This window comes from Arcobacter sp. CECT 8985 (assembly GCF_004116495.1).
Taxonomy (GTDB): Bacteria; Campylobacterota; Campylobacteria; order Campylobacterales; family Arcobacteraceae; genus Malaciobacter.
In genome coordinates this window covers 115,344-173,014 of sequence record NZ_PDKC01000001.1, presented here as the reverse complement: position 1 = coordinate 173,014, position 57,671 = coordinate 115,344, and the positions used below count along the sequence as shown (strand labels likewise).

Here is a 57,671-nt window from a genome sequence, read left to right as displayed (position 1 = left end):
GATGATGTTCAAGCAGTATTTACTAATATGGCTTAAATAAAAGGAGAACTTCTCCTTTTATCTATTTATCTTTTCTCCTAGTTTTATATTTTTAACTAAATTATTAAAATCATCTTTTTTATTTTTTTCAATCTCTTTTATAACTCTTTTTATATTTTTAATTCTTGTTTTTGAATTTGGGTGTGTTGAGAAAAATTCATATCCTTCATTTTTATCTTTACTCATATTCTGCCAAAATTTAAGAGCTTCATGGATATTAAAACCTGCTTTATACATCAAATGAATACCAATTTCATCTGCTTCACTTTCTTGCATTCTTCCATAAGGTAATAAAACACCATATTGACTACCTAACCCAAATGCAATATTAAATGCTTGTGTATATTGAGGTGCTTGGGAACCAATTGCGATATTTCCCGCAACTTGAACTCCTTGTGCAAGTAAATTTGTGCTTATTCTTTCTGCTCCATGTCTAGCTAATGCATGGGCAATTTCATGAGAAATTACAGTTGCTAATTGATCATCATTTTTTGCAAACTTTAAAATTCCTGTATAAACAACAACTTTTCCTCCAGGTAAACAAAAAGCATTTGCCGCTTTATTTTCAACAAGATTAAATTCCCATTTATAATCTTTGTTTACTACATTTGCTATTGCTCTTCCTATTTTTCTTACTCTTAATGCATCTTTAGTATTTTTTATTACTTTAGAATTTTTTAATGTCTTTTCATATGATTCTTCACCCAATGCTAACTCTTGATCTTTTGAAATCAAAATCATTTGACTTCTATTTGTATATGGGACTTTGTTTGTACATCCAATAAAAAAGAAGATCAAAAATATTGATATTAAAAAACTTTTACTTTTACTACTCATCATTTACCTTGTTTTTTTGATTGAATTATTATACCAAAAGGTATTTAATTTTTTAATATTGATTTAAGATTATTGTTAGTTATTTTTTAATAATATTTGAATCTTAAAAATAATTAATTAAAAAGGGAAAAAATGAAAAAAATTTTATTTTCGTTTGTTTTGTTATCTATTTTTGTAAGTAGTGGTTTTTCTTCTGAATGGATTAAAGGTACATATATTAATCAAGATAAAAGTGGTGCTTTTAAAGAGATAGTTTTTTGTGAAAATGGTAAAGCTTTTCCTGGAGCTGGACATAGAACATATAAAGTTGAAACAAAAAATAACGAAAAATATATTATTTTAAATTCTAATGGTATTTTTAAATTTAGAGTTTCAAAAGATGAAAAACAGTTATTCCCTGCAGATGCATTTACAAAAAGTTGGGGAACAAAAAACAGTTTAATTTTAGATTCTTCTAGAAAAGATACTTGTAACTGGTAAAAGAAGAGCTTTTAGCTTTTCTTTTAAACTTTTATTATATATATACCTTCAAACTTAACACATACTTTTTTATCTTCTATTATTTGAGATTTTATTCTTAATGATGAACTCTTTTTATTTTCTAATTTCTTTTTAAATAAATCAATTTCTTCTTTTGAAGGTAAGATTGTTTCACAATAAAAATCTTTTGTAACTGCAGCTTTATATGAAGTGTCGCTTTTGATAATAGCAATCATACTTTTTCCATAGCCTAATTTGATTGTATTTAAATAACAAGCACACCAACCAGAAATTGTAACTAAAGTACTTAAACTACCTGCAAAACCAGTATTTTTGTCATTTTTATTTTTTTCAAAGTTTGCTGATGTTATTAAACTATTATTTTGTATTTTATTAAGTTTTATTTCCATAAATTTTGTAAGAGGAATTTCTTTATATAGTTTTTCTTGTAATTTTTTTAAATCCAACATTAACCCTTTATTCATTTACTAAAAATTGTTCTATTTTATCAAAAACTTTTTTTGTATTTTTCCCTTTTATAATTACATGTTCATTTAGTTCAAAAATAGCCAATTGTTTATTTTGTGATTTTATTTTATCATGTATTTCATATGCAGAACTTATATTTACAACTGGATCATTTTTTGCTTGAATTATTAATATTTTTTTATTTATCTTTTCAAGGTTTAGTTTAGTTATATTCATTAGTTCTTTTAATTGAAGTATAGCTTTTACATAAAATTTATCATAATTTATTTTAGGATATCTTGCTTTATTTTCTATAAATTCTTTTTTTAAACTATTAGCATTGAATGAACTTACAATGTCATTCCAAAAATCAATTGCAGGTAAAACAGTTTTTATTCTTATATCATTTAAATTTAAAGCTGCATTTATACAAACTATTGATTTTAATTTTGGTAAATATTTTCTAGAACTTAATAATGCAAGTAGTCCGCCTGTTGAAAAACCAACAATATCAATTTTGTCATATTTTAAACTTGCAATAGTTACACTTCTTGAAACACTATTATACCAATCTTTATATGATGTATCTTTTAAATCTTCAGGTACTGTTCCATGCCCTTTTAGTCTTACTGCATAAACATTAAAACCTTGATTATTCAAAAATACTGCTAACTCTTCTACTTCTTTAGGTGCAGATGAAAACCCATGAATTATTAGAATACATTTTTTTGAATTATTATATTTTAATAAAAAAGGCTTTCCTATATCTTTTGGTTTTATATCATGTTTTTGAGAAAATTTTATATAATCAGTTTCAAATTCATCAATTTCCTCTTCTTGTAAAATATGTAAAAGTTCAGTATCAATTTCATCATTATTCAATGATACTTTTTGTTTTACAATTTCATTCATTTTATCAATTATTAATACCTCATTTAAAACCACTCTTAAAATATTTTTTATTCTTATTGTATTGTGAGTATGCATATTTAATAATATATCTTTATGTATTATATACTCATCTTTTGTTTGTGTTATTATCTTATCATTTATTGCAATTTTTATTATTTCATCAAAAGTATCATAGTTCTCATATGAAATAAGATTTATAATATCTTTTCTTATATCATCTTCAAAAAGTGTACAATCTTCTTTTACCCTTTTCGCAACTAAATATATAAGTCTTTTAAAATATAATTTAGAAATTCTTGGTTGCTTTAAGTAATATAAAATTAATACAAATATATGTTCAAATCTAACTGTTAGATTTTCGTATATTCTTTTCATAAATTTGTGAGTCAATTCATATCTTAATTTTTCTACAATTGTATTATGATTAAGTTCAATTCCATAAGAATTTTTTAGCATTTTATGTAAAGATATTGGTTTTAAAATCCTGATGATTATTTGGGAATTTAACACTATGTTACTTTCAATTTTAATCTCTTCTAAAAACTTATCACTTATATCATCATATAATCTTTTTACCATTTTTTCTAGAAAATTTTCTTCTGTTCTTATTGGAGAATATGTTATATTTATAGGTATAATCATAGTCTCTTTATCTTCAATTTTATCATTTTGATTTATAAGGTATTTTCTTTGAAATTTATTTTTATTTTTTATTTTTTTATTTAAATAATCTTGTCTTAAAATTTCAGAATATAATGCAAAAAAAGCAGAACCAGTAAATATTCTAGTTTTATTATCGTTTATTTTTACTGTATAATGGTTATCTTCTTTAGTAATATCTTTTGCTTTTACCATTCTTCCTTCTGGAAAAATAAGCCAATCTTTTCTTGCAGTTAATAAATCAGATAAAATAATATTATTTCTATTTGGATGGGATTTTGCTAATGCGCCTATATTTTGTAAATAGTTTCCAAAATATGATTTCATTAATCCATCATCTGCGATAACTCCTACTTTTTTATTTGTAATATCATATAAACAATAAGGCACAAGTAGTGCCTCTATTCTTGTAAAATGATTTGCAACAAATATTTTAGGATTATCTTTTGGAATATTCTCTTGACCATAAATCTTTATATTTGTTGATAATATTTTTTCTAGTAGATTTAATACATATCCACTAGAATCAATTAATAAATCTTTTTTTAACATGATAAAACCTTCTATCTTTGTTTTTTATAGACCTTATCATTAAAATAATCAACATTAATTACTCCCATTCTTTTTTCATAAATCTCTTTTAATGTTTCATATTCATCATTTGTTACAACACCTTTGTTGTGTGACTCTTCTATCATATTTAAAAAACTTGATTTTTTAATGGTATTATGTTTTATTGCATATTTAATTCTATCAAATAGATCAACATTGTTTTTTTGTAAAACAAGAGCCTCTTGAAGTTTAAATATTGCTTCTTTTTCATTATTTGGTATAAAAAGATTATCACATAAGCTATTTATATTCTTTTCATCATCTAATAACTCAATAATCTTTTTATTTAAGTTATCCTTTGGTTTTGAACCTATTGGATTTAATCTAATAAATGGAAGTAAAAATTTAATAAGCGTGATATTTAAAGTAATATCTTCTTTTGCTTCTTGAATTTTATAAAAACCATATTCACAAATATACTCAACAAGAACTTTATTTTGTTTATTTGGATTGTTTTCATACTCTCTTATTGTTGAAGTTATTAAATATAACCAAGATAAAATATCACCAAGTCTTGCGCTGATATTCTCTTTTTTCTTAATATCTCCACCTAAAAGTGCAATACATATATTAGTCAATGAAGCAAAAGATGTACTAGCCCAAATTAATTTTCTTTTATACTCTTTAAACTCACCTTTTGTACTAATAGTAACTGCTCTTGAAAGATAATAAATAAATGATTTAACACTTAATGTAAGTGCTAATTTTATATGCTGTGATAAATGTTCATCTAAAGAGTCTATATCATTATTATTTATTGCAATTACTTGTTTATATAAATAAGGATGAGATTTAATCAAACCTTGTCCAAATTGCATTAGATTTCTAGTAAGGATATTAGCTCCTTCAACTGTGATTGAAATTGGTATTGCAAAATATGCATGTGCTAATAGATTTTTTTCTCCTCTGATTATTCCTGCACCACCCAAAATATCCATACTATCATTTATGATTTCTCTAAATTTTTCTGTTGCATGGTACTTCATAACTGAGTTAATTACTGCTGGCTTTACTCCTGCATCTATTGCATCTAAAGTATAATTTCTAGAAGCATTTAATAAATATGTAAAAGCTGCAATTTTTGCAATCTTTTCTTCAACTCCTTCAAATTTATTAATACTTAATCCAAATTGTTCTCTTAATTGAGTATAAGAGTTAACAACTTTTAAGGCAAGTTTACTTCCTCCTAAACTAACACTTGGTAATGATATTCCTCTTCCTATTGATAATGATTCAACAAGCATTTGCCAACCTTTGCCAATTCCTTCTTTCCCTCCAATAATACTATCAAGTTCAATGATAACATCAGTTCCAAATATAGGTGAATTTACAAAAGGAATGCCAAGAGGATCATGTCTATTTGAATTATCAACACCTTTTGTTTTTGAATCAATTAAAGCAAAAGTAATACCTAAATCTTTTTTATCAAATAATAAATTATTTGGATCTTTTAAAACAAATGCAAGACCTATTAAAGTTGCGATATTTCCAAGTGTTATATATCTTTTTTCAAAATTAAGCTTTATTTTTATTTTCCCATCACTATCTTTAAATATTTCACCATTTGAGGAAATAGAAGTTGCATCACTTCCTGCATTTGGTTCAGTAAGTGCAAAACAAGGTATTTCTTGTGCATTAGCAAGCCTTGGTAAGTAATAATTTTTTTGTTCTTGTGTACCATGTTTTAATATTAATTCAGCAGGTCCTAAAGAGTTAGGAACCATAACTGTAATAGCTAAAACTTGAGAACGAGATACTAGTTTTTCAATTACCTTTGAATGTGCAGTGGCACTAAAACCTAATCCTCCATACTCTTTTGGAATAATCATTCCAAAGAATTTTTTAGATTTGATATATTCCCAAGATTTTTTACTTAAATCTCTATTTTGAAATATTTCCCAGTCACTTTCTATTTTACAAAGTTCTTCAACTTCATTATTTAAAAAATCCTGTTCATCTTTTGTAAGCTCCATTATTTTTTGATTTTTTACTTTTTCAAAATCGATTTCTCCTTTAAAAAAGTCTGCTTCAATAAAATTTGTTCCAGCTTCTAATGCTTCTTGTTCTGTTTTAGAAATTTTAGGAATTAAATTTTTATTTTTAATAAAATTAAGTAGATTTTTTACAAAGAAGTGTTTTCTTACTTCAGAGTTTAAAACAACAATTGCAACTACAGCAAACCCAACCCAAAAAGCTGTACTCATATCAAAAAATATTAAAGAGTATATTCCTATAAATATAAACCATAAAACTGTAGGATATGAGTAAAAACCAAATATTAAAAGAATTAATATAAAAATTAGTGTTTCCATAATGTTTCTCCTGTTTTAAAATCTAATTGTTTTTGTTCTAATTGTAAAAGTAAATTACTAACTTCAAATCTTTTGTTATATAAATATTCAAATCTTTTTAGTTCTTTTACTACTGTTTTTATACCTATATAATTAGCATATTTTAGTAATCCTCCTCTAAAAGGAGGGAACCCTGTTCCTGCTATCATTGCAAAATCAATAATATCTGCATCACTAACAATATTTTCTTCTAAGCATCTACTTGCTTCATTTATCATTATAAAAATAGTTCTATTTCTTATCTCTTCGTCTGTAATCACTCTAATATCATTTGTATAGTTGTAAATATGATTATTTTCAATTATATTTTTATTTGAATAGTCATAAAATCCTTTTTTTGTTTTTTTACCAAAAAGTTTTTCATTATATATTTTTGTAATAAGATTAGAAATAGGCATTCTTTCACCATAAGATTCATTTAATATTTTTGATACATGAAATCCAATATCTATACCTACATTATCAGCAAGAGTAAAAGGTCCCATTGGCATTCCGAATTCTTTTAAAACATTATCTATTGTTGTAATATTGCTTCCTTCTTCTAATATAAATGCAGCTTCATTTAAATAAGGAAGAAGAATTCTATTAACTAAAAAACCAGCACAATCATTTACAACTATTGGCATTTTACCCATGCTAATTAATGATTGTTTAACTTTATTTATATTTTTAGTTGATGTTTTACTATTTGGGATAATTTCAACTAATGGCATTTTATTTACAGGATTAAAAAAATGAATCCCCATGAAATTTTCTTTATTTTTTAAGTTTTTACTTAATTGTTCTATAGAAATTGATGAAGTATTAGATGCAATGATTGCAGTATCTTTCAAGTTTTTTTCAAGATTTAAAAACAGATCTTTTTTCTCTTTTTCATTTTCGATAATTGCTTCAATTACTAAATCAATATCTTGTAATCCATCAAAGTTTTGAGTATAACTTAAAGTGCTTAATTTCAAATCTACTTGTGATTGGCTCATTTTTTTACTTTTGATAAAATAATCATACAGTTTGCTAATATCATTTATCATTTCATGAGCTTTTTCTAAACTTCTTAATTTTATTCTTGTTTGTTTTAAATATTTTGAAAAAAGCCAGATTATACCTTTACCCATAACTCCATTTCCAACAACTAATGCAGTTGAAATCTTATCATCACTTTTTTCATAATCTTTTTTGATCTTTTCACTTAAGAAAAATAGTTCAATTAAGTATTTTGATTCTTTTGTTACTGCTAATTTAGAAAAGGTAGAAGCTTCAATCTTTAACCCTTCATTAATATCTTTATTATATGTTTGTTTTAAAACTTCTAATGCTTTATATGGTGCAGCAAAGTTTTTATTTACTTTACTTTCTATATTTTTTGTAGCTTTTTTAAAAATAATATCTCTAGTAAAAGTAAATTTTTCAAAAAATGACTTTTTATTAGCTCTTTTTATCTTTTGATTTATTACTAAATTTATAAACTCATTTAATTTTGAATCCTCTTGTCCTTTATCAAAATAATCATCAATTAATCCAAGTTTAAAAGCTTTTTTTGAATCAATAGTTTTTCCAGTAAGAATTAAGTCCATTGCATTAATAAGTCCAATTAACTTTGGAGCTCTTTGTGTCCCTCCAATTCCTGGGAAAAAACCAAGTTTTATTTCAGGAAATGCAAATTTTGTACTACTATTTGTAGTAGCAACTCTATATTTGCAAGCTAAAGCTAGTTCTAAACCTCCACCCATACAAGCACCATTTATATAAGCAATTGTTGGAATTTTGAGGTTTTCAAGCTTATTTAATATATTATCAGCTTTTATAAGTTCATTATAAGCATCATCTTCATTTGTAAACTGTTTTATTTCATGTATATCTGCACCTGCAATAAAAATATTTTCTTTTAAACTTTTTATAATTAAAGCATCAATATCTCTATTTTTGATTATTTCATCAAGTAGTAAATCAAACTCTTTTAATACTTTAAATGAAAGCTTATTTACTTTTTCATTTTCTAAATCAAAATATAAAGTTGCAATGTTGTTTTTAATTTCTAGATTTAAATTCATATTACACCTCCAGTAAAAAAGAAGCTCCTTGTCCTCCACCTACACAAAGTGTAGCTAGACCTTTTTTAAGACCTCTTCTTTTTAACTCTTTTATTAAGTGCAGAACAATTCTTGTTCCACTCATACCTACTGGATGCCCAAGAGCTATTGCTCCTCCATTTACATTTAAAATATCAGGATTTATTTCTCCTAATACATTTCCATTAAAATGTTTTTTTGCAAAACTCGAAGATTTAAATGCTTCAATATTTGCAATAACTTGTGAGGCAAATGCTTCATTTAACTCAACTAAATCAATCTGGTTAAAAGAGATTTTACTCTTTGATAATAGCTTTTGTGTAGCATATACAGGACCTAAACCCATTTTGTTTGGCTCTAAACCTATATAAGCATAATCTTTTATAATTCCTAATGGTTCTAAACCTAGTTCTTTTGCCTTTGTTTCTGTACAAATAATTAGCATTGCTGCACCATCAGAAACTTGTGAAGAATTTCCTGCTGTTACAGTTCCATGAGAATCAAATATAGGTTTTAATTTACTTAAAGCTTCAATCGTTTGATTTATTCTTACTCCATCATCTTTAAAAATTTGTGCATTTTTTGAAATTATTGGATGTATTTCATCTTCAAATATTTTATTTTCAAGTGCCATTTGTACTTTTTTATGAGAATTAAGTGCATATTCATCTTGCATTTGTCTTGAAATTTTAAATTCATTGGCAAGATTTTCTGCAGTTTTACCCATTATTTGACCAGATATTGGATCAGTTAATCCTGATATTAAACCAATAATGGGTTTTAAATCTTTTATTTTAAGTTTTGAGAGTATTTTTACTTTTGTTAATATATTTTTAGTATTTGATATTTGAGTCATCAAATTTTTAAACTCATTTGTATGAAGTAGGGGAATATTACTCATAGATTCTACTCCTCCTACTAAATATAAATCACCTTGATTAGAATTAATTTTTTCTATTGCACTTGATATTGATTGCATACCAGAAGCACAATTTCTATGAACAGTATAAGCAGGAGTAGAAACACCAAAACCTGCTTTAAGAGCAATAACTCTTGCTATATTTGCAGCATGATTTGGTTGAGCAACATTTCCTATTATAACTTCATCAAATCTATCATAGTCAATGCCACTTCTTAAAACTAATTCTCTTGCAATAATACTTCCCAATTCATCAGCTTGTACACCATTTAATTTACCATATGCTTTTGCAATAGGACTTCTAAGTCCATCAACTATTACAATATTATTTTTCATAGCAGACTCCTAATACATTTGATTTATTATTTGTTCATATTTTTTTTCTATATTTACCTTACTTATTTTCATTGAAGGAGTTAATTCTCCTGTTTGAATTGAAATCTCGTTTGTTATTATTCTATACTCTTTTACTTTTTGTGCTTTATCAAGTTTTTTATTTACCTTTTGCACTGTTTTATCTATTGATTTGGTGATATAACTTTGATTATAAAACTCTTCAATAGTGAGTTTAGTTTTTGACTGATTATAAAAATCTTTATTTACAAAAATCAAACAACTAACAAATTTTCTATTATTTGCAATTACTGTTGCAAATTCAATATATCTATTTTTAGTAAGAGCTTGTTCTATTTTCAAAGTTGGCACATATTCTCCTGTTGAAGTTTTTACTACATCTTTTAATCTACTCTCTACAAAAATATAACCTTCTTCATCTATTTTGCCAATATCTCCTGTGTGAAGCCATCCATTGATTATAGTTTTATTTGTTAAATCTTCTTGATTTCTATAACCTTTCATTAAGGCTTTTCCTCTTACTAAAATCTCATTTTCTTCTGATATTTTTACTTCAACACTTGGTAAAGCTTTTCCACAACTTCCTATCTTACTAAAATTTGGTGTATTTGTACAAATAACTGGTGAAAATTCAGTTAGACCATAACCTTGGTATAAAGGTATTTTTATATTTATAAAAAATCTATAAATATCTTTGTCTAATGCAGCACCTCCACAAACTAGTTGTTCTATTCTTGATCCAAAAATCTCTCTAAATTTACTATAAACTAATTTGTCAAAAATTTTGTAAATTAGACCTTTTGATTCAAAATAAGTAGCATATCTAAAAGCTAAAATTCCTAAAGTTTTAGAAAGTATAGGCTTTGCAGAAATATTTTCTTGGATTTTACTATAAATTTTTTCTAAAAGTCGTGGAACTACTGTCATAGTTGTAGGTTTAACTATTTTTAAAAGGTTGCTTATATTTTGTATATCATCTACAAAATATATACTCATACCTTTACTTAAATAATAACTCATTACTGTTCTTTCAAATATATGAGCTAATGGAAGTATTGAAAGGGCACTTTGTTTTTCATCAAGATAAAAGATTTCATTAATATCTTGTAATTGTGAAATCACATTTTCATTTGTTAGTTCAACACCTTTAGGTGTTCCTGTATTGCCGCTAGTATATATTACAGAAAATAAAGATTGTTCATCTGCACTTATGCAATCAAAAAAGTCTTTATTTTCATTTTGATTATAAAGTCTTTCCCCTAAAATAAATAAAGAATCTAAACTATATGTATTTTTTCTATTTATATAAAATCCATAAGTAATGTATGTTACTTCTTTATTTATCTCTTTTATTCTTTTTGAACAATCAGTAAAAATATAATTTATATTTGAATCTTCAATCTCAAATTCTAAATTTTTAGTAGAGATATTATCAAATATAGGTACACTAATGGCATCTAATAAATGAATGGCAAAATCAAATATAAGCCAAAAAGGTGAAGATTTTGCAAAAATTGCTACATTATCACTTTTTTTTATTCCAATATCATTTAAAGCAAGAGCTAAATATTTTACTCTAAGTTCAAACTCTTGAATTGAAATATTGACATATTTCCCATCTTGCAGATAATTTAAAAATTTACTATTTTCATAATTATTTACTATATGGAAAAATAGTTCATTATATGTTTTAAAGTTATAAGAAATCATTTTTGACTCCTTGTTTTCAATATAACGTGAAATAATTGTAACATTTAATTTGAAAAAAATTACAAAAAAATAATTTAATTTTATACTTTAATCAAAAAATAATTATTAACATAGAATAAAACTATTTTTTTTAATCTATATTTTTTTTATAAGAAAATTTTAACAATGTACAATAATTGTACATTAATGATTTCTATTAATAATTAATTAATTTAAAAACTTAGTTTTAGTTAAAAAAAAACATCTAATAAACCTTTTAAATACACTAAAAATACGATTTATGATAAAAAATAGTTAACTTATGTACTTTTTTTGTAACTTTTGTTTACACAAGTACAAACTTGTACATAAAATTACAAAAATTGTACATTGCGTATAGGTAACATTATGTTATACTAAAAGTACAAATCAATTAGGAGATATTAATGAGTTTAATTGCTGAATACAAAGCACACACAGAAGAAAGACTTAAAGAGGGAAATCTTCCTCCATTACCTCTAACTGCTGAACAAACTGCTCAATTAGTAGAATTATTAAAAGCAAATCCCGTTGAAGAAGCTGATTATTTATTAGAATTATTTCAAAATAGAATCAACCCTGGTGTTGATGATGCTGCATATGTAAAAGCTGCTTTTTTAAATGATATAGTACAAGGTAACGTATCATGTACTGTAATATCAAAGCTTAAAGCTATTGATATTTTAGGAAAAATGATGGGTGGATTTAATGTTTCTCCACTTATTGAAGCATTAAAAATTGATGAGGTTGCAGATGAAGCTGCTAATCAATTAAAAAATACTATTTTAGTTTATGATGCATTTAATGATGTTAAAGATTTAATGGATGCTGGAAATTCAAAAGCAAAAGAAGTTATTGAATCTTGGGCAAATGCTGAATGGTTTACAAATAAACCTGAATTACAAAAAGAAATCAAATTAACTGTTTATAAAATTCCTGGTGAAACAAATACAGATGATTTATCTCCTGCAACTGTTGCATTTACAAGATCAGATATTCCATTACACGCAACTGCAATGTTACAATCTAGAATGGAAAATCCTCTTGAAACAATGGAAGAGTTAAAACAAAAAGGTAATCCATTAGCATACGTAGGTGATGTTGTTGGTACTGGAAGTTCAAGAAAATCTGGTATTAACTCAGTTCAATGGCATATGGGTAGAGATATTCCAGGTGTTCCAAATAAAAGAACTGGTGGTGTTGTAATTGGTTCAATTATTGCTCCAATTTTCTTTAATACTGCAGAAGATTCGGGATGTTTACCAATTGAAGCTCCAGTTGATGAATTAGAAACTGGCGATGAAATTGTTGTAAAACCATATGATGGTGTGATTGAAAAAGATGGAAAAGTAGTTTCAGAATTTACTCTTACTCCAAATACATTAACAGATGAAATGAGAGCTGGAGGAAGAATTCCATTAATTGTTGGTAAAGGATTAACTGCAAAAGCAAGAGAAGTTCTTGGATTAGATCCAACTGATATGTTCTTAGCTCCTGTACAACCAAAAGACAATGGTAAAGGTTTTACTCAAGCACAAAAAATGGTAGGTAAAGCTTGTGGTGTTGAAGGTATCAAACCTGGAATGTATGTAGAACCAATCGCAACTACTGTAGGTTCTCAAGATACAACTGGACCAATGACAAGAGATGAGATTAAAGAACTTGCTGCATTATCATTTGGTGCAGATATGCTTATGCAATCATTCTGTCATACAGCAGCATATCCAAAACCATCAGATATTACATTAAGACATACATTACCAAACTTCATTAATTCAAGAGGTGGTGTTACACTTAAGCCAGGTGATGGTGTTATTCACTCATGGTTAAATAGATTATGTTTACCAGATACTGTTGGTACTGGTGGAGATTCACATACTAGATTCCCAATTGGTATCTCATTCCCTGCTGGTTCTGGTCTTGTTGCATTTGCTGGTGTTACTGGTATGATGCCATTAACTATGCCAGAATCTGTATTAGTTAAATTCAAAGGTGAAATGCAACCAGGTATTACACTAAGAGATTTAGTAAATGCTATTCCTTACCAAGCAATCAAAGATGGTTTATTAACTGTTGAGAAAAAAGGTAAGAAAAATATTTTTGCTGGTAAAATTGTTGAAATTCAAGGTTTACCTGATCTTAAAGTTGAGCAAGCATTTGAATTATCTGATGCATCAGCTGAAAGAAGTGCAGCAGCTTGTTCTGTTCAATTAGACAAAGAACCAATTATTGAATACTTATCTTCAAATATCGCTTTAATTGAAAAAATGATTGAAGAGGGTTATGAAGATTCTAGAACTCTTCAAAGAAGAGCTGATAAAATGAAAGAGTGGATTGCTAATCCTGAATTATTAGAGCCAGATGCAGATGCCCAATATTCTGCAACTATTGAAATTGATTTAAATGAAATTAAAGAGCCAATTTTAGCTTGTCCTAATGATCCAGATGATGTAGCAACTTTATCAGAAATCTTAGCTGATGAAAAAAGACCAAATAATATAGATGAAGTATTTGTTGGTTCTTGTATGACTAATATCGGATTATTTAGAGCTTTAGGTGAAGTTCTTAAAGGTGAAGGTGTTGCTCCAGCTAAATTATGGGTTGCTCCTCCAACAAAAATGGATGAAGCTCAATTAACTGAAGAAGGTTACTATTCAATCTTTGCTGGTGCAGGTGCAAGAATTGAAATTCCAGGTTGTTCATTATGTATGGGTAACCAAGCAAGAGTAAATGAAAATGCAGTTGTATTCTCTACTTCTACAAGAAACTTTGATAATAGACTTGGTAAAGGTGCTCAAGTTTACTTAGGTTCAGCAGAAGTTGCAGCAGTTGCAGCATTACTTGGTAGACTTCCAACTGTTGAAGAGTATATGAAAATTGTTCCACAAAAAATTACTGCTGAAAATAAAGATGGAGTTTATAAATACTTAAACTTCCACAAAGTTTCAGAAGAACAATTAACTAACTTAGTTCACTCATAAGAACTATAAAATAAAGAGGTTTACCTCTTTATTTTACTTTATTAATACAAACTCATAATTATAAATTATATATATTTTCATTCACTATTAACATAAATTATACTATCATATGCTTATTATTGTAAATTATTTAAAGGTAAACTATTTGTCAACAAAAGAGTTAAAAAAAAATAATATTATTGAAAATGCATTAAAACTTTTTTCTACAAAGGGATTTTATAATACTACAATTCCTGATATTGCAAAAGCTATGAAAATGAGTGTTGGAAATATGTATAATTATTTCTCTTCTAAAGAGGAATTAGCAAAATATGCTATTAGATATTCAACTAATATACTAGCAATTGAACTTAGAAAAATAAATCAAATGGAAATTTCTTCAAAAGAGAAGATTTTCTTATTTACAAAACAATATTTAGAAAATGTAAAAAATTCACCAGAAATAATTGAGTATTTTTTAAGAGTTTACTTATCAAATAGAGAAGTTTTTGCAAAAGGTTGTGAAGGTTTTTTATGTGTAAGTGAATTTGTAACAGAAGTAATGATATTTCTTGATGAAGGTGCTAATAGTGGTGAATTTAGAGAACAAGACTTCTTTACAGCATTTGCAATGATTATGGGATGTTTAGGTGGTTTTGCTTTTTTAAGTGGAGAAAAAGTTCTAGATAAAGATTTATTACAATATTCTGATGGTATTGCTGAAAATATATTTAGAGCTTTGAAAAGCGATGAAGCAATATAAACCAAAAATTGTTTGGCTTCAAGCAATTACTTGCAATGGAAATACCCATTCTTTATTAAGTTCAAATCCCTCTAGATTTGAACTACTTTTAAATAGTTTTGATTTTTTTTATCATCCTTCAATTACGACTGAAACTACAATTGATAATGTATTAGAGCTAAAAGAGATAGATTTTTTACTTTTAGAAGGTGCTGTTACATCAAATGAAGACTTTTATAAAATATCTGATAATAATATTGTGAAGTTATTAAAAAAGGTTTCAAAAAAAGCAAAATATATTATTAGTGTTGGCTCTTGTGCATCATATGGTGGAATACATGCCAAATTTGAACAAAATAGTGATATAAAAGGCTTAAAAGATATTTTAAATCTTGAAGAGTTGAAAAAATTAAAACAACCAATTATAAATCTTACAGGGTGTCCTGTTCATCCAGAGTGGATCCTTCAAACCCTTTTTACACTAAAAGAGTATGAAACTATTTCTTTAGATGAGTACTCACGACCTAAAAATATATATTTTGGACTTGCTCATCATGGATGTACAAGAAATGAATATTTTGAATGGAAAGTAGAAGCAAAATCATTTGGACATAAAGAGGGTTGTTTATTTTATGAAGAGGGTTGTAGAGGTCCTATGACTCATAGTAATTGTAATAGAATCTTATGGAATGATGTAAATACAAAAACAAGAGCAGGAATGCCTTGTATTGGTTGTACTGAATTTGATTTCCCAAGAACAAATATGTTACAAACAAAGAAAAATATTGGTATTCCCTCTGAAGTTCCTTTGGGTATAAATAAAAGAGCATATTTGACTCTTACTGGTGTTGCAAAAACATTTAAAATTGATAGATTACATAAAAAGTTAATAGAAGAATGAAAACATTAAATATAGTTGAAAGAATAGAAGGTGAAGCAAAGTTAGTCTGTAATTGGGAAAATGAAAAAATAGAAAATGCACAAATTCAATTTTTGAATTTTAGAGGTTTTGAATATATTTTAGAAAATAAACCAGCACTTGATGCCTTAATTTATACACCAAGAATTTGTGGCATTTGTGGACAAGCTCATTTAAAAGCTACAGCTGAGGCTTTAGAAAATATTTATAAAGTATCAAATGAACCTTTAGAGATTACTAATAAAGCTAAATTATTAAGAGAAATAGGGCTAAACATAGAAATTATTGATTCTCATCTTAAATGGTTTTATATTTTTATAATGCCAGATATTGCAAAGTTATCAAAGGATAATAAATATTCGAAATATCAAGCAATAAAAGGTGAATCATGGAGAAAAGGAACATTTGCTGCAAGTGAAAGTATAAAAGCATTAGCAGTTTTTGCTGGTCAATGGCCACATAGTTCATATATGATTCCTGGTGGAGTTATGAGTGATCCAACTCTTTTTGATTTAATTAGTATGGAAAATTATCTTGATCAAACTATAAATTTCTTAGAAAAAGAGCTAGTAGGCATTGATATTGATGATTATCTTAATATGTCTGATTTTTCATTTTTATATAATCAAAATAGTGCATTAAAAGATTTTAAAGATTTATGTTTTAAAAATGATTTGGAAAATATTGGTAAGAGTTATAATAGACATATTGTTTTATCTTCAAATAATTTATTTAAAGCAGGAAGAATTGAATTAAAAAATAGACAAGCCATTGATTTATCATTAATTGAAGAAAAAGATTTAAATAGTTTCAAAGTTAATGAAAAAAGAAAAGCAAATGAGTATACTTGGGCTAAAACAGCACTTTATAATAATAAAGCATACGAAACAGGACCTTTATCAAGAGCTTTGTTAAAAAATAGAAAACTTATAAAAAACATTCATAAGAAATTTAATGATTCTGTTTTTACAAGAGTTTTTGCAAGAATGGATGAATTAGTTCATTTAGTTTATACAACAAAAAAACTAATAAAACAGATAGATATAAGTGAAGAGTCTTATATTAAACCTAATATCTCTTTAGATGAACTAGGTAATGTTTCAGCAAAATCTGTAGTTGAAGCAGCAAGAGGTTCTTTATTGCATAATATAACAATTGATAATGGTATTATAAAAAAATATGATGTAATTACTCCTTCTGTTTGGAATTTAGGACCAGGAATCAATAATAATTTAGGCGTTGCCCAAAATGCCATCATTGGTGCAAATAGTATAGAAAAAGCTCATATAATCTTACGAAGTTTTGATGTATGCTCTGTATGTACAACACAATAAATAAGAAAATGTGCAAAAATGTAACATTACTAAAATTTATAAAAATATTATTTTTTTTCTAAAAAAAGTAAATGAAACTTTACAAAATATTATATTTTGGGGCATTATTGTGACAAAATATAATATTTTTCTTCAAAAAACTACTTTGATATCACTTTTTATTAAATCTATCTTAAAATATTAAGTTTTAAATAAGATGTATATAGCTATTTTTTTACAGATAAATGAACATTCATTTGTATAATAATTGAAGGAGATATAATGGTTGATTCTCAAGATATGGTAAAAAAATTCTTTACCCAAAAGTCTGCTAGAATTGATACAAATAAAGGTGATAAATACTACAAGAACCTTTTTGAAAAAGCAAAAGAGAGATTATCTATATTACAAAAACAAGAACCTCTAAAAGATATAGATATGATAGATGTAATAGAAACAGAAGGTATAAATAGAAGAGATTTTATGAAGTGGGTTAGTGCTACTACTGCTACACTTATGCTTCCTTCAATGTTTGAACCTTTAGTTGCCCAAGCAACTGAACTTATGAATAGAGTACCTGTTGTTTGGATAGAACTTCAAGACTGTGCTGGTAACTCAGAGGCATTATTAAGAAGTGCATCTCCTACAGTTGATGATCTATTATTTGATGTAATTAGTTTAGAGTTTCATGAAACATTACAAGCTGCTGCAGGACATGATGCTGATAGACAATTAGATGATGCAGTTGAGCATTTTAAAGGAAAGTATTTATTATTTGTAGAAGGTGCAATTCCTATGGCAAATAATGGTATGTATGGAACTATTGGTGCAAGTGGTGAAACTTTTCATGAACATTTAATGAGAATGTCAAAAGATTCGGCTGCTGTTGTTGCAGTTGGTACATGTGCTACTTTTGGAGGTATTCCAGCAGCTTCTCCTAATCCAACTGGTGCAGTGGGTGTTATGGATTTGGTAAAAGGTAAACCTTTAATTAATATTCCTGCATGTCCTGCAAATCCTGCAAATATTGTAGGTGTAATTTTACATTATATTTTAACTGGTCAAGTTCCAGAGTTAGACTCTTTATTAAGACCAAAATTTGCTTTTGGTTATAGAATCCATGATAATTGTGAAAGAAGAGCACACTTTGATGCTGGTGAATATGTTGAAGAGTTTGGGGATGATGGCGCAAAAAATAATTGGTGTTTATATAAAGTTGGTTGTAAAGGACCAATGACATTTAATAACTGTTCTATTATTAAATATAATGAAGGTACTAACTGGCCAGTTGGTGTTGGTCGTGGTTGTATAGGATGTAGTGAGCCTGATTTTTGGGATAAATACGCTTATCAAAGACCAATGGCAGGAGCACATATAAAAGCGCCAACAGGTGGTGTTGAAAAAACTGTTGATGAGTTCGGTTTAGGATTATTAACAGCAACAGCAGTAGGAATTGGAGCACATGCGGTTGCAAGTGCAATTGCAGGAAAAAAATCAGAACATAACGAGGAAGAATAGATATGGCAAAAAAACATTTAGTAATTGATCCAATAACAAGAATCGAAGGACATCTTAGAATTGAAGCAATAATTGATGAAAATAATGTTGTTACTGATGCTTATGCTTCTTCTACTATGTTTAGAGGAATTGAAGAGATATTAAAAGGAAGAGATCCAAGAGATTGTGGATTATTAGCAATGAGAATTTGTGGTGTTTGTACAGGTACTCACTACCAAAGAAGTATTGAAGCAGTTGAACATGCATTTGGTGTAACTATTCCTAAAAATGCTAGATTAGTAAGAAACTTAATGCAAGGTGCACTTTATGTTCATGATCATATTGTACATTTTTATCATCTACATGCACTTGATTGGGTTGATATTACGCAAGCATTGAAAGCAGACCCTAAAAAAGCAGTTGCAGAAGCTACAAAATGGGCAAATCTTTCTGGACATTATGCTTATAATGCAAGTGAATCTACATATAAACAAGTTCAAGATAGAGTTACTAAATATGTAAAACAAGGAAGACTTGGGATATTTGGTAATGCATATTGGGGATCAAAAGGTTTTAAATTAACTCCTGAGCAGAATTTAATTGGACTTTCTCACTATCTTGATGCTTTAGAAATCCAAAGAGAAATTGGTAAAATGATGGCAATCTTTGGTGGTAAAAATCCACATCCTCAATCATTAGTTGTTGGAGGAGTAACTTGTGTTCAAGATATTAAAAATCCTTCAAGAATAGCAAAATTTAAACAAATTCTAAAACTTGGTAGAAAATTTTGTAAAGAAGCATATTTGCCAGATGTATATATGGCTGGAACAATGTACGCTGATGAAGCATTAGAAGGAATTGGTGCAGGAGTTGGTAACTATATGTGTTATGGCGATTATAATTTAGATGATTTACCATTTTATGAATCTAAAAAGTTATTCCCTTCAGGTATTGTAAAAAATAAAGATTTATCAAAAGTATATGAACTAGACCAAGCTAAAATTACTGAAGATGTTACTCATGCATGGTATGAAGGAACTACAAATCTTCACCCATTCGATGGTGAGACTAAACCAAACTATACAGGTTTTGGAAAAAAAGAGAATAATATTGCATATTTAGATACAAAAAATAAATATTCATGGATTAAATCTCCTTTATACAATGACGAAAGAATGGAAGTAGGGCCATTAGCTAGAATGATTGTTGGTGTTGCAAAAGGTGATGAAAGAATTACAAAATATGTAACTACTTTTTTAAAAAATGGCAATTTGCCAACAAAAGTTTTATTCTCTACAGTTGGTAGAACAGCAGCACGTGCAATTGAGAGTGAATTAATGGCAGATATTATGATGGAATGGTGTGATGAATTAGCTTCAAATGTTGCTCATGGTGATTTATCAACTTGGACAGAATTTGATTTTGATAAAGTATCTGTTGATACTCAAGGTTATGGAATGGCAGAAGCTCCAAGGGGAAGTTTAGGTCACTGGGTAAAAATCAAAGATGGAAAAGTTGTAAATTATCAAGCAGTTGTTCCTTCAACATGGAATGCAGCACCAAGAGATTATAAAGGAAGATTAGGAGCATATGAATCTTCACTAATAGGAACAAAAGTAGCAAATGCTGATCAACCATTAGAAATTTTAAGAACAGTACACAGTTTTGATCCTTGTATTGCATGTGCAGTGCATATAATTGACGCAAAAGGTAAAGAGTTAGGTGTTTATAAAATAGATCCAACAGGAGGATGCCGTGCCTAATTTTAAAAGGGTTGAGAGAATGACTCCAATCATGCGAACGATTCATTGGCTGAATGCGATTTGTATGGTTGTAGCAGTTGCAACCGGTTTATATATAGGGTACCCTTATTATCAAACATTAATTGCAGATCCAGCTGTTAATAAATATGTAATGGCTTGGAATAGATGGGCACATTTTATTGTTGCAATTATTTTTGATGTAACTGCAATTTTAATTGGATATCTTTATTTGTTTTCAAATTTTGAAAAACCTTATAAAAAGATACTTCCAACAAAGAAAAATTTTGTAGAGTTTTGTGAAGTATTTTTTAATTTAATTACATTTAATAGAAGAAAAAAATTTGATTCTTCTCATAGTGATAGTTATAACATAATGTTCTTTACACTATTTCATATTTTATTAGTGTTTATGTTATTAACTGGATTACAACTTTATGTTCATGGATTAGCATCAGGACATAGTTCAATTGGGGATTGGTGGCCTTGGATATTACACTTTAGTACAGATTGGACATTAAGTGTATTTGGAGGTAACATGGGAGTAAGAATTGCTCATCATACAACAATGTATTTATTAATTATGTGGGTGATGTCACATATTTATTACCAAATTTGGAGAACAATCTTTTGGCAAGAAGGTGATATTGCTATTGTATTTAGTGGATATAAATTTGCTAAAGATAAAAAGAAAAATAAATAAAAATTACAAGACTTAAAGGCCATGCCTTTAAGTTTTATAAAACTTTTACTAAAAGGTTTTGTAAAACTTAAATTAGAAAGTGAGAATAGATGAAAAATATTATTATAGGGGTTGGAAATTTACTTTTTAAAGATGAAGGAGTAGGTATTTATGCTGCTAAATATTTAGAAGAAAATTATGATTTTGATGATAGCTTAGAGATAATTGATGGAGGTACTTTAGGCTTTAAACTAATGAGTTATTTCCAAGAGTATGATAATGTAATTATTTTAGATACTGTTTCAATAGAAGATGAAACAGGAAGTATTTTTAGATTACCATCACATGTATTATTGGGTTTAGGAAACTATAGAAAAACAGCACATGAAGTTGAAATAGTTGAGATGTTAGAAATTTGTTCAGTTTTGGATAAACATGCCCAAGTTACTATTTTGGGAATAATCCCAGAAGATATTGTATCTGTTGAAATAGGATTAACAAAAAAAATAGAAGATAAATTTGAAGATTATATAAATACAGCATTAAAAGAAGTAGAATCAGTTGGTATAAAAATTTCTAAAAAAGATAACAAATCAATAAAAGATATTGCACATGGGTTAATAGGAAGTTATAACGGTGAGCATTTAAATAGAATACCAAATGAAGAGGATATTAGACATGCAAATGTATTATAAAATTAATTTTGCTTCAACAAATGAATATTATATAAATATTATAAAAGAGCAAATAGAACAAGATAATATAAATATTGAAATAAAAAAATATAATAAATTTTTTATATTAAATATAAATGATGAAGAAGAAAAAATTACTCAATTTTTCCAAAACTTAGAAAAAAATTTACCTTTATCAATATTTTTAAAAGGTGCAGAGTTTATAGAAAATATTAAAGAAGATTATGAACCTATTGATTTTGATGGTATAAAACAAAATGTTTCTTTATCAAATAATAAAATATTAGATTTGCTAAATACAGATTTAAATGAGTATGCTAATTTAATAAATAGATTAGAAAGTGGTGAAATTATTGAATTAAATACATCAAATGGTTTAAAAAAATTTTCATTACCAAATAAAATTAATAGAGAAAAATTGGAACAAAGAACAAAAGTTAATGTTTTTGTTTCAAATACAAATAAATTAACTTCTTTATTTGAAGTATCAACAAAAGATATGCAAAATCTTTGTAGTATTGAAAGACCATTAGTTAAATTAAAATTTAATTTTTTACAAAATAAAGAACAACAATATTCAGCTATTTCTTTTGTAAATTGTAAATTACCTGATGATGATAAAACATATAAGTTTGCACTAGCTTTAAAAAATAAACAGATTGATTTTTTAATTTATAGTGATATTGATGTAAAACAAAAAGACATTGAAGTTAGTTATTTTAAAGATGAAAATTATGTAATAAGTGGGGATAAGGCAATATTCCCTACATATGATATTCAGGATAAAAAAATATATAACTCATCAAAAGAGTTATTTGATGAAAATGGTGGAGTATTTAAAACACATGTTAAAAAATTAAATAAAAGAACAGAAAATTGTTTAGGGATTTATTTTTCATATAATAGCAATGAAAGTAAAATAAGTTTAAATGTACCGACAAAAGGAATAAAAGATATTATTTTTATTCCAAATATTGAAAATAATATTAGTTCTTGTATGAAAGAGATTGCTTCAATGGATGAAAATACTGCAAGATTAGTTGAGAATTATAGAAAAAAATTTCCTGAAAACTTTAAAACAGAACTTCCTTTAAATACAAATGGTTTTGTTTCAATTCTAAATTTTATTGCAGTAATGCTTGGAATGAAAGATTATAAAGAGTTTGAATCTTATGCATTATCTACAAATATAAAAAGTGGAATACAAGTAGATATGAAGATTCAAAAGCTTAATGGAAAGAATTATTTAGATTATAGAAAGATTGCACACTCAATTTTTAGTTACAAAATAGCAAATGTTGAAAATTCTTTATTAGCATATTCTTTCTATGAAAGTCTTAGTGAGTTCATAAAAGTTGCTGCAGAAGAGATTAATAGTGACTTAAAAGTGAAAAATATAATTTTTTGTGGGAATATGTTTTCTAACTCAATACTCCTTGAGAAAGCCTATAAAGAGCTTTCAGTAAACTTCAAACCTTTATTGTCTAAAAAATATACACTAGATTACTAGAAATAGTAAGCAAGTGTATAAAAATTAGAATTATACTTAGTTTTAGCTTAAATAGTAAAGTTTAAATTACCATTAAGTTTTGCTGATGTATGATAACTCTATGAATTATTAGGGTTAGTGAATACGTGGTGCCAAACTTAGCTTTGGCTTTTTTTGAAAATAATAAGTGAATGATTATTCATTTAACTTTTATGGTTTTTGAGCATGAGGGAAGAAGTGCTTTAGAAGAAAGTGATGATTCATTTATTTTTTCTTTTATTAAAAGGAAGAATTTTGAAAACTGATTTATTTAATAAGTTATCAAAAAGACTATCAAGTTTAGAAAAACTTCCAAAACTTGATGATAAAAAAACAATCCCATCAATTTTAGAAGAAAAAGGTTTTTCTAGAAGAGATTTTATGAAATGGGCTGGTGCTATGACTGCAATGTTAGCTTTACCTGCAAATTTCACTCCACTAGTGGCAAAAGCTGCAGAACTTAGTGATAGATTACCAATTGTTTGGTTACATATGGCAGAGTGTACAGGATGTTCTGAATCTTTATTAAGAACAGATGCTCCAACAATTGATTCTTTGATTTTTGATTATATTTCATTGGAATATCATGAAACATTAATGGCTGCAGCTGGTTGGCAAGCAGAACATAATTTAGAACATGCTATTGAAAAATACAAAGGTAAATATATTTTAATGGTAGAAGGCGGTATACCTGCAGGTGAAAATTCATTCTACTTAACAATCGGTGGACATGGTAAAACTGGTGAAGAAAATGCAAAACTTGCAAGTGAACATGCAGCTGCTATTTTTGCAATTGGTACATGTTCTGCATTTGGTGGTGTACAAGCTGCAATGCCAAACCCAACTGGTGCAGTTGCACTATCAAAAGTAACAAATAAAACTGTTATTAATGTACCTGGTTGTCCTCCAAGTGAAAAAAATATTGTGGGAACTTTACTACACTATTTACTTTATGGAACATTACCTTCTTTAGATGCATATAATAGACCAAAATGGGCATATGGATTAAGAATTCATGATTTATGTGAAAGAAGAGGGCACTTTGATGCAGGTGAATTTGTAGAAGAATTTGGTGATGATGGTGCAAAACAAGGTTTCTGTTTATATAAAGTAGGTTGTAAAGGACCTTATACTTTTAATAACTGTGGTAAAAATAGATTTAATTCTCATACTTCTTGGCCTATTCAAGCAGGACATGGATGTATTGGATGTAGTGAACCTGATTTTTGGGATACAATGGGACCATTTGAAGAACCTGTAGCAGATAGACTATATAACACTGTATTTGGTGGATTAGGTGCTGATGCAACTGCTGATAAAATAGGTATTGGACTATTAGCAGCAACAGGTGTAGGGATTGCAGCACATGCAGCAATTTCAAAATTTAAAAACCCAAAAGATGGTGAAGAGGAGTAGAAAATGGCAACAAAAAGAGTTATTGTAGACCCAATTACAAGAATTGAAGGACATCTTAGAATTGAGGTTGAAGTTGATGAAAATAATGTAATTCAAAATGCATTTTCTACTTCTACTTTATGGAGAGGATTAGAAACTATTGTTAAAAATAGAGATCCAAGAGATGCAGGGTTTTTAATGCAAAGAATTTGTGGTGTTTGTACTTATTCTCACTATAGAGCTGGTATTGAAGCTGTTGAAGATGCTTTAAAAATTGAACCACCTTTAAATGCAAAATTAACAAGATCACTTATGAATCAAGCATTATTTATGCATGATCACCCAGTTCACTTCTATCATTTACATGGATTAGATTGGGTAGATGTTGTTTCTGCTTTAAAAGCAAATCCAGCATTAGCTGCAAAAGAGGCATTTAAATATACTAAATATCCAGTTGCAGCAGGTGAAGGAGAACTTAAAAAAGTTCAAGATAAAGTAAAAATTTTTGTTGAAAAAGGACAACTTGGCCCTTTTGCAAATGCTTATTGGGGAAATAAATCATTTAAATTAACTCCAGAACAAAATTTAATTGCATTATCTCACTATTTAAAAGCACTTGAAATTCAAAGAGATATGGCTAAAATGACAGCTATTTTTGGTGGTAAACAACCACATCCACAAAGTTTAACTGTTGGTGGTGTTACTTGTATCATGGATTTATTAGATCCATCAAGAATGGGTGAATTTTTAACATTATTTAAAAAAGGTCAAGATTTTGTAAATAATGCATATTATGCAGATATTTTAATGGCTGCACAAGCTTATAAAAATGATCCTTCAGTTACTGATCAAAGAGGTGTTATGAACTTTATTGCTCATAATACAATTAGATTAAATAGAACAGAATTTTTATTTGATAGTGGTATTATTATGAATGGTGATATTTCTAAAGTATATCCAATTAATGAAGATTTAATTACTGAAGAAGCAACTCACTCTTGGTATAAAGATAATCAACCATTACATCCATATGATGGAAAAACAAATCCAAATTATACTGGTTTTGTAGATAGAGAAACTGTTGGACCAGATGGGAAAATGATTCACTCTAAATCAATTGATGAAAACAAAAAATATTCATGGATTAAATCACCAAGATATGATGGTAAACCAATGGAAGTTGGACCATTAGCTTGTATGTTAGTTTCATATGCAAATGGAAATGAAAAAGTTCAAAAAGTTGTTAATCAATTCTTAAAAGAAGCTGGATTACCTGTTGGTGCACTATTTACAACTTTAGGTAGAACAGCAGCTAGAATGTTACAAACTAAATTAATTGTTGACAATGGATTAGAAACATTTAATACTTTAATTGAAAATCTAAAAGTGGATAAAGAAACTTATACTTCTTATAAAATTGATAAAGATAAAGAGTATAAAGGTAGATTTATTGGTGATGTACCAAGAGGTATGTTATCTCACTGGGTTAGAATTAAAAATGGTGTTATTGAAAATTATCAAGCTGTTGTTCCTTCAACATGGAATGCAGGTCCAAAAGATGCAAATGGTCTTATTGGCCCTTATGAATCAAATCTAATAGGAATGAAAGTTGAAGATATTACTCAACCATTAGAAATCATTAGAGTTATTCACAGTTTCGACCCTTGTATTGCTTGTGCAGTACATGTAATGGACACTAAAGGTAATGATTTAGGTGTTCATAAAGTAGACCCAATTTATGGGGCAAGTTGCTAGGAGCGCATTATGATTAAAAAACATTATGAATTTTCATTTTGGCTTAGAGTTACGCACTGGATTAGAGTAATTGCAATTATTATTTTAACAGCTAGTGGTTTTTATATTGCATATCCTTTTATAGCGCCTTCACAAAATGGTGGAGAGCCTGTAAATTTTTTAAATGCACTTATGAGATCATGGCATGTTATATTTGGTTTTTTATTAATTTCAATTACAATTGGTAAATTTTACTTATTCTTTTTTGATAGACAAAGTGGTGTAGAAAGAAAATCATTTTGGGATTTTATTAGTCCAACAGTATGGATTAAACAAATTAAATATTATTTACTAGTAGGTAAACACCCACATGGTAAAGGGGTTTATAACCCTTTACAATTCATGGCGTATATTGGAGTTTATGCATCAATTTTATTGATTTCATTAACAGGATTAATCCTTTATATACATGTATATCATAATGGATTAGGTGGAGCTTTATATGGAATTTTAAGTCCAGTTGAGGCTATGCTTGGTGGATTAGCTTGGGTTAGAGAATTACATCACATTGCAATGTGGATATTTATTATTTTCTTACCAATTCATATTTACTTAGCAATCTTCAATTCAGTTTATGGAAAAGCTGGTGCAATGGATTCTATATTTAGTGGTTATAGATGGATAAAAGAGAAAGATAAAAAATAGATGAATATATTAATACTAGGCATAGGAAATATCCTTTTTCAAGATGAGGGTATGGGCGCACATTTTATACATTATTTAGATGAAAAATATGAATTTAAAAGTGATAAAAATAGTGTGAGCATAGTAGATGGTGGAACATTAGCCCAACGGCTAATTCCACTTATCGTTAAGTTTGATAAAGTTATTGTTGTTGATTGCATTGATGCAAATAATTCAAAGCCAGGTGATGTTTATTTCTTTGATTTTGAAAATATGCCAAATAGTATAGATTGGCAAGGAAGTGCACATGAAATTGAAATGTTGCAAACTTTAAATATGATTCAATTAAATGGAGACTTACCTCAAACTCAAGTATTAGGAATTATTCCAAAAAGAATAGATGATGATACTACTTTTGAATTAAGTGAAGAGATAATAAATGCAATTCCTACAATGGAACATACAATAGTGAATTATCTAAAAGAATTAGGTGTTGAAGTTGAAATAGTAAATAAAGATATTACAATTACACAAATAGCACAGGTTTCATATAAAAGAGAGATAAAAAATGATCCTAAAATTTAGTTTTGAGTATAGTTCAAATAATAACACATTTTTATTTTTTTTACAAAATATTGTAGAAAAATCGCAATTGGAATATAAAATTACAAAACAAAAAGATATCATTTTATATGTAAAAGGAAGTGAAGAAGAATTAGGTTCATTTTCAGATGAATTAGGTCAAACACTTCCAATGTCAATATTTTTTAAAAATAGTACAGTAGAAGTTGTCCCAGAAATTCCACAAGAATACGAAGTTATAAAAACTAATGAGAAGTTAGATTTTGCTTTTTGTTCTTCATGTTTAAAACAAATAGAAAATAGTAATAGTAAAGATTTTTATAATCCATTTGTCTCTTGCTCTATTTGTGGTACAACTTGTGATGTAAAAAGATTAAAATTTTTAAAAAATAATCAAGAACAAAATTATACTTCTAATAAAGAACTTTTTGAAACAATAGCAAAGTTAATTAATGAAAATAATAGTATAAAAATAAAAACAACCTCAGGTGAATTTATTTTTAGAAAATTAGATAAAACTGAAAATAGTGTAAAATTATTATCTATAAATTTAGCAAATATTTCAAAAGTAGTAGTAGCTAATAAAAAAGAGATAGTTGCATTAGCAAGTATAGAAAAACCTTCAATTGATTTAAGAGTAAACGAAGTATTTAGACTTACAAATACATTAAATCAAGAGTATGTAAATGTTAGATATGTAAATGATTTGATTTTATATCTTTTAGCAAAAGAGTTAGAAAAATATGATATTGATTTTTTAATTTATAATCAAAATGATAGTTTTGATTATGAATTAACATACGATGGAAAAATAAAAGATATTGATATTATGAAAATTAAAATTGTTGAAGATAAAACGATTATTTTATCTTCAAAATCATATGATAAATCTCTTGATGTTATTTATTCTAAATTTGATGAAAAAGCAAAAGCTCACTTTATGGTACTTTTACAAGAATATGATTTTTATAAAAGTAGTATATTAAACTTTTATTCATCAACTAAATATGATGATAATATCTGTTTATACTCAAAAGATATAGAAGGCTTTTTAGATATTGTTAGTTATAAATTGCCAAAATCAATAAATGAAATATTTGAAATATTGAAAAAAGATGAAACATCAAATAGACTTTTAAATAATTATAAAGAAAAATTTCCACAAATCTATGAAAATGCAATTAATTGTGATATTTCTATGTTAAAAGATAATAATATTTATTCTTTATGGAAAATTGTTGCAGTAGTATTAGGTTTTAGTTCTAAAATTGAAGATGAAAATATTGTTTTTAATAAAGCAATAGATTCTGTTTTGGAAAAAGGACCACGAATTGATTATAAATTAAAAGATTCAGAAAAAATTTTTAATAAAGAGTTTTTATTACATAAATTATTTCAATCAGGAATGAGTTTTAAACTTGCTGGGCTTGATGATAATACTATATGTTTAGGATATATTGAAAGTTTTGCAGACTATATTGCCAAATTAGTTGATGATGTACATACAGAAGTATCTTTAGATGGTGTTAGTTTAACTGGAGATATTTTTTCAAATGATTTAATTTTAAAATTAGTTCATAAAAGTATTACAAAAAATTTCAAAATATACTATAATAAGGACTTCGTAATACAAAAATAAGAAGTTTTAATGGTAATTGGTAAATTAATAAAAGTAAAAGGAATAGTCCAAGGAGTAGGGTTTAGACCTTTTGTTTTTAATCTTTGTGATAAGTATAATTTAAATGGTTGGGTTAATAATGATGATGAAGGTGTAAATATTGCCTTAGAAGGTGAAGAGTTTACAATAAGTGAATTTTTACATCAATTAAGAAATAACCCACCAGTTTTATCAAAAATAGATTCAATTGATATTTTAGATAAACAAATTGAATCTTTTAATGATTTTAAGATTATAAAAAGTGAGAATCACTTAAATAAAACTACGATAATCTCCCCTGATATAGCAATTTGTGATGATTGTATTAATGATATAAATGATGAAAATAATTTTCGTTATAATTATGCTCTAACTAATTGCACAAATTGTGGTCCTAGATATTCAATTATAAAAACTGTTCCTTATGACAGAATAAATACTTCTATGTCAGAATTTGAACTTTGTGATGATTGTCATGAAGAGTATATTGATCCAAGAAATAGAAGATACCATGCCCAACCTGTTTGTTGTGAGAAGTGTGGACCTAAAATTGAGTTATATAATAATTTTAATAAAAAACTTTGTGAAGGAATTGCAGCAATAGATAAACTCGCTTCTTTAATTAATAATGGTGAAATTGTAGCAATTAAAGGAATTGGTGGATTTCATTTAGTTTGTGATGCAACAATTGATGATACTGTAAATATTTTAAGAAAAAGAAAAAATAGACCTACAAAGCCATATGCAGTTATGTTTAAAGATATAAACCAAGTTAAAGAAGTTGCAACAATAACAAAAAAAGAAGAAGAAATAATCACTTCAAAAGAGAAGCCAATTACATTAGTAAAGAAAAATGAACATAATAAACTTAGCTCTTTAGTAGCACCAAATACACATAGGTTAGGTTGCTTTTTACCTTATACTCCATTGCATATTCTTCTTTTTAAAAAATTGAATAATCCAATAATAGCAACTAGTGCAAATTTAAAAGATGAACCAATTATTAGACATAAAGATGAGCTTATTTTTAAACTTGGTAATGTTGCTGATTTTGTTTTAGATTTTAATAGAGAGATTATAAATGCAATTGATGATAGTGTTGTTCAGGTTGTAAATGATGATATTTTTAAATTTAGAAATGCAAGAGGTTATGCACCTAGTGTAATAAAATTAAAAAATAAACAAACTAATAAAATATTAGCTTTAGGTGCTAATCAAAAATCAACTATTAGTATAGCTTTTGAAGATAATATTATAGTCTCACCTCATATTGGAGATTTAAACTCAATTGATTCAATTGAGTATTTTATGAGAACAGTAAAAACTTTTAAAAGATTTTATGATTTTGAGCCAGATGTAATTGTTTGTGATAAACATCCTTTATATGAAAGTACAAAATGGGCTGATAAATTAGTAAATACAAAAGTAGTAAAGATACAACATCATTATGCTCATATTTTAAGTACTATGGCAGAGTATAAATTAGAAAACAATATATTAGGTATAGCATTTGATGGAACCGGATATGGCGATGATGGAAATATTTGGGGTGGAGAATTTTTTGTAGCTTCTAAAAAAGAGTATAGAAGAGTAAAACATTTTAAATATTTTAGATTATTAGGAGGAGAAAAAGCAGTTAAAGAACCTAAACGCATAGCTTTATCACTGCTTTTTGATACATATAGTTTAGAAGAGTTAGAAAAAAAGCATCTAGGAGTATTAAATGCTTTTTCTTTAGAAGAAATAAGAATGTTAAATACAATGTGGCAAAAAGGTTTAAATGCACCACAAACAAGCTCTGTTGGAAGAATTTTTGATGCAATTGCCTCTTTATGTAATATTCTTCATATTCAAACATATGAAGGTGAAACTGGTCTTTTAATTGAACAATACTATAATGAAAAAATAACACAAACATTTGATTATGAAATCTATAATGATATTATAGATATAAGACCAATGATAAAAGCAATTGTAGAAGATGAATATGACAAAAAAACAATTTGTTCAAAATTTTTAAATACAATGGCAAAAATAATAATAGATATTTCAGATGAATATGATGACTTAGATATAATTTTATCAGGTGGAGTTTTTCAAAATAAAACATTATTAGAAAAAGTAATAAATAATTTACAATATAAAAATAAAAAAGTATACTATTCAAGAATAATTCCAGTAAATGATGGAGGAATATCAGTAGGACAAATATACTCTCAAACTGAATAATTATTGTTAAATAATTACATATAAAGTGTGCTTAAATAACATTAAAATTGTTTTTAACTTACTATTAGATAAAATTGAACCTTAATTTTTTACAAGGTTGGCTATGAAGACAGCAAAGTTTAGTAGACTAGGTTTTATATTAGCTGCAGTAGGTTCTGCAGTAGGTTTAGGAAACATATGGAAATTTCCTTATGTTACAGGTGAATATGGTGGTGGAGCCTTTGTTCTTATTTATTTAATAACAGCATTATTTATTGGTGTTTTTGTTCTTATTTCAGAGTTATTAATTGGTAAATTAGGTCAAAGTGATGCAGTATCAATGTTTGAAAATCTTGCAACAAAATATAAAAAAATATGGAAATTTGCAGGATTTGTAGTAATTGTCCCTTTGCTTATTCTTTCATATTATTCAGTAATTATTGGTTGGATTTTACACTATATTACAATTTCTTTTGAAAAGTTACCTTCAACTGTACACGAGTCAAAAGCTACGTTTATGGCTCTTCTTCAAACAGATTATCAAACGCAACTTTTTTATCATACAATTGTATTTGTTTTAGTAACAGCAATTATTTTAAAAGGTGTAAAAAATGGAATTGAAAAAATAAATAAAATTTTAATGCCATTGTTAGGAATTATGTTAGGAATTCTATTTATTTATTCAATTAATGTTGATGCTTTTTCTGATGCAGTAACTTTTATGTTTAATCCAGATTTTTCTAAACTTACTTCAACAGCAGTTATTGTAGCAATTGGACAGGCATTTTATACTCTATCTTTGGGTATGGGTATTATTATTACATATGCTGCTTCATTACCAAAACAATCAAATATTGTTAGATCATCTTTGATTATTTCTATAATTGATACAATTGTTGCTCTTGTTGCTGGACTTATTATATTTACTTTATTATTTGATAAAGGTGCTGAGTCAACAAAAGGTCCAGGATTAGTATTTATCTCTTTACCATCAGTATTTTATGAGTTTGGTAAAGCAGGAGAATTTTTATCAATATTATTCTTTGTTGCAATTGCATTTGCTGGAATTACATCTGCTATTTCAATGATGGAACCAGCTGTATTATATCTAATTCAAAGATTTAATATGACAAGAAAGAAAGCTGCTATTATTTGTAGTATTTTCTTTTATGTTCTAGGTATAATTACTTTATTCTCAAATATTACAGACTTTGCTCCAGCATTAAAAGTAGGAAGTAAAACTTTCTTTGATTGGGTTGATTTTGTATGTTCAACAATATTAGTTCCTTTTGGAGGTATTTTAGTTGTTATTTTTGTTGGGTATTTTATGGATAAACAAAAAATCAGAAAAGAACTTACTCCTTTAATGGGTAAAACATTTTTATCAATTTGGTTTTTTATGATTAGATATGTAATTCCATTTGCATTAATTGCAGTAATTTTAAATGAAACAGGTTTATTTAAATTCTAAGAGATTTTCTCTTAGAATTTATTATTTTCTATTTTAACTTTTTTTTCTATTAAAATTGCCCCAAAAGGAATTAAAGATAAAACAAAAAGTTGAAAAGCAAATCCCTTATCCCAATTTAATCTTTTTAAAGTTAAAAATAGTGAAATAGAAAATAAAATAAATAAAACTCCATGTGACATTCCTACAACTTTTACAATGTATGGATTTCCTAAAATATACTTTATTGGCATAGCAATAAAAATAAGTATTAAATAAGAAAAACCCTCAACTGCAGAAATAAATCTAAAACCATTTAACATTTTTTTCCTTTATTATAATTTTGGTTTATAATATTCTATTTTATATATATAAGTTGAAATAATAATTTCTTTTTAGTCAAAAAAATAAAATAGAATTTGCTATTTTAATGCTATGAACTATTGATAGAATAAAACTTTTATTTAATTATTTTATTTAATTTTATTTTAATATTAATTACAAAATAAAATTATAATGTATATTTTATGTATTTATACTAAGTCATTATATAGTCTAAGATAAGTTATAATAAAAACAAAATCGTACAAGGAGCGTAAATGCAGTTTTTTAAAAGTATGAATATAAAAGCAAAAATTCTTGCAATTGTTATTACTACTGTAATACTAATTTCAATTATTATTGCTTTAAAATCAATATATTCAATTAATCAACTGACAAAAAAGAATATAGAGGGGTATAAACAAAAAGCTTATATCCAAAAAGAGAATGAACTAAAAAGTTATGTATCAATGGCAATAAAAACCGTTAAAAGTTTTTATAATATGACTTCACCCCAAAAGGTTAAATCTTTAGTTGAAAAAGATTTAAAATCAAATACAGATTTTTTATTTTCAATAGTACAAAAAGAGTATGAAAATAATAAAGATAAATTAACTCAAAATGAACTAAAAAATAGAATAAAACAAATAATTTTAAATGCAAGATTTGATAATAATGGTTATTTCTTTGTTTCAGATTTAAGTAATACGATAGTTGTTCATCCAATTGATAAAAGTTTAGTTGGAAGAAATCTTACAAAACTAAAAGATAAAAATGGTGTAGATTTTGTTAATAAAATTACTAAAACTATTAAATCTGGTAATTCTGAAGGTTTTGTAAGTTATGTATGGCAAAAACCTAATAGTAAAGACCTTAAAAAAAAGATATCTTATGGTAGATTATTTAAACCTTTTAATTGGGTAATAATAAGTGGAAAATATCTAGATAGCTTAGATAAACAAATGAGAGAAAAAGCATTATCTACTTTATCAAATATGAGATTTGGAAATAATGGATATTTTTGGGTAAATGATACAAATTATAAACTTATTATGAATCCTAATAATAAAGATAATGTTGGCCAAAATTTAAAAAATAGTGAAGACTCAAATGGTAAAAAATATTTTCAAGAATTTGTAAATGTTTCAAAATCAAAAGGAGAAGGTTTAGTAAAATATTATAAAAATAAACCTGGAGAAAAAATTTCAAAAGAAAAATTCTCTTATGTTATGTATTTTGAACCTTGGGATTGGATAATTGGTACTGGTACTTATATTGAAGATATTGAAAAAAATATTCAAGTAATGGCAGATCACTCTAAAAGTGAGATAAATAATGTTATTACTCAAATTATAGTTATTTCTGTAATATCAGTTGTATTAATTTTATTAATTATTACATATCTATCAAAGAAAATTTTAGTAGATCCTATAAATGATTTAGAAGATGGATTGGTTCATTTTTTCAAATTTTTAAATCATGAGTCAAATGATGTTAAATCTTTAAAAGTATTTTATAATGATGAAATTGGTGAAATGTCTGCAATGATTAATCAAAATATTGAAAATACTAAAAAAATACTCGAAGAAGATAGAAAAGTAATATCAGAAGTTTCAGCTTTGGTAAATCATATTAGTTCAGGTGAATTATCAGGAAGAATAGAGTGTAATAGTTCAAACCCATCTATTAAACAGCTAATTGAAGTATTTAATAGTATGATGGAGCATCTTCAAGAGATTGTTAATCACTCATTAGGAGTTCTTAAAAAATACCAAAGTAATGATTTTAGAGTTGAAACAACTATGCGATGTACTGGTGAAATATGTGATTTAATGAATGGAATTAATGATTTAGGTCACACTATAAGTGATATGTTAGTTACAAATAAAAGAAATGGATTGACATTAAATGAATCTGCAAAAATATTATCAAATAATGTAGATACATTAAATACTTCTTCTCAAGAATCAGCTTCAAGTCTAGAAGAAACAGCAGCTGCACTTGAAGAGATTACTGGAAATATTAGAGAAAATGTTGAACATATAAGAACAATGAGTTCTTATGCAAATGAACTTAATAACTCTTCAAAACAAGGAAATGAATTAGCAACAAAAACATCTGCATCAATGGATGAAATTGATAATCAAGTAAATGCCATAAATGAAGCAATAACAGTAATAGATCAAATAGCATTCCAAACAAATATTTTATCTTTAAATGCAGCAGTAGAAGCAGCAACAGCAGGAGAAGCAGGAAAAGGATTTGCAGTTGTTGCCCAAGAAGTAAGAAATCTTGCAAACAGAAGTGCGCAAGCTGCAAGCGAAATAAAACAGTTAGTAGAAACAGCAACTTCAAAAGCAAATGAAGGAAAAGATATTGCAGATGAGATGATAAAAGGTTATCACTCATTAAATGAAAATATTAATAAGACAATTACTTTAATAGAAGATGTTGCCGTAGCAAGTAAAGAGCAACAAGTAGGAATTGAACAAATAAATGATGCTATTAATGAACTTGACCAACAAACACAACAAAATGCAAGTGTTGCTATGAAAACAAAAGATGTATCTGTTCAAACTGCAGAAATTTCTCAAAAAATTGTAGATAATGCAAATGATAAAGAGTTCTTAGGAAAAAATGAGGTGAAAGCAATAGATTTAAATTAAGTAAAATAAATATTTTTTAAGAGTGCTTTACAAATTGGCTTATTAAAGTTATATTTGAATTCGCACTCTTTTAAATAAAAAAAGAAGTTATTATTATTTATTCCCTTATATTTATCTAACTCATTACTTAAAAAATCCCAAAAATCTTTTAATGGTGTTTCATATGAGTTTTGAGATTGAAGTTTATGCCACTTTAAATATCTTTCAAACTCTATGTCTCTATCTTGCATTGGTGCAGTAGGAAGTGAAGGCATTAGAAGAGTATATACTCTATCATTATTATAAAAGCCTATTAAATTTATAGCTTCATAAAGACTCTTTTTTTTCTTTTTTAATTGCTTTTTATTAAAATAATAGAACTCTTCATATGAAGTATTGTCTTGTATTGAGTTATGATATAACTCCTCTAAATAATTAGCAATTAATTTTCTAAAAACCTCATATCTATTAAGTACAGTCCTATAATTTACACCTAAGCTTTTTGATAAATTTAATGCAGATTCATTGTTACAAAAACCATCAATTATTTTAAGGTCAATTTCAATTTTTCTTAATGAAAATTTCTTTTTACAATCTTTGCATTTTCTATAATTATCTTTTAATATATACAGTTTTTTACTATTACAATATGGACAAATATTTAAATTCATAAGATATTATACACTATTTAGTTCAAAAAATACATAAGTTCAAAAAAAATCGCTAAATCATTTAAGAAAATAATAGTAAACTAATAAAATGAATAGTTATTCAAAGGAGATAATATGTGTAAAGATTGCGGATGTAGTATAACAGATCATGATCATCATCACGATCATGAACACTCACATGAACATGGTAGTGCTAGCCATCAAGCAGCACATGAAACATTACATCATAACCCACAATTAAATGATAGTAAAACAGTTTCAGTAATAAAGAAAATATTAGATAAAAATGATCACGAAGCAGCGCATAATAGAGCACACTTTAATGAACATAAAGTATTGGGTATAAATCTTATGAGTAGTCCAGGAAGTGGTAAAACTACACTTTTAGAAAATATTGCTGATATGGTTGATTTCAATTTTGGTGTAGTTGAAGGTGATTTAGAAACAAATAAAGATGCAGATAGATTAAAAGCAAAAGATATAAAAGCAGTACAAATTCAAACAGGAAGTGCTTGTCACTTAGATGCATTTATGGTGCATAAAGGATTGCATGATATGCCTCTTGATGATATTGATGTATGTTTTGTAGAAAATGTTGGTAACTTAGTTTGTCCAGCTTCATATGATGTTGGAACACATTTGAATATTGTACTTGTTTCAGTTCCTGAAGGTGAAGATAAAATTGCAAAATATCCAGTAATGTTTAGAGCAGCTGATTTGATTTTATTTACAAAAACTGATTTACTTCCTTATTTTGAGTATGATCTAGAAAAAGAAAAAGAAGTTGCAAGAAAGTTAAAACCTAATGTTGATATTTTGGAAGTAAATATTAAAGATAAAGACTCATTACAAAATGTTATTGATTGGATTAACTTTAAAAGAAAACATAGATAAGGAAAGAAAAATGTGTTTATCAATTCCCTCAAAAATAAAATCAATAGATAAAGAGAGTAATAGTTGTACAGTTGATACAATGGGTGTAGAAAGAAGTGCAAGTTTAGATTTAATTGATCAAGAAGTAAAAGTGGGAGACTATGTATTACTTCATATTGGATTTGCAATGAATAAAATAGATGAAGAAGATGCAATGGAATCTTTAAAGCTTTATGAACAGATTGTTAAGAACATGGAAGAAGAAGAAGCTCAAAGATTAGTTGAAGAATCATAAAACTGTCCAAATAGATAAAGAAAAAGTAATTAGATAAAGAGAAAGCAATGAATGAACTAAAATTAAAAGATTTATATGATGGATTTAGAGATCCTAAAGCTATAAGAGCATTAAAAAAATTAATAGATGAAGAAGCTTCAAAACTTCCACATAAAATAAATGTTATGGAAGTTTGTGGTGGACATACACATACAATAATGAAGTATGGATTAAATCAATTAATGCCTGATAATGTTGAGTTTATTCATGGTCCTGGTTGTCCAGTTTGTGTTATGCCAAAAGAAAGAATTGACCACGCGTATATCTTAAGTTTACAAGAAGATGTGATATTAGTTACTTTAGGAGACATGATTAAAGTTCCTGGAAGTAAAGGAAGTTTACAAGATGCACGAAGTAAAGGTGCAGATGTTAGATTTGTATATTCACCTCTTGATACTATAAGAATAGCAAAAGAAAACCCTAATAAAAAAATAATATTCTTTGCAATTGGCTTTGAAACAACAACACCAATGACTGCTGCTTTACTAGAGCATGTAATAAAAAATAAGATTGATAATATTCTTTTTCATATAAACCATATTACAGTTCCCCAACCAATGAAAGTATTACTTGAAAGTAGTGATTGTAAAATTGATGCTTTTATTGGACCTTCCCATGTAAGTGTAATTACAGGTTCAAAAATATATGAAGAGTTTGTATCTAAGTATAAAAAAACAGTTGTTGTAGCAGGATTTGAACCAGTTGATGTTATGCAATCAATTCTTGCAATAGTAAAACAATTTAATGAAAACAGATGTGAACTTGAAATAGAGTATTCAAGAGCTGTATCAAATGATGGAAATTTAGCTGCACAAAAGTTAATAAATAAATTTTTTACAAAAGCAACACATTTTAGATGGAGAGGTTTAGGAGATATAGCTGATTCTGCATTGAAATTAAAAGATGAATATTCAAATATAGATGCTGAAAAAATCTATAAAGATATTTTGCCAACTGAAAAAATTGATGATCATAAATTATGTATTTGTGGAGATATTATGAGAGGTGTGGCAAAACCAAATGATTGTAAAGTTTTCGGAAAAGCATGTAAACCAAATAGCCCTTTAGGTTCATGTATGGTATCTAGTGAAGGCGCTTGTAGTGCATATTATAAATATGGAAATTTGATTAAATAATATATAAAATATATATTAAATTATTCATAATTTTATTGTATGGTATTAAAAGTTTAAGCTTGGAGAAAAAAAGATGAAAAAACTTTTTATAATAAAAACAGGAATAACTTTTGATGATACAAAAATGCACTATGGTGATTTTGATAAGTGGGTAATTGATAAATTAGACAATGATTCTTTGCAAACGGTTGTAATAGATATGCACCAACAATTTAATCTTCCTTTTATAAATGAGTGTGCAGGTGTTATTATAACTGGTTCTCACTCTATGGTTACAGATGAAGAACCATGGAGTGTTGCAATAGAAAAATGGATACCACTTTTAATAAAAAATGAAATTCCAATATTAGCAATATGTTATGGACATCAACTTTTGGCAAAAAGTCTTGATGGAATAAGTTCATATCATGAAAATGGTATGGAAATTGGAACAGTTGAAATTTCACTTACTGATGAAGCAAAAGATGATGAGTTATTTAAAGATTTACCAAATAACTTTAATGTTCATACTATTCACTCACAAACTGTTAAAAAACTTCCCTCAAATGCAGTAAGATTAGCTTTTAATAATCACGATAAAAATCATAGTTTTAGAGTAGGTAAAAAAGCATGGAGTGTACAGTTTCATCCAGAATATGATAATAATATAATGAGATCATATATAAATGAAGTTTCAAAAACGAAAAAGTTATCAACAAAAAAGTTGATAAATAATATAAAACAGACAAGTGAATCAAATTTTATTTTAAAAAAATTTGCACAAATAGTACAAAAAGAGGTTAACAATGACTAATATAACACTAGCTCATGGAAATGGTGGGCAAGAAAATAATGAATTAATTACAAAAATATTTTATAAAGCTTTTAAAAATGAGATTTTATCTAAAAGTGAAGATGCTGCTGTTATTGAAAATGGTAATTTAGCTTTTAGTACAGACTCTTTTACTGTAAGCCCAATAGAATTTCCCGGTGCAAATATAGGAAAATTAGCAGTTTGTGGAACTTGCAATGACTTAGCAATGATGGGGGCAAAACCAAAATATCTTACTTGTTCAGTAATTATTGAAGAAGGCTTTGAAGTATCAACTTTAAATAGAATTGTTGATAGTATGAAAGTAGAACTTGAAAAAAATGGTGCAATGGTTGTAAGTGGAGATACAAAAGTAGTACCAAAAGGTAGTGTTGATAAAATATTTATTAATACTACTGGAATAGGACAAATAGAACAAAAAGGAATATCTTCAAATAATATTCAAGATGAAGATGTAGTAATAGTATCAAATTCAGTTGGTAAACATGGTGCTACTATTTTTGCAGCAAGAGAAGATATTGATTTTTCAACAAATTTAAAATCTGATTGTGCTTCATTATGGCCAGTTATAAAAAAATTAATAGATGAAGGTATTCAAATTCGAGCACTAAGAGATGCAACAAGAGGTGGGGTTAGTGCTGTTTTAAATGAATGGGCAAAACAATCAAATATTTGTGTGGAGATTGAAGAAGAAAAAATCCCTGTTTGTGATGAGGTAAAAGGAGTTTGTGAACTACTTGGATTTGACCCTTTGAGTTTAGCAAATGAAGGTACTTTTGTTATGGCAGTATCTAAAGATCAAGCTTCAAAAGCAATTGAAATTTTAAAACAAATTGAGACTTCAAGTGAAGCAAGCGTTATTGGTAATGTAACTTTAAAACATCAAGGAAAAGTTGTATTAAATACAGCGTGGGGAACTCAACGATTTATAGATTTACCAACAGGTGAACTATTACCAAGAATTTGTTAATAAATATGAAAATTTTATAGGAGAAATAATGCACGAATATAGTATCGTTCAATCATTACTTGAACAGTGCGAACAATATGTTAAAGACAATAATGCTTCAAAAGTAACAAAATTAATTGTAAAAATTGGAGTATTAAGTGGAGTTGAGCCTGATTTACTACAAACAGCTTTTGATACATTTAAAGAAAAGACAGTATGTGATAATGCACAGTTTATTATAAATCATCAAAAAGTCGTCGTCGAGTGTTTAGATTGTAATAAAACTTCTACTTTACAAAAGCATGAATTCTTATGTCCATCTTGTAATAGCAATAATTTAAATGTAGTTGATGGGGAAGATATGTTTTTAATGAGTTTAGAATTAGAGTGATTAATATAGTTTAAATATAAATTAATTACTAAATTGTAATATAAAGATATTTATAACCTCTATATTTTATTAATATTAAAAAATTGCAAAAAATGTTCAATAAATAGCATGATTTTTATTTACTTTTTCTCAATAATTACATAAAATCTTATATCGTTTTAACAAGGAGAAAAAATGAGAAAAATTATAGGTTTATCAATTGCTACTGCATTGACTTGCACTATGGCCTTTGCAAAAGAGATTAAAGTAGGTTTAATCTTACCAATGTCAGGTGCAGTTGCTGCATATGGACAAAATGCTGAGGTTGGTGTTAAATTAGCACATAAATTACAACCAAAATTAGATAATGGTGATACAATTAAACTTGTATTAGTAGATAATAAGGGTGATAAAGTTGAAACTGCGAATGCAGCAACTAGATTAATCTCTTCTGATAAAGCTGTTGCAATTATTGGAGCTATGATTTCTACTAATACTGCACAAGTTATCTCAATTGCAGAAAAAAAACATATTCCTGTTGTTGCACCAGCTGCTACAAATGACAAACTAACTATGAGAAAAAAATATGCAAATAGAGTTTGTTTTACAGATTCATTTCAAGGTAGTGTAGTTGCAAATTATGCAATTAGCCAAAATAAGAAAAAAGCGGTTTTAGTTGTTGATCAAGCTACAGTATACTCTTTAGGATTGGCAAAAGCTTTCAAAAAAACTTATACAAAAGCTGGTGGAAAAATTATTAAAAAAATTAGAATTACATCAGGTGATAAAGATTATAAAGCTATTATTTCACAAATAAAAAGATTAAATCCAGATATTATCTTCCTTCCTGTTTATCATCCAGAAGCATCTATGTTTGCAAGACAAGCAAAAGAGTTAGGTCTTAAAACAACTATGATTAGTGGTGATGGTGTGTCAAATCAAACATTTATTGATTTAGGTGGAGATGCTGTAAATGGTTACTTATATACAGATGCATTTGATTATACAAATCCTCCAACAAAAAAATCTACTGATTTTATTAAAGCTTATGAAAAACAAACTGGTTCAAATGCATTAAATTCATTTTCTGCTTTAGGTGCTGATACATATTATGTACTTATAAATGCAATGAATAAATGTAAAGATCCATCAAATTCAGAGTGTATTAATAAAGAAATTAAAAAAACTAAAGATTTTCAAGCAGTTTCTGGAGTTATTTCTATAGATAAACATGGTAATGCTATTAAATCTGCAATTATTAAAGAGATTGTAAATGGTAAACCACAATATAAAGCTACTGTAAATCCATAATTAATTTAAACTAATTTAAATTATATAATATTTTAAATATACAAAGTCTAGCATTTTGCTAGGCTTTTTACAATAATAAAAGTAATAGTGTTCCTTTTATTATTGTAAAAGTTTCTTATAACTTTCAGGGAGAATTAATGGATTTATTTACATTTATGCAACAGATGGTAAATGGGTTTTCTTTAGGCTCAATGTACGCACTGATTGCAATTGGTTATACTATGGTATATGGAGTGCTTAGACTTATTAACTTTGCACATGGTGACATTATGATGGTTGGAGCATTTTTGGCTTATGCATTTATCTCTATATTTCATTTGCCTTTTCCTGTGGCTGTTTTATTGTCAGTAGTTATATCTGCATTAGTGGGTATTTTGACAGATAAAATTGCATATAAACCTTTAAGAGAAGCACCAAGAATTTCATTGCTTATTACTGCAATTGGTATCTCTTTCTTTTTGGAAAATGCATTTACAGTATTTGCAGGTGGAGTTCCAAGACCTTTTCCTGTACCAGAATATATGCAAAATATTTTTAATGTTTCAGGAATAATTTTTTCTACATCATCTATATTAGTTCCACTTGTTACTCTAATTTTATTATTAGGTATTTTATTTGTTTTATATAAAACAAAATATGGAATGGCAATTAGAGCTTTATCTTTTGATATAAAAACAGTTAATCTAATGGGTATTGATGCAAATAAAATTATTGCTATTGTATTTGCTTTAGGTTCTGCACTTGCTGCTGTTGGTGGAGTGTTTTGGGTTATAAATTATCCTTCTGTTGAACCAATGATGGGTGTTTTAGTTGGATTAAAAGCTTTTGCTGCTGCTGTTGTTGGAGGTATTGGTTCTGTTACAGGTGCAGTATTAGGTGGGTTTATTATAGGATTTACAGAAGTTGTAGTAGTTGCATTTTTCCCAGATTTAGCTGGTTATAAAGATGCTTTTGCCTTTGTATTTTTAATTTTTGTACTTTTATTTAAACCTACAGGAATTATGGGAAAAGATTTAGAAAAGAGTAGGTTTTAATATGATTGAAGATTCGATATTTACAAAACAAAGATTAATAAACTTATCAATAATCTTAGTAGCAATTTGGTTTACATGGTTTGCTCAAAATCATTTTGAAGAATACACTGTAAGAATTATTAATAATGTAGCTATTTTTATTATTTTAGCAGTTTCATATAACTTGATAAATGGTGTAACAGGGCAGTTCTCCTTAGAGCCAAATGGCTTTATTGCAGTTGGTGCTTATGTTACGGCGATTTTAACAGTTGATGCAGATGGTATGCTTTATCAATATGATATTGAAGATCCTTACCCTTGGATTTTAGCACTACAAGCTAACTTTTTTTGGGCATTGATTTTTTCAGGAATTATCTCTTCTTTATTGGCATTATCTTTATCTTTCCCTGTTTTTAGAGTAAGAGGAGATTATCTTGCAATTGTAACATTAGGTTTTGGTTTTATTATTAGGATTTTAGCTATTAATTCACCTGAAATAACTAATGGTTCTTTAGGAATTAATGATATTCCACAATCTTCTAATTTATATTGGACTGGAGGCTTTGCAATATTTGCAGTTTTAGCAATTTTAAATATAATCTATTCTAAATATGGTAGAGCAATGAAAGCAGTTCGAGATGATGAAGATGCTGCAATTGCAATGGGTGTAAATACATTTAAAATTAAAACTTTAGCATTTACTACATCAGCATTTTTTGAAGGAATAGGTGGAGGTTTATTAGCTGCATTATTAACTTCAATTTCACCTGATTTATTCTCATTCTTATTGACATTCCAACTACTAATTATTATAGTTTTAGGTGGTTTAGGAAGTACAACAGGTGCAATTATAGGAACTGTATTTGTTATGGCAGGACTTGAATGGATGAGATTTTTAGATGAACCAATGAAAATTTTTGGTTATCAAACAGATGCAATGCCAGGAATGAGAATGGTTGTATTCTCTTTATTATTAATTGTTGTGATGTTATTTGCAAGAGAAGGGCTTATGGGTAAAAAAGAGTTAAAAGATTTATTCAAAAAGAAAAAGGCTAACAAATGATTTTAGAAGTTAGTAATATTACAAAAAATTTTGGTGGTGTTACTGCCATAAAAGATACTTCTTTTTCTGTTAAGTCAAAAGAGATATATGGTTTAATTGGTCCAAATGGAGCAGGAAAAACTACAATGTTTAATATCATTACAGGAAATTATTCTCCAAGTGAAGGAACAGTTAAATTTAATGGACAAAGAATTGATGGTACAAAACCACATAAAATTGTTCATAAAGGAATAGCAAGAACATTCCAAAATATTAGACTTTTTCAATCAATGACAGTTTTAGATAATATTTTAATTGCTTTTGATTATCAAGCAAAATACTCTTATTTAGAAACGATTATTAGATTGCCAAGATTTTTTAAAGAAGAGAAAAGAATTAAACAAAAAGCATTTGAAATTATGGAAGTTTTAGGCATTGCACAATATGCACATGAACAAGCAACTTCATTGTCATATGGTAGTCAAAGAAAAGTTGAAATTGCAAGAGCATTAGCTGCTGCACCTAAATTACTTTTATTAGATGAACCAGCAGCAGGAATGAATCCAAATGAAACAAAAGAATTAGCACAATTGCTATTTGATATTAGAGATAAATTTGATATTACAATTTTACTTATTGAACATGATATGAAGTTTGTAAACCATTTGTGTGATAGAGTTATGGTTCTTGATTATGGAAAAACAATTTTCGAAGGTCATATTTCAGATGCTATCAAAGATGAAGAAGTTATAAAAGCGTACCTTGGAGATTTTAAACATGCTTAAAGTAAGAGATTTAGAAGTATATTATGGTTTGATTAGAGCTGTTAAAAAAATTGATTTTAAAGTTGAAAAAGGTCAAATAGTATCTTTAATAGGTTCTAATGGAGCAGGGAAAACATCAACACTAAAATCAATTGTAAATGATGTAAAAAGAAAAGGAAGAATATATTTTGAAGGTCATAATATATCAAAACTTTCAACTCCTAAAGTTATTCAAAGTGGAATATCTTTAGTTCCAGAAGGAAGAAGAGTTTTTATCAATTTAAGTGTTGATGAAAATTTAAGAATGGGAGCATTTAATAATGATGAACAGTTTGATTCACTACAAGAATCAATGTATGATTTATTCCCAAGATTAAAAGAAAAAAGAAAACAATTAGCAGGAACAATGAGTGGTGGTGAACAACAAATGCTTGCAATTGCAAGGGCTTTAATGAGTTCTCCAAAATTGTTAATGTTAGATGAACCAAGTTTAGGTTTGGCACCTAAAATAATTGGTGAAGTATTTGATATTATTTCAAAACTTAAAGAAGATGGTATTACTATTCTTTTAGTAGAGCAAAATGCTTATGCAGCATTAAATATTTCTGATTATGCATATGTATTAGAAAATGGTGAAATTGCACTAGAAAATAGTGCAAAAGAGTTAATGAACTCAGATGAAATTAGAAAAAAATATTTAGGGGCATAGGTGTTAACACTTAATGAGTATATTCAAGTATTTATTGGTATTATGGCAATTTTTAGTCCATTATCTGCAATACCAATTTTTATATCACTTACTGCTACTTCTTCAAAAGAAGATAGAAATCAAACTGCAAAAACTGTAGCAATTGCTGCAGGAGTTGCAGGTATAGTTTCTGTGTGGATTGGTGAATACATATTACTATTTTTTGGAATTTCAATAGCAGCATTTAAAATTGCAGGAGGTATTTTATTACTTTTGATGTCTATTAATATGTTAAATGCAGAAATACCAAAAGCAAAACATACAAAAAATGAATTAGAAGAAGCAAAAAACACATCAAAAGAAATAGCAATAGTACCTTTAGCAATTCCTTTAATTGCAGGTCCTGGTGCAATTTCTACAATTATTATTTTTTCTCAAAAAAGTCATAGTTTAATGCATCTTGTTATTATGAGTTTAATTATTACTACTTTGGCTTTTTATATTTGGGGAACACTTAGAATGTCTACATATATAAATAAAAAACTAGGAATTACTGGAATTAACGTTGTTTCAAGAGTTATGGGTTTATTTCTTGCTTCTATTTCTGTTCAGTTTATAATTTCTGGATTAATTTTAGTTTTTCCTTTCTTAACAAAATAGAAGAGTTATTTATTATTTATTAACAAAAAAATTATATAATTTCATACTTATAAAATAAATAGGAATTTGATATATGCTATTAATGAAATTACAAACAAAAGAGAAATTTAGTTTTTTAAGGCTTGCTCATTATCTTGCAAGAGTAGATAGTGATTATGGTGAAAAAGAACACGAAATTATTGAAGAATATTGTGTTGAAATGGGTATAGAAAATGATGACATTTTCGATGTAGATACTTTTGATTTAGAAGATACTTTAAAAAACTTTAAAACAAAAAAAAGTAAAAAAATAGTAATGCTTGAATTAATGATATTAATTCATGCAGATGACTCTTTTGATTTTAAAGAAAAAGAGTTAATACAAGATATAAATAAAACATTTGGATTTTCTAAAAGAAATATGGATTACTTTTCTCAATGGGGAAAAGCAGTTGCATCTTTATATGAACAAGGTCAATTACTTATTGAAGAGGAATAATTCCTTTTCAATAAGAGGCCTTTATTGTCTCTCCCACATAAGTAATAACTGGAGTTAAACTTTTTAACTCTTCAAAAAAACTATCATCTTTTCTAGATACTTCTTCTAATGTAAAAATTAGACATTTTTCATCTTTTGTTGTGCCCTTACTTAAATAAGCAATTGGTGTTGAAGGTGGAAAACCTTTTTGTAATAAAGATTCAACAATTAATTTTGCTTTATATGCACCCATCATAATAATCAAATTTTCTCTTTTATGATAAGAAGTTACTATTTCATTAAATATTTGTAAGTCATGACCTGTAATTGTTCTATATGAATCAGAAAAACTTCTATCAATAGATGGAATCATAAAGCTTTCTGGAACACTTGTAGTTGAAGATACACCTGAAATAATAATAGGTGTTATGCCAATTTGTTTTAAAGCTTTTACTTCTTCATATCCTCTTCCAAATACGAATGGAGTACCACCTTTTAATCTAACAACTATATGTTTTTCTTTGGCATATTTTATAAGTAGTTCATTTATCTCATCTTGATTTTTAATATGGTGACCTTTTCTTTTACCTACGTTGATTTTTATTGAATCTTTTTTACAAAATTGAATAAAATCTTCATTTACTAAAGCATCATATAAAATCACATCAGCTTCTTTTAAAATATTTACAGCTTTTAATGTAAAAAGTTCAATATCTCCTGGTCCAGCACCTACTAAATAAACCAATAATCACTCCTTATTAAATTCTTGTGTTAAAAATTAGGCAATATAATATTATTATTTGACTTAATATTATATTTTAAAAAATAATAGTAATATATATATTATAATAATAGATTTTTCATTATTTAAAGTGTAAAATACAAAATATGAAAATAACAAGATGGGTTTTAAGATAAGTACTTAATAATAAATAATTTAATTAGTAGGAAGTTTGTGTTAAAATGCAAAGCATGGAAATTACAGAAGCACTTGATTCAAAAATTGAAAAATTAATTCGTGATTATGAAAGAGTAAAGATTGAGAATGACTCTTTAATACAAGAATTAAATGAATTGAAAAATTTGAATGATGAATTAACAAGAAATAATCAAGATATGCTTTTACGGATTGATAGCGCAATTACATTAAAAAAAGGTAACAAGAGTGACTCAGAAATTGACTTTTCATATTAATAATATGGCTTATACGATAAGTGTAGACGAATCATTAAAAAATGAGATAACAAGGTATTTAGAAACTGATAAAAATTTGGATACAAGAGAGTTACTAGCTGCTTATATAAGACTTTCACAAGAACATTCTAAGTTCAAGCAAGAAATAGAACAAATATCAAATAAAATACCTTCATTATAAATGAAAAGAGCTTTTAGTCTAATTGAAGTTATTTTTTCAATTTGTTTATTAGCAATTATTATAACTCTTATAAATAGAAATTTTTCTAATATTTTTAATACCGTTGATTCAAAAAAATATAAAATTCAAATAAATCAAATAAAAAGTGGTATTAAAAATGTAAATTCAAAAAGAGTTTTATCAAATACTAAATTTTTAACCCAATTAGATAAAGCTACTATAAATAAAGCTGGTGAGAAACTTTTTTCTAATGTATTAAAAAATGCAATAATTTCTTCAAATAACTCTTGGATGAAATATAATAAAAACAGTTACAGTCTAAAACTTAACAATTCAAAAGTTAATTTTAAATATAAAAATAACACATTTATGTGTATTAGCAAAAATGAAATTTGCAAAGAGTTCCAATGAAATATTATGAATTAGCAATCTTAAAATCACCTTTGTGTAATCTTACTTATCAAAGTGAAGAAGATATACAAATAGGTACAAAAGTATTAGTAAAATTAGCAAGAATGAAAAAACTATGTGATGCAGTAGTTATAAAAGAGGTTGAAAAACCAAGTTTTAAGTGTGTAAATATTGAAACTATAACAGATGAATATTATGATCATATGATGCTAGAAACTTCAATTTTTATTAGTAAGTATTATGTGTGCAGTATAGGAGAGGCTTTGAGTATTTATACTGCTTTTGATAAATCTTTGGAAGTTGAATTTGAAAAAAAACACTTTAATTGTGATATTGAATTATCACCAAAACAACAAGAAGCTTTTGATTTTTTAAAAACTAAAAAACAAGCTTTACTATTTGCAAATACAGGTAGTGGTAAAACAGAAGTTTATATTAAAGCAATTGCACAACATTTAAACGAACAGAAACAAGCAGTTTTATTAATGCCTGAAATTTCATTAACTCCTCAAATGCAAAAAAGATTGGAAAAAGTTTTTGATACTAGTGTTGCAATTTGGCATTCAAAAGTAACAAAAAAGAAGAAAAAAGAGATTATACAAAAAGTTTTAAATGGTGAAATTAGATTAATTGCAGGGGCAAGATCATCTTTATTTTTGCCTTTTAAAAATTTAGGAATAGTTGTAGTTGATGAAGAACATGATGAATCTTATAAAAGTGATTCTAAACCAAGATTACAAACAAAAGATCTTAGTTTATATATTACAAAAAAGTTTGATATTCAATTGATATTAGGAAGTGCAACTCCTTCTATTTCATCTTTTAAAAAAGTTCCTTATTATAGATTGAAACAAACTTTTTTTAAATCCAAAAAGTTTATAGATTTTGATGATAGTGATGCAAATTTATCACCAAAAATATTAAATAAAATTAATCAAACTTTAAAAAATGAACATCAAGTTATTATCTTTTTACCAACAAGGGCAAATTTTAAATATCAAATTTGTACAAGCTGTGGAAAATCAGTTGAATGTCCATTTTGTTCTGTTTCTATGAGTTTACATAAAAATGATTTAGCTTTAAAATGCCATTATTGCGGATATACACAAAAAATCCCTGAGGTTTGTCCTTCTTGTAATAGTGGAGTAATTCATAATCTTAGAGTAGGGACTGCACAAATAGAAGAGGAGTTAAATGCTGCTTTTCCTGAAAAAATTATAAAACGATTTGATAGAGATGAAATAAAAACAGATACGAAATTAAAAGCAGTTTTAAATGATTTTAATAAAAATAAAATCGATATTTTAGTTGGAACTCAAATGCTATCAAAAGGGCACGATTATCACAATGTAAAATTAGCAGTTGTTTTAGGAATTGATTCTGTATTAAATATGAATTCATATAAAGCAAGAGAAAAAGCATTGTCTTTACTTATTCAAATTGCAGGAAGAAGTGGAAGAAAAGGTGAGGGTGAAGTTATTGTTCAGACAAAAAATCAAGACTTTTTTGAGTATTATTTTCAAGAAGCTGATTATAAAGATTTCTTAGATGAAGAGTTAGAGTTTAGAGAAGATTTATATCCACCTTATGTAAAAATGGCAAGAATTATATTCGCTCACACAAATGGATTAAAAGTAAAAGATGAACTTGATAAATATGTAAAGATACTAAAAGCTGATGAAAACATTGAGGTTGTAGGATTTGGGCAGTGTGCAATATTCAAAATAGCTAATAGATATAGATATGAAATTATAATTCGTTCTACAAGTGTAAAATCAATTTTACAATCACTTCATGGCATAAATTCTACTATGGCAACTATTGATATGGATACAAGCCACTAAAAAAATTTCTAAAGTTTTCTTTAGTAAAAGTTATTGTATAATCCACAAAATTTCAAGGAGAATAAATGGCTTACACTAAAGAAGAGTTTAAACAATTAGTAACAGATATTCAATCACAAGATTGGTATAAAAACCCAATTGGATTTGGTATTGCAAGAGTTGATAGAGGTCAATTAAATAGTGATAAAATATTACAAGCAACTTATCCTGTAGTAAATTGGGAAGAAAATTATGGAAGTGCAGCTATTTTTTTAAATGCTTTAAAACAAAGTGGTGTTGAAGTAGATACTTCTAAATCAGAATTAGTTTGTGATTTAAATGATAAATTTTTAGAAAAATGTATAGAATCTTTTAGACCTTATATTCCTGAAGCAAAAGGGCAAAATCATAAAAATGTACAAGTATTATCTACACTTGCTTCTTTACCTATTGATAGTGGTCTAACTGCTGATAATTTTAAAATTGTATTTATTTTTGAAGATGCTGACCCTCAAAGTGCAGAAACAGTTTATTTAAAATTATATGCATTATCTCAAGGAAAAGCAAAACTAAGAAGCCTTAATTTAAATGGTGCATTTGGTAAGTTACAAAATTGTGCATGGGTTGGTAATCGACCAATTGAATTAGATTGGTTAAGAGAAAATGAAATTACATTAAAAATTTCAGGAAAATATCCTACTATTGATATGGTTGATAAATTTCCAAGATTTTTATCTCATGTGATTCCAGCAGATAATACAAGAATCTTAGAAACTTCAAAAGTTAGATTTGGTGCACAACTTGCTGGTGGAACAACAGTAATGCCAGGTGCAGCTTATATTAACTTTAATGCAGGAACTGAAGGTTCTGTTATGGTTGAAGGTAGAATTTCTTCAAGTGCAATAGTTGGAGCTGGATCTGATGTTGGAGGAGGAGCTTCAATTCTTGGTGTTCTTTCTGGAACTGATGGTGTACCAGTTTCAATTGGTGAAAATACACTTCTTGGTGCAAATTCTTGTACAGGTACAGCAATTGGTGATAGTTGTATTTTAGATGCAGGAGTTACAATTTTACCAGGAACAAAAGTTACTCTTTCTGAAAAAGCTGTTGAGCAATTAAAACAAATCAATCCAAATAAAGAAATTAAACCTGTAATGAAAGGTATGGATTTCTTAGGTGTTAATGGTGTTCATTTTAGAGTTAATTCTCAAACAGGGCAAACTATTGCTATGAGAAGTACAAGAGAAGTTAAATTAAACGCAGACCTACATTAAAAATAAAAAGAGCAGTTTTCCTGCTCTTTTTCTACTAACACTTAATTTAAATTTATCATACTTTTAACATATTTAAGATAGATTTACCCTATGGAAAATAAATATAATATTGGCGGACAAATTTGGGTTCAAAAAGATAAAGGCAACTTTATGGGACCAGGAAGAATAAAACTTCTAGAAAAACTTATAATAAATTCAAATCTAAAAATTGCTGCACAAGATGCAGATATTGAGTATGATATTGCATTAAAAAATATCAAAGCGATAAATAAAATTGCAAATGAACCTTTAGCAATTGAACAAGAAAATCAAGGTACTTATATAATAACTGAATATGGTAAGAAAATTATCAAATCGTACAATAAGTTAAAAAAAGAGCATGAAGAGTTATTAATCAAAATAAATAAGACTTTTTCTGTGGATATAGACTCTTAGAGTCTAAATAAATCTTTTGGGTTGATGTGATAAGAGTTTTTTGTTGCTTGGAAATTTAAAGTATCATTTACTCTTCCAATTACATAACCTTTTTTAATCCACTTACCAACTTTTAATGTAGGTGCAATCTCATCTAAATGAGAATAAATAGTATGTAAACCATTGCTATGTTGAACAATCACAACATTGTCTAACATACCTGCATTTTTCTTTGCATAAACAATTTTTCCATTAAATATTGAGTATACTTTTGCTTTTGGAATTTTTGTTTTTAAAATAATTGATTCATTAAATAGTTTGATTTTATAAACAGGATCATAATATTTACCAAATTTCTTAACAACTTTAAAGCTTTTAAGTGGAGAAATAGTCTTTTTACCTCTATATCTTGATATTTTTACACCTCTTGTAGAAGAACCAAGCATTCTAACATCTAAGTCAATATCTTGAGCAAATCTTTTTTCAACCTCTGCTTGTGTTTGTTGGGTATTTTTACCTTTTTCTCTTTGTCTTTTTTCTTCTCTTTTTTTCTTTAAAGCAAGTAATCTTTTTTTTCTTTTTAATCTTGCTAGTCTTTCTTTTTTAATCTCTTGAGATTTTAAGATATTTAATTTTTCCAGTAAGGAAGCTAGCTCTTGTTGTTTTTCAATTACACTTTTTAACTCTTTTTGATAAATTCTATGTTTTACTTCAAGTGATTTTAGTGATTTAGAGTGGTGTTTAATTAGCTTATGTAACTCTTCTTTCTTTTTTACTCTTTCTTGGATGTAATGACTAATTTTATTAATCTCTTTTTCATTTTCTTGTTTATTTAATGTTACTTGTTCATAATTATTATTTAATTTTAAAATTTGGTCTTTAGAGTGTTCAGAAAGAAGTCTATAAATCTCTGTATCAATTAACTCTTTTGGTGAACTTTCATCTGCTAATTTTATACCAATTGAAGAAGAAAAATTTTCAATAATTGTATCTACTATTTGTTCTTCATTTGTCTTTTTTTTCTTCATTAATGATTTTGATTTTTCTTTTAAATCATTTAAGTTTTTTCTTGAATCTTCTAATAAATCTTGATGCTTATTTATGTCTGTATTAACTTTTACAATTTGAGTTTCTAAATTTTTTAATTCTGTATTTTGAAGTTTGATTTGCCTTGCAAGTATTTTGATTTTTAGATTTGTTCTCATCTTTTTAGATTTACTTTTATCTAAAATAGATTTTTTTGCTTCTATTTTCTTTGCAATAGTTTTACTAGAAGCATTTAAATAGTTAAAAGTTAGTAATGAAATTATAAGTATTAGTTTAATCATTTTTCAATTTATACTTAATTAATACACCAAAGATTGTTAGAATCGAAATACCAAAAGATAAAAAGAACAATTTTAATAACTCTTTACTTAAAGACATCTCCACGTCAACTATATCATTTAACTCCACAGGGAAAACCATTGTAAGGTTTGTAACTAGAAAAGAAAATACTCCAGAAACAATAAAAAATGCTAAAAATGAACTCAATATTGCATATTTTATAATAGTAGAAGAACTATATAAAATTGAAGCACCATGAAGTTGTAAAATTGCTATTTTTTCTTGATGTTCATAAAACCAAATTTGAATTTGTTTTGCTAAAATAAGTACTGAAAAAATCAAAATAACAATAAATAGAATAAAACTTATTTCATTTATTAAAAGTAATAATAAGTAAATTTGATTATGATTTTTTGAAAAGATTTCTACATTTCTAATATTTTTATTTTTATAAAGCTCATCTTTTATATTATTTAATTGAGTTGTTGTTGGGAAATTTTCCAAATGAACTTTATAAAAATAGGGTAACTTTTGTCTTAATAATTCAATTGATGTATTTGAAAGATTTGATTTTATATCATCTATTATTTTTTCTTTTTTTAATGTTGTAATTTTTTTAACTTTCATTCTAGCAATCTCATTTAATTTTTCTTTAATTAAAGGAGTATTTGTCACAATAACAATTGAGTAATCATTTGCAATTTTCTTTTTATATTTATCTACAGTATTTTGAGTAAATAAATATAGTGTAAATGTAATCAGCATTGCACATAAAGGTATTACAAAGGCTAAAATATTTTTAAGAAACTTCATATATTATCCCATCTTCTATTGATAATTGTCTAAATCTAATTCCAAAATTTTTAGGGACTCTATGTGTTACAACAACCACAGTTATTCCAAGTTGTTCATTTGCCCCTTTAAGTAAGTTCCATACCACTTCAGCAGAATAATCATCTAAATTACCTGTTGGTTCATCTGCAATTATAAGTTTTGGGTTGTGTGCAAGTGCTCTTGCTACTGCAACTCTTTGTTGTTCTCCACCACTTAATTCATTTGGATAGTATCCAGCCCTATGTCCTAATTTTACATGTGCTAAAAGTTTATTTGCTTGATCTCTTGAAATCTCTGATGAGTAGCCATTTATTCTTAAAGGAATCATAATATTTTCTTCAATTGTCCATTCTTGAATCAATTTATAATCTTGAAAAATAATTCCAATATCTCTTCTTAATTTTCTTAATTTTTTAGAAGAGATATTAAACATCTCTTGCCCATCTATATCTAAACTTCCATGTTTTAAAGCAATATCACCATAAAAAGATTTTAAAAGCGTTGATTTTCCACTACCACTTGTACCACCAATAAAAATAAATTCTTTACTATTAATAGTAAAACTACCTTTTTTTATAATAAATTTATTTTCGTCATACGCTAAGTAGATATTTTTTGCTTTTATCATTATTTTAAAATCTCTTTTAACCTTTCATGAGCTTTAATATTAGCACTTGTTGGAAGTGGATTGCCTTGATAATAGTGCGCAATATTATCTTTCACAAAGATATATTTACTAAGTGGTCTATTAAAACTTCCTATTGTTACTTGAATTAATGCAGAATTATCTTCTTCGATTAAAAATAGATCTTCAATATGAATAAAAAAGCTTTCATCTACCATTGGTTTATTTGTAATATTCTTTTTAAAGTTTTCTAAGTCAATTTTACCAAAAGAAAAATTATGTTTTAAATCAATCTTTTTATCTTCTCTTTGACATTGTAAAACTACATCATATATGCTTTTACCTTGTTTTTTCCATCTATCCTCATATTTACTTGAAACTTCTAAATCTTTATTTATATCAATAATTATTCTTCCACTATTTAAATTAGTAAGAAGTGAAGTACAATAATCAAAATATTTTCTACTATCAGTTCTTAGTTCTAAAGTTCCTTCAATTTTCAAAACTCTTAAAGCTTCATCAATAAACTCATTTGAATAAATTCTTCTATGTGGTTTTTTATCCCAAGGAACTGGAAAATGTACAAATATTTTGCCTACTTTATTTGAATCAATAAATTCCATAAAAAGTCTTGCATCATAATTAACCACTAAAACATTTGTAATATTTTGAATCTTTAGTTGTTTTAATAGTTGCTCAATAGATGGAGTATGAATTTCTAATCCTATAAATTGAACATCTGGATTATTTTTTGCTTGGTAAAGTAAGTGTCTCCCACTTCCAAAACCAATCTCTATTTGTATCTCTTTGTCTGTTTTAAAATCATTTACAAAATATTCAATATCTTTTAAATACTCTTTTTGAGGTTCAATTTTATTATTAAAACTATTTGTATTTGAAAATACTATATTTGCATCAATAGATTCAACATATGCATTTAAAGCATCTTTTACTAAACTAACAGGAGTTACTCTTGTTACTTTATCAGCTTTTAGCATCTTGTTGTCATCTTTATCTCTTAATGTAAGTAAAAAATCTTTGTTGTCATAATTTACACCAATTTTATATTCTACTCTTCTACTATCTTGTGTAAAATTATATGATTTTGCACAAAAATTAAATAAAACACCATTTTTTTTAAATGGTATTTCAACTTTTTTATCACTATTAAATACTATATGTGGCATATATTTATTTTAACTCTCTTAATTTTGGTAATATTAATTCTGTCTCTTTTGTTTTTTCTGAAGCTATTCCATTTTCATCAACTGCTTGAATTGCGTAACTATATTTTACTCCTCTTACGATATCTTTATCTTCATATCTTAAGGCTTTAATTCCAGTTATTTTAACTGTTTTTTTATCAAAAAAACCATTTTTAACTGTTTTATAAACATTATAACTTACAGTTCTTCTATCTGCACTTTGCCAATTTAAAATAGCTTTTTCACCTTGAATTTGTGCCAATGTCATGATTGGTTTTGCAACTTTTTGTAAAGTTGAACCCATTGCTGCATTTACATTAAGATTACTTTCTAAATTGTCTTTATCTACTGATGATACTTTGTAAAAGTAGATTTTTCCATCTTCATTTATAAAATCATCATAAGTTAGTGTTTTAGCACTAACAATTTTTAATAAAGAAAATCCACTTGTAGCATCACTACTTCTATAAATATTATATTTAATTACATCTGATGATTCAGAAGGTTGCCAATTTAAAATAATTTTTCTTGGCTGGTCATTTGATGCTTTTAAAGTATAAATTCCAGCTGGTAATGGTTTTGTTTGTGCTTTTACGATTTCACTTGGTTTTGTAGGAATATCATCAAAAGTATAAGCTACAACTTTATAGTTATAAACTACATTATCTTTTAAATCAGTATCAATATACTCTGCTTGTAATCTTCCATCAACTTCAGCTATTTCATCCCATTCACTTGTTTGCGGTGAACTTCTATAAATTTTATAATAAGAGATTCTTTCATTTGTATGTGGTCTCCAAATAATCTTTATTTGTCTTGGAAGGTTTGATATAGCTTGGATAAAGCTAACACCTTCTGGTATATCTAAAGTTGAAACAACATAATCTTTTGTAGTTTTTGATTCAACATCACTATTTGTTGCACTTGAAATTTTATAAACATATTTTGTATTTGGTTTTACATTTTTATCAACATAATGTGTTGAATATTTGTTTTCAATTGTATCAATTAATTTTAATTTAGTTCCATCTTTTTGTAAATTTGCTCTATAAAAGTTATACCCCGTAACTCTGCTATCATCAACTTTTTGCCATTCAAAAGCAATTG

53 protein-coding genes (2 of these 53 cut by a window edge) are annotated in these 57,671 nt (G+C 26.9%); 38 read left to right on the top strand and 15 right to left on the bottom strand.

Annotation, left to right across the window (positions count from 1 at the left end; translation table 11 throughout):
• Positions 1 to 36, top strand: partial view of a YebC/PmpR family DNA-binding transcriptional regulator gene (locus CRU93_RS00850; protein ID WP_129102290.1) — the end only. 675 nt of this gene lie to the left of the window's left edge; only the last 36 of its 711 coding nucleotides appear in the window; its start codon lies beyond the left edge, outside the window; its stop codon occupies positions 34 to 36.
• Positions 37 to 57: 21 nt separating this feature from the next.
• Here the strand turns inward: CRU93_RS00850 and CRU93_RS00845 are convergent, their stop codons facing one another.
• A complete protein-coding gene (locus CRU93_RS00845; RefSeq protein WP_129102289.1) occupies positions 58 to 876 on the bottom strand; it encodes a M48 family metallopeptidase in 819 nt (272 codons plus the stop codon).
• A gap of 132 nt (positions 877 to 1,008) precedes the next feature.
• Between CRU93_RS00845 and CRU93_RS00840 the strand changes: the two genes are divergently transcribed.
• Positions 1,009 to 1,356, top strand: coding sequence for a hypothetical protein (locus CRU93_RS00840; RefSeq protein WP_129102288.1), 348 nt, complete (start codon positions 1,009 to 1,011; stop codon positions 1,354 to 1,356).
• 23 nt (positions 1,357 to 1,379) lie between these two features.
• Here the strand turns inward: CRU93_RS00840 and CRU93_RS00835 are convergent, their stop codons facing one another.
• Genes CRU93_RS00835 through CRU93_RS00810 form a run of 6 tightly spaced genes read right to left on the bottom strand, consistent with a single transcriptional unit; the run spans position 1,380 to position 11,411 of the window.
• Positions 1,380 to 1,841, bottom strand: a complete 462-nt coding sequence (locus CRU93_RS00835) for a YiiD C-terminal domain-containing protein (protein WP_129102287.1) — start codon at positions 1,839 to 1,841, stop codon at positions 1,380 to 1,382.
• Positions 1,834 to 3,948, bottom strand: coding sequence for an alpha/beta fold hydrolase (locus CRU93_RS00830; protein ID WP_129102286.1), 2,115 nt, complete (start codon positions 3,946 to 3,948; stop codon positions 1,834 to 1,836). The genes CRU93_RS00835 and CRU93_RS00830 overlap by 8 nt, the downstream gene beginning before the upstream one ends.
• A gap of 11 nt (positions 3,949 to 3,959) precedes the next feature.
• A complete protein-coding gene (locus CRU93_RS00825; RefSeq protein WP_129102285.1) occupies positions 3,960 to 6,320 on the bottom strand; it encodes an acyl-CoA dehydrogenase in 2,361 nt (786 codons plus the stop codon).
• Positions 6,308 to 8,410: a 3-hydroxyacyl-CoA dehydrogenase NAD-binding domain-containing protein gene (locus CRU93_RS00820; RefSeq protein ID WP_129102284.1), complete on the bottom strand. Its 2,103-nt coding sequence runs from the start codon at positions 8,408 to 8,410 to the stop codon at positions 6,308 to 6,310. The genes CRU93_RS00825 and CRU93_RS00820 overlap by 13 nt, the downstream gene beginning before the upstream one ends.
• 1 nt (position 8,411) lies before the next feature.
• Positions 8,412 to 9,683, bottom strand: a complete 1,272-nt coding sequence (locus CRU93_RS00815) for a thiolase family protein (RefSeq protein WP_129102283.1) — start codon at positions 9,681 to 9,683, stop codon at positions 8,412 to 8,414.
• A gap of 9 nt (positions 9,684 to 9,692) precedes the next feature.
• A complete protein-coding gene (locus tag CRU93_RS00810) occupies positions 9,693 to 11,411 on the bottom strand; it encodes a long-chain fatty acid--CoA ligase (protein ID WP_129102282.1) in 1,719 nt (572 codons plus the stop codon).
• Positions 11,412 to 11,836: 425 nt separating this feature from the next.
• Between CRU93_RS00810 and CRU93_RS00805 the strand changes: the two genes are divergently transcribed.
• The 16 genes from CRU93_RS00805 to CRU93_RS00730 all read left to right on the top strand — a co-directional run bounded on the left by CRU93_RS00805 (position 11,837) and on the right by CRU93_RS00730 (position 33,256).
• Positions 11,837 to 14,410, top strand: coding sequence for a bifunctional aconitate hydratase 2/2-methylisocitrate dehydratase (locus tag CRU93_RS00805; RefSeq protein WP_129102281.1), 2,574 nt, complete (start codon positions 11,837 to 11,839; stop codon positions 14,408 to 14,410).
• 145 nt (positions 14,411 to 14,555) lie between these two features.
• Positions 14,556 to 15,152 carry a TetR/AcrR family transcriptional regulator gene (locus tag CRU93_RS00800; protein WP_258238781.1) on the top strand — a complete coding sequence of 199 codons (597 nt, stop codon included), beginning with the start codon at positions 14,556 to 14,558 and terminating at the stop codon, positions 15,150 to 15,152.
• Positions 15,139 to 16,032: a Ni/Fe hydrogenase gene (locus CRU93_RS00795; RefSeq protein WP_129102279.1), complete on the top strand. Its 894-nt coding sequence runs from the start codon at positions 15,139 to 15,141 to the stop codon at positions 16,030 to 16,032. Before CRU93_RS00800 ends, CRU93_RS00795 begins: the two co-directional genes overlap by 14 nt.
• The gene (locus CRU93_RS00790) at positions 16,029 to 17,384 is read left to right on the top strand and encodes a nickel-dependent hydrogenase large subunit (protein WP_129102278.1); all 1,356 of its coding nucleotides are present in this window, start codon (positions 16,029 to 16,031) and stop codon (positions 17,382 to 17,384) included. The genes CRU93_RS00795 and CRU93_RS00790 overlap by 4 nt, the downstream gene beginning before the upstream one ends.
• A gap of 261 nt (positions 17,385 to 17,645) precedes the next feature.
• Entirely contained in the window at positions 17,646 to 18,881 is a 1,236-nt protein-coding gene (locus tag CRU93_RS00785) for a hydrogenase small subunit (protein ID WP_129102277.1), read from the top strand.
• Positions 18,882 to 18,883: 2 nt separating this feature from the next.
• Positions 18,884 to 20,623, top strand: coding sequence for a nickel-dependent hydrogenase large subunit (locus CRU93_RS00780; protein WP_129102276.1), 1,740 nt, complete (start codon positions 18,884 to 18,886; stop codon positions 20,621 to 20,623).
• 19 nt (positions 20,624 to 20,642) lie between these two features.
• Positions 20,643 to 21,323 carry a cytochrome b/b6 domain-containing protein gene (locus CRU93_RS00775; RefSeq protein WP_129102374.1) on the top strand — a complete coding sequence of 227 codons (681 nt, stop codon included), beginning with the start codon at positions 20,643 to 20,645 and terminating at the stop codon, positions 21,321 to 21,323.
• Positions 21,324 to 21,412: 89 nt separating this feature from the next.
• Positions 21,413 to 21,997 carry a HyaD/HybD family hydrogenase maturation endopeptidase gene (locus CRU93_RS00770; RefSeq protein WP_129102275.1) on the top strand — a complete coding sequence of 195 codons (585 nt, stop codon included), beginning with the start codon at positions 21,413 to 21,415 and terminating at the stop codon, positions 21,995 to 21,997.
• The gene (locus CRU93_RS00765) at positions 21,981 to 23,507 is read left to right on the top strand and encodes a hypothetical protein (protein ID WP_129102274.1); all 1,527 of its coding nucleotides are present in this window, start codon (positions 21,981 to 21,983) and stop codon (positions 23,505 to 23,507) included. Before CRU93_RS00770 ends, CRU93_RS00765 begins: the two co-directional genes overlap by 17 nt.
• 273 nt (positions 23,508 to 23,780) lie before the next feature.
• Positions 23,781 to 24,941, top strand: a complete 1,161-nt coding sequence (locus CRU93_RS00760) for a hydrogenase small subunit (protein ID WP_375153638.1) — start codon at positions 23,781 to 23,783, stop codon at positions 24,939 to 24,941.
• A gap of 3 nt (positions 24,942 to 24,944) precedes the next feature.
• A complete protein-coding gene (locus CRU93_RS00755; protein ID WP_129102272.1) occupies positions 24,945 to 26,675 on the top strand; it encodes a nickel-dependent hydrogenase large subunit in 1,731 nt (576 codons plus the stop codon).
• A gap of 9 nt (positions 26,676 to 26,684) precedes the next feature.
• Entirely contained in the window at positions 26,685 to 27,359 is a 675-nt protein-coding gene (gene cybH, locus CRU93_RS00750) for a Ni/Fe-hydrogenase, b-type cytochrome subunit (protein ID WP_129102271.1), read from the top strand.
• A complete protein-coding gene (locus CRU93_RS00745) occupies positions 27,360 to 27,923 on the top strand; it encodes a HyaD/HybD family hydrogenase maturation endopeptidase (protein ID WP_129102270.1) in 564 nt (187 codons plus the stop codon).
• Positions 27,907 to 29,559: a hypothetical protein gene (locus CRU93_RS00740; RefSeq protein WP_129102269.1), complete on the top strand. Its 1,653-nt coding sequence runs from the start codon at positions 27,907 to 27,909 to the stop codon at positions 29,557 to 29,559. The genes CRU93_RS00745 and CRU93_RS00740 overlap by 17 nt, the downstream gene beginning before the upstream one ends.
• Positions 29,560 to 29,568: 9 nt before the next feature.
• Positions 29,569 to 31,806: a carbamoyltransferase HypF gene (gene hypF, locus CRU93_RS00735; protein ID WP_129102268.1), complete on the top strand. Its 2,238-nt coding sequence runs from the start codon at positions 29,569 to 29,571 to the stop codon at positions 31,804 to 31,806.
• Between the two features lie 103 nt (positions 31,807 to 31,909).
• Positions 31,910 to 33,256: a sodium-dependent transporter gene (locus CRU93_RS00730; protein WP_129102267.1), complete on the top strand. Its 1,347-nt coding sequence runs from the start codon at positions 31,910 to 31,912 to the stop codon at positions 33,254 to 33,256.
• 11 nt (positions 33,257 to 33,267) lie between these two features.
• On the opposite strand, the gene CRU93_RS00725 is transcribed toward CRU93_RS00730, so the two are convergent.
• On the bottom strand, positions 33,268 to 33,555 hold the full coding sequence (locus CRU93_RS00725) for a DUF3817 domain-containing protein (protein WP_129102266.1): 288 nt from the start codon (positions 33,553 to 33,555) through the stop codon (positions 33,268 to 33,270).
• 276 nt (positions 33,556 to 33,831) lie between these two features.
• On the opposite strand from CRU93_RS00725, the gene CRU93_RS00720 reads away from it, so the two are divergent.
• Positions 33,832 to 36,219 carry a cache domain-containing protein gene (locus CRU93_RS00720; RefSeq protein WP_129102265.1) on the top strand — a complete coding sequence of 796 codons (2,388 nt, stop codon included), beginning with the start codon at positions 33,832 to 33,834 and terminating at the stop codon, positions 36,217 to 36,219.
• On the opposite strand, the gene CRU93_RS00715 is transcribed toward CRU93_RS00720, so the two are convergent.
• Positions 36,216 to 36,869, bottom strand: a complete 654-nt coding sequence (locus CRU93_RS00715) for a hypothetical protein (protein WP_129102264.1) — start codon at positions 36,867 to 36,869, stop codon at positions 36,216 to 36,218. The genes CRU93_RS00720 and CRU93_RS00715 overlap by 4 nt on opposite strands.
• A gap of 114 nt (positions 36,870 to 36,983) precedes the next feature.
• Here CRU93_RS00715 and hypB point away from each other — a divergent pair, with 114 nt between their 5' ends.
• From hypB to CRU93_RS00650, 13 genes are all read left to right on the top strand, one after another.
• Positions 36,984 to 37,763, top strand: a complete 780-nt coding sequence (gene hypB / locus CRU93_RS00710; RefSeq protein ID WP_129102263.1) for a hydrogenase nickel incorporation protein HypB — start codon at positions 36,984 to 36,986, stop codon at positions 37,761 to 37,763.
• A gap of 10 nt (positions 37,764 to 37,773) precedes the next feature.
• A complete protein-coding gene (locus CRU93_RS00705; protein ID WP_129102262.1) occupies positions 37,774 to 38,037 on the top strand; it encodes a HypC/HybG/HupF family hydrogenase formation chaperone in 264 nt (87 codons plus the stop codon).
• Between the two features lie 47 nt (positions 38,038 to 38,084).
• Positions 38,085 to 39,212: a hydrogenase formation protein HypD gene (gene hypD / locus CRU93_RS00700; protein ID WP_129102261.1), complete on the top strand. Its 1,128-nt coding sequence runs from the start codon at positions 38,085 to 38,087 to the stop codon at positions 39,210 to 39,212.
• 73 nt (positions 39,213 to 39,285) lie between these two features.
• Positions 39,286 to 40,005, top strand: coding sequence for a glutamine amidotransferase (locus CRU93_RS00695; RefSeq protein ID WP_129102260.1), 720 nt, complete (start codon positions 39,286 to 39,288; stop codon positions 40,003 to 40,005).
• Complete coding sequence (gene hypE, locus CRU93_RS00690; protein ID WP_129102259.1) at positions 39,998 to 40,993, top strand: hydrogenase expression/formation protein HypE; 996 nt, start codon at positions 39,998 to 40,000, stop codon at positions 40,991 to 40,993. The genes CRU93_RS00695 and hypE overlap by 8 nt, the downstream gene beginning before the upstream one ends.
• 28 nt (positions 40,994 to 41,021) lie before the next feature.
• Positions 41,022 to 41,363 (top strand): hydrogenase/urease nickel incorporation protein HypA, encoded by a 342-nt coding sequence (gene hypA, locus CRU93_RS00685; RefSeq protein WP_129102258.1) that lies wholly within the window; start codon positions 41,022 to 41,024, stop codon positions 41,361 to 41,363.
• 174 nt (positions 41,364 to 41,537) lie between these two features.
• A complete protein-coding gene (locus tag CRU93_RS00680) occupies positions 41,538 to 42,653 on the top strand; it encodes an ABC transporter substrate-binding protein (protein WP_129102257.1) in 1,116 nt (371 codons plus the stop codon).
• A gap of 137 nt (positions 42,654 to 42,790) precedes the next feature.
• Positions 42,791 to 43,687 carry a branched-chain amino acid ABC transporter permease gene (locus tag CRU93_RS00675; RefSeq protein ID WP_129102256.1) on the top strand — a complete coding sequence of 299 codons (897 nt, stop codon included), beginning with the start codon at positions 42,791 to 42,793 and terminating at the stop codon, positions 43,685 to 43,687.
• Position 43,688: 1 nt separating this feature from the next.
• Positions 43,689 to 44,729, top strand: a complete 1,041-nt coding sequence (locus CRU93_RS00670) for a branched-chain amino acid ABC transporter permease (protein ID WP_129102255.1) — start codon at positions 43,689 to 43,691, stop codon at positions 44,727 to 44,729.
• Positions 44,726 to 45,493: an ABC transporter ATP-binding protein gene (locus CRU93_RS00665; RefSeq protein ID WP_129102254.1), complete on the top strand. Its 768-nt coding sequence runs from the start codon at positions 44,726 to 44,728 to the stop codon at positions 45,491 to 45,493. The genes CRU93_RS00670 and CRU93_RS00665 overlap by 4 nt, the downstream gene beginning before the upstream one ends.
• Entirely contained in the window at positions 45,486 to 46,181 is a 696-nt protein-coding gene (locus tag CRU93_RS00660) for an ABC transporter ATP-binding protein (protein ID WP_129102253.1), read from the top strand. The genes CRU93_RS00665 and CRU93_RS00660 overlap by 8 nt, the downstream gene beginning before the upstream one ends.
• Positions 46,182 to 46,820, top strand: coding sequence for a MarC family protein (locus CRU93_RS00655; RefSeq protein WP_129102252.1), 639 nt, complete (start codon positions 46,182 to 46,184; stop codon positions 46,818 to 46,820).
• A gap of 82 nt (positions 46,821 to 46,902) precedes the next feature.
• Positions 46,903 to 47,298 (top strand): TerB family tellurite resistance protein, encoded by a 396-nt coding sequence (locus CRU93_RS00650; protein ID WP_258238780.1) that lies wholly within the window; start codon positions 46,903 to 46,905, stop codon positions 47,296 to 47,298.
• Between the two features lie 7 nt (positions 47,299 to 47,305).
• On the opposite strand, the gene cobA is transcribed toward CRU93_RS00650, so the two are convergent.
• Positions 47,306 to 48,022 (bottom strand): uroporphyrinogen-III C-methyltransferase, encoded by a 717-nt coding sequence (gene cobA, locus CRU93_RS00645; protein WP_129102250.1) that lies wholly within the window; start codon positions 48,020 to 48,022, stop codon positions 47,306 to 47,308.
• Positions 48,023 to 48,240: 218 nt separating this feature from the next.
• Between cobA and CRU93_RS00640 the strand changes: the two genes are divergently transcribed.
• From CRU93_RS00640 to CRU93_RS00615, 6 genes are all read left to right on the top strand, one after another.
• Entirely contained in the window at positions 48,241 to 48,471 is a 231-nt protein-coding gene (locus CRU93_RS00640) for a hypothetical protein (RefSeq protein WP_258238779.1), read from the top strand.
• Between the two features lie 4 nt (positions 48,472 to 48,475).
• Positions 48,476 to 48,652 (top strand): hypothetical protein, encoded by a 177-nt coding sequence (locus CRU93_RS00635; RefSeq protein WP_258238778.1) that lies wholly within the window; start codon positions 48,476 to 48,478, stop codon positions 48,650 to 48,652.
• Complete coding sequence (locus tag CRU93_RS00630) at positions 48,653 to 49,063, top strand: type II secretion system protein (RefSeq protein WP_129102248.1); 411 nt, start codon at positions 48,653 to 48,655, stop codon at positions 49,061 to 49,063.
• Positions 49,060 to 50,907, top strand: a complete 1,848-nt coding sequence (locus CRU93_RS00625) for a primosomal protein N' (RefSeq protein ID WP_129102247.1) — start codon at positions 49,060 to 49,062, stop codon at positions 50,905 to 50,907. The genes CRU93_RS00630 and CRU93_RS00625 overlap by 4 nt, the downstream gene beginning before the upstream one ends.
• A gap of 65 nt (positions 50,908 to 50,972) precedes the next feature.
• Positions 50,973 to 52,160: a tetrahydrodipicolinate N-succinyltransferase N-terminal domain-containing protein gene (locus tag CRU93_RS00620; protein WP_129102246.1), complete on the top strand. Its 1,188-nt coding sequence runs from the start codon at positions 50,973 to 50,975 to the stop codon at positions 52,158 to 52,160.
• A gap of 90 nt (positions 52,161 to 52,250) precedes the next feature.
• Positions 52,251 to 52,595, top strand: a complete 345-nt coding sequence (locus CRU93_RS00615; protein WP_129102245.1) for a winged helix-turn-helix domain-containing protein — start codon at positions 52,251 to 52,253, stop codon at positions 52,593 to 52,595.
• Here the strand turns inward: CRU93_RS00615 and CRU93_RS00610 are convergent.
• The 5 genes in view from CRU93_RS00610 to CRU93_RS00590 are tightly spaced (at most 4 nt apart) and all read right to left on the bottom strand, a layout consistent with a single transcriptional unit that may run on beyond the window.
• Positions 52,592 to 53,902 (bottom strand): murein hydrolase activator EnvC, encoded by a 1,311-nt coding sequence (locus CRU93_RS00610; RefSeq protein ID WP_129102244.1) that lies wholly within the window; start codon positions 53,900 to 53,902, stop codon positions 52,592 to 52,594. The two genes, CRU93_RS00615 and CRU93_RS00610, sit on opposite strands and share 4 nt — an antisense overlap.
• Positions 53,895 to 54,713 (bottom strand): cell division protein FtsX, encoded by an 819-nt coding sequence (locus CRU93_RS00605; RefSeq protein WP_129102243.1) that lies wholly within the window; start codon positions 54,711 to 54,713, stop codon positions 53,895 to 53,897. The genes CRU93_RS00610 and CRU93_RS00605 overlap by 8 nt, the downstream gene beginning before the upstream one ends.
• Positions 54,700 to 55,362: a cell division ATP-binding protein FtsE gene (locus tag CRU93_RS00600; protein WP_129102242.1), complete on the bottom strand. Its 663-nt coding sequence runs from the start codon at positions 55,360 to 55,362 to the stop codon at positions 54,700 to 54,702. Before CRU93_RS00600 ends, CRU93_RS00605 begins: the two co-directional genes overlap by 14 nt.
• On the bottom strand, positions 55,362 to 56,546 hold the full coding sequence (trmB, locus tag CRU93_RS00595) for a tRNA (guanosine(46)-N7)-methyltransferase TrmB (RefSeq protein WP_129102241.1): 1,185 nt from the start codon (positions 56,544 to 56,546) through the stop codon (positions 55,362 to 55,364). Before trmB ends, CRU93_RS00600 begins: the two co-directional genes overlap by 1 nt.
• Before the next feature lie 4 nt (positions 56,547 to 56,550).
• Positions 56,551 to 57,671, bottom strand: partial view of a fibronectin type III domain-containing protein gene (locus CRU93_RS00590; protein WP_129102240.1) — the 3' portion only. Its footprint extends 160 nt past the window's final position; the window shows 1,121 of its 1,281 coding nt (coding positions 161-1,281); its start codon lies beyond the right edge, outside the window; it ends in the stop codon at positions 56,551 to 56,553.

Coding starts and splice junctions, on each gene's coding strand:
- CRU93_RS00810 (WP_129102282.1), bottom strand. CDS start 11,411: ATGATTTCTTATAACTTTAAAACATATAATGAACTATTTTTCCATATA.
- CRU93_RS00740 (WP_129102269.1), top strand. CDS start 27,907: ATGATCCTAAAATTTAGTTTTGAGTATAGTTCAAATAATAACACATTT.
- CRU93_RS00705 (WP_129102262.1), top strand. CDS start 37,774: ATGTGTTTATCAATTCCCTCAAAAATAAAATCAATAGATAAAGAGAGT.
- CRU93_RS00755 (WP_129102272.1), top strand. CDS start 24,945: ATGGCAACAAAAAGAGTTATTGTAGACCCAATTACAAGAATTGAAGGA.
- CRU93_RS00820 (WP_129102284.1), bottom strand. CDS start 8,410: ATGAATTTAAATCTAGAAATTAAAAACAACATTGCAACTTTATATTTT.
- CRU93_RS00600 (WP_129102242.1), bottom strand. CDS start 55,362: ATGATAAAAGCAAAAAATATCTACTTAGCGTATGACGAAAATAAATTT.
- CRU93_RS00805 (WP_129102281.1), top strand. CDS start 11,837: ATGAGTTTAATTGCTGAATACAAAGCACACACAGAAGAAAGACTTAAA.
- CRU93_RS00795 (WP_129102279.1), top strand. CDS start 15,139: ATGAAGCAATATAAACCAAAAATTGTTTGGCTTCAAGCAATTACTTGC.
- CRU93_RS00640 (WP_258238779.1), top strand. CDS start 48,241: ATGCAAAGCATGGAAATTACAGAAGCACTTGATTCAAAAATTGAAAAA.
- CRU93_RS00720 (WP_129102265.1), top strand. CDS start 33,832: ATGCAGTTTTTTAAAAGTATGAATATAAAAGCAAAAATTCTTGCAATT.
- CRU93_RS00610 (WP_129102244.1), bottom strand. CDS start 53,902: ATGATTAAACTAATACTTATAATTTCATTACTAACTTTTAACTATTTA.
- CRU93_RS00790 (WP_129102278.1), top strand. CDS start 16,029: ATGAAAACATTAAATATAGTTGAAAGAATAGAAGGTGAAGCAAAGTTA.
- CRU93_RS00725 (WP_129102266.1), bottom strand. CDS start 33,555: ATGTTAAATGGTTTTAGATTTATTTCTGCAGTTGAGGGTTTTTCTTAT.
- CRU93_RS00650 (WP_258238780.1), top strand. CDS start 46,903: ATGAAATTACAAACAAAAGAGAAATTTAGTTTTTTAAGGCTTGCTCAT.
- CRU93_RS00695 (WP_129102260.1), top strand. CDS start 39,286: ATGAAAAAACTTTTTATAATAAAAACAGGAATAACTTTTGATGATACA.
- CRU93_RS00815 (WP_129102283.1), bottom strand. CDS start 9,683: ATGAAAAATAATATTGTAATAGTTGATGGACTTAGAAGTCCTATTGCA.
- CRU93_RS00835 (WP_129102287.1), bottom strand. CDS start 1,841: ATGAATAAAGGGTTAATGTTGGATTTAAAAAAATTACAAGAAAAACTA.
- cybH (WP_129102271.1), top strand. CDS start 26,685: ATGATTAAAAAACATTATGAATTTTCATTTTGGCTTAGAGTTACGCAC.
- CRU93_RS00830 (WP_129102286.1), bottom strand. CDS start 3,948: ATGTTAAAAAAAGATTTATTAATTGATTCTAGTGGATATGTATTAAAT.
- CRU93_RS00635 (WP_258238778.1), top strand. CDS start 48,476: ATGGCTTATACGATAAGTGTAGACGAATCATTAAAAAATGAGATAACA.
- hypF (WP_129102268.1), top strand. CDS start 29,569: ATGGTAATTGGTAAATTAATAAAAGTAAAAGGAATAGTCCAAGGAGTA.
- hypB (WP_129102263.1), top strand. CDS start 36,984: ATGTGTAAAGATTGCGGATGTAGTATAACAGATCATGATCATCATCAC.
- CRU93_RS00780 (WP_129102276.1), top strand. CDS start 18,884: ATGGCAAAAAAACATTTAGTAATTGATCCAATAACAAGAATCGAAGGA.
- CRU93_RS00680 (WP_129102257.1), top strand. CDS start 41,538: ATGAGAAAAATTATAGGTTTATCAATTGCTACTGCATTGACTTGCACT.
- CRU93_RS00745 (WP_129102270.1), top strand. CDS start 27,360: ATGAATATATTAATACTAGGCATAGGAAATATCCTTTTTCAAGATGAG.
- CRU93_RS00605 (WP_129102243.1), bottom strand. CDS start 54,713: ATGAAGTTTCTTAAAAATATTTTAGCCTTTGTAATACCTTTATGTGCA.
- CRU93_RS00625 (WP_129102247.1), top strand. CDS start 49,060: ATGAAATATTATGAATTAGCAATCTTAAAATCACCTTTGTGTAATCTT.
- CRU93_RS00840 (WP_129102288.1), top strand. CDS start 1,009: ATGAAAAAAATTTTATTTTCGTTTGTTTTGTTATCTATTTTTGTAAGT.
- hypE (WP_129102259.1), top strand. CDS start 39,998: ATGACTAATATAACACTAGCTCATGGAAATGGTGGGCAAGAAAATAAT.
- CRU93_RS00670 (WP_129102255.1), top strand. CDS start 43,689: ATGATTGAAGATTCGATATTTACAAAACAAAGATTAATAAACTTATCA.
- CRU93_RS00730 (WP_129102267.1), top strand. CDS start 31,910: ATGAAGACAGCAAAGTTTAGTAGACTAGGTTTTATATTAGCTGCAGTA.
- hypA (WP_129102258.1), top strand. CDS start 41,022: ATGCACGAATATAGTATCGTTCAATCATTACTTGAACAGTGCGAACAA.
- CRU93_RS00765 (WP_129102274.1), top strand. CDS start 21,981: ATGCAAATGTATTATAAAATTAATTTTGCTTCAACAAATGAATATTAT.
- CRU93_RS00665 (WP_129102254.1), top strand. CDS start 44,726: ATGATTTTAGAAGTTAGTAATATTACAAAAAATTTTGGTGGTGTTACT.
- CRU93_RS00620 (WP_129102246.1), top strand. CDS start 50,973: ATGGCTTACACTAAAGAAGAGTTTAAACAATTAGTAACAGATATTCAA.
- CRU93_RS00630 (WP_129102248.1), top strand. CDS start 48,653: ATGAAAAGAGCTTTTAGTCTAATTGAAGTTATTTTTTCAATTTGTTTA.
- CRU93_RS00615 (WP_129102245.1), top strand. CDS start 52,251: ATGGAAAATAAATATAATATTGGCGGACAAATTTGGGTTCAAAAAGAT.
- CRU93_RS00660 (WP_129102253.1), top strand. CDS start 45,486: ATGCTTAAAGTAAGAGATTTAGAAGTATATTATGGTTTGATTAGAGCT.
- CRU93_RS00715 (WP_129102264.1), bottom strand. CDS start 36,869: ATGAATTTAAATATTTGTCCATATTGTAATAGTAAAAAACTGTATATA.
- CRU93_RS00775 (WP_129102374.1), top strand. CDS start 20,643: ATGACTCCAATCATGCGAACGATTCATTGGCTGAATGCGATTTGTATG.
- CRU93_RS00785 (WP_129102277.1), top strand. CDS start 17,646: ATGGTTGATTCTCAAGATATGGTAAAAAAATTCTTTACCCAAAAGTCT.
- CRU93_RS00675 (WP_129102256.1), top strand. CDS start 42,791: ATGGATTTATTTACATTTATGCAACAGATGGTAAATGGGTTTTCTTTA.
- CRU93_RS00770 (WP_129102275.1), top strand. CDS start 21,413: ATGAAAAATATTATTATAGGGGTTGGAAATTTACTTTTTAAAGATGAA.
- hypD (WP_129102261.1), top strand. CDS start 38,085: ATGAATGAACTAAAATTAAAAGATTTATATGATGGATTTAGAGATCCT.
- CRU93_RS00825 (WP_129102285.1), bottom strand. CDS start 6,320: ATGGAAACACTAATTTTTATATTAATTCTTTTAATATTTGGTTTTTAC.
- trmB (WP_129102241.1), bottom strand. CDS start 56,546: ATGCCACATATAGTATTTAATAGTGATAAAAAAGTTGAAATACCATTT.
- CRU93_RS00845 (WP_129102289.1), bottom strand. CDS start 876: ATGAGTAGTAAAAGTAAAAGTTTTTTAATATCAATATTTTTGATCTTC.